Annotated in this window: 60 protein-coding genes and 1 other annotated feature (2 of these 61 only partly in view); of the genes, 8 read left to right on the top strand and 52 right to left on the bottom strand. The window is 38.0% G+C overall.

Features of this window, described 5'->3' with window-relative positions:
- Together KHA88_RS03900 and KHA88_RS03895 are read right to left on the bottom strand one after the other, a co-directional pair.
- Positions 1–644, bottom strand: partial view of a hypothetical protein gene (locus KHA88_RS03900; RefSeq protein ID WP_213121420.1) — the 5' portion only. The gene continues 85 nt to the left of window position 1, outside the view; 644 of the gene's 729 nt are visible here — the first part of the coding sequence; it begins with the start codon at positions 642–644; its stop codon lies beyond the left edge, outside the window.
- 104 nt (positions 645–748) lie between these two features.
- A complete protein-coding gene (locus tag KHA88_RS03895) occupies positions 749–1,072 on the bottom strand; it encodes a DUF4870 domain-containing protein (protein ID WP_213097073.1) in 324 nt (107 codons plus the stop codon).
- A 359-nt stretch (positions 1,073–1,431) separates the two neighbouring features.
- Between KHA88_RS03895 and KHA88_RS03890 the strand changes: the two genes are divergently transcribed.
- Complete coding sequence (locus KHA88_RS03890; protein ID WP_213097074.1) at positions 1,432–1,995, top strand: GNAT family N-acetyltransferase; 564 nt, start codon at positions 1,432–1,434, stop codon at positions 1,993–1,995.
- A 38-nt stretch (positions 1,996–2,033) separates the two neighbouring features.
- Here KHA88_RS03890 and KHA88_RS03885 read toward each other — a convergent pair whose 3' ends face one another.
- The gene (locus KHA88_RS03885; protein ID WP_213121419.1) at positions 2,034–2,186 is read right to left on the bottom strand and encodes a DUF2639 domain-containing protein; all 153 of its coding nucleotides are present in this window, start codon (positions 2,184–2,186) and stop codon (positions 2,034–2,036) included.
- A 157-nt stretch (positions 2,187–2,343) separates the two neighbouring features.
- Between KHA88_RS03885 and KHA88_RS03880 the strand changes: the two genes are divergently transcribed.
- Complete coding sequence (locus tag KHA88_RS03880) at positions 2,344–3,708, top strand: MATE family efflux transporter (RefSeq protein WP_213121418.1); 1,365 nt, start codon at positions 2,344–2,346, stop codon at positions 3,706–3,708.
- Positions 3,709–3,809: 101 nt separating this feature from the next.
- Here the strand turns inward: KHA88_RS03880 and KHA88_RS03875 are convergent, their stop codons facing one another.
- On the bottom strand, positions 3,810–4,583 hold the full coding sequence (locus KHA88_RS03875; protein ID WP_213106958.1) for a CAP domain-containing protein: 774 nt from the start codon (positions 4,581–4,583) through the stop codon (positions 3,810–3,812).
- A gap of 382 nt (positions 4,584–4,965) precedes the next feature.
- On the opposite strand from KHA88_RS03875, the gene KHA88_RS03870 reads away from it, so the two are divergent.
- Positions 4,966–5,208: a DNA alkylation repair protein gene (locus KHA88_RS03870; protein WP_213097078.1), complete on the top strand. Its 243-nt coding sequence runs from the start codon at positions 4,966–4,968 to the stop codon at positions 5,206–5,208.
- A 691-nt stretch (positions 5,209–5,899) separates the two neighbouring features.
- Here the strand turns inward: KHA88_RS03870 and KHA88_RS03865 are convergent.
- The 19 genes from KHA88_RS03865 to KHA88_RS03775 all read right to left on the bottom strand — a co-directional run bounded on the left by KHA88_RS03865 (position 5,900) and on the right by KHA88_RS03775 (position 20,862).
- Positions 5,900–7,381, bottom strand: coding sequence for a lmo1851 family serine protease (locus KHA88_RS03865; RefSeq protein WP_213097854.1), 1,482 nt, complete (start codon positions 7,379–7,381; stop codon positions 5,900–5,902).
- Between the two features lie 159 nt (positions 7,382–7,540).
- Positions 7,541–8,365, bottom strand: coding sequence for a D-alanyl-D-alanine carboxypeptidase family protein (locus KHA88_RS03860; RefSeq protein ID WP_213097079.1), 825 nt, complete (start codon positions 8,363–8,365; stop codon positions 7,541–7,543).
- A gap of 35 nt (positions 8,366–8,400) precedes the next feature.
- Complete coding sequence (gene deoD / locus KHA88_RS03855; RefSeq protein WP_213097080.1) at positions 8,401–9,108, bottom strand: purine-nucleoside phosphorylase; 708 nt, start codon at positions 9,106–9,108, stop codon at positions 8,401–8,403.
- Between the two features lie 329 nt (positions 9,109–9,437).
- Complete coding sequence (locus KHA88_RS03850) at positions 9,438–9,608, bottom strand: YozD family protein (RefSeq protein WP_213097081.1); 171 nt, start codon at positions 9,606–9,608, stop codon at positions 9,438–9,440.
- A 67-nt stretch (positions 9,609–9,675) separates the two neighbouring features.
- On the bottom strand, positions 9,676–9,900 hold the full coding sequence (locus KHA88_RS03845; RefSeq protein ID WP_213097082.1) for a YozE family protein: 225 nt from the start codon (positions 9,898–9,900) through the stop codon (positions 9,676–9,678).
- Positions 9,901–9,969: 69 nt separating this feature from the next.
- A complete protein-coding gene (locus KHA88_RS03840) occupies positions 9,970–10,269 on the bottom strand; it encodes a YokU family protein (protein WP_213097083.1) in 300 nt (99 codons plus the stop codon).
- Entirely contained in the window at positions 10,266–11,678 is a 1,413-nt protein-coding gene (gene kamA, locus KHA88_RS03835) for a lysine 2,3-aminomutase (protein WP_213097084.1), read from the bottom strand. Before kamA ends, KHA88_RS03840 begins: the two co-directional genes overlap by 4 nt.
- Positions 11,679–11,762: 84 nt before the next feature.
- Positions 11,763–12,605, bottom strand: a complete 843-nt coding sequence (gene ablB / locus KHA88_RS03830) for a putative beta-lysine N-acetyltransferase (protein WP_213097085.1) — start codon at positions 12,603–12,605, stop codon at positions 11,763–11,765.
- The gene (locus KHA88_RS03825; protein WP_213097086.1) at positions 12,586–13,881 is read right to left on the bottom strand and encodes a peptidase; all 1,296 of its coding nucleotides are present in this window, start codon (positions 13,879–13,881) and stop codon (positions 12,586–12,588) included. Before KHA88_RS03825 ends, ablB begins: the two co-directional genes overlap by 20 nt.
- Entirely contained in the window at positions 13,874–14,551 is a 678-nt protein-coding gene (locus KHA88_RS03820; protein ID WP_213097087.1) for a 3-oxoacid CoA-transferase subunit B, read from the bottom strand. The genes KHA88_RS03825 and KHA88_RS03820 overlap by 8 nt, the downstream gene beginning before the upstream one ends.
- Entirely contained in the window at positions 14,530–15,228 is a 699-nt protein-coding gene (locus KHA88_RS03815; protein ID WP_213097088.1) for a CoA transferase subunit A, read from the bottom strand. Before KHA88_RS03815 ends, KHA88_RS03820 begins: the two co-directional genes overlap by 22 nt.
- The gene (locus KHA88_RS03810) at positions 15,209–16,579 is read right to left on the bottom strand and encodes an aspartate aminotransferase family protein (protein ID WP_213097089.1); all 1,371 of its coding nucleotides are present in this window, start codon (positions 16,577–16,579) and stop codon (positions 15,209–15,211) included. The genes KHA88_RS03815 and KHA88_RS03810 overlap by 20 nt, the downstream gene beginning before the upstream one ends.
- 129 nt (positions 16,580–16,708) lie before the next feature.
- Positions 16,709–16,864, bottom strand: coding sequence for a YjcZ family sporulation protein (locus tag KHA88_RS03805; RefSeq protein WP_213097090.1), 156 nt, complete (start codon positions 16,862–16,864; stop codon positions 16,709–16,711).
- Between the two features lie 121 nt (positions 16,865–16,985).
- Positions 16,986–17,486, bottom strand: a complete 501-nt coding sequence (locus KHA88_RS03800; RefSeq protein ID WP_213097091.1) for a PTS sugar transporter subunit IIA — start codon at positions 17,484–17,486, stop codon at positions 16,986–16,988.
- Between the two features lie 36 nt (positions 17,487–17,522).
- Positions 17,523–17,948 (bottom strand): peptide-methionine (R)-S-oxide reductase MsrB, encoded by a 426-nt coding sequence (gene msrB / locus KHA88_RS03795; RefSeq protein WP_213097092.1) that lies wholly within the window; start codon positions 17,946–17,948, stop codon positions 17,523–17,525.
- Positions 17,935–18,486, bottom strand: a complete 552-nt coding sequence (gene msrA, locus KHA88_RS03790) for a peptide-methionine (S)-S-oxide reductase MsrA (protein WP_213121417.1) — start codon at positions 18,484–18,486, stop codon at positions 17,935–17,937. The genes msrB and msrA overlap by 14 nt, the downstream gene beginning before the upstream one ends.
- Positions 18,487–18,513: 27 nt before the next feature.
- A complete protein-coding gene (locus KHA88_RS03785) occupies positions 18,514–19,098 on the bottom strand; it encodes a YpmS family protein (RefSeq protein WP_213097094.1) in 585 nt (194 codons plus the stop codon).
- Between the two features lie 26 nt (positions 19,099–19,124).
- Positions 19,125–19,916 (bottom strand): SGNH/GDSL hydrolase family protein, encoded by a 792-nt coding sequence (locus KHA88_RS03780; RefSeq protein ID WP_213097095.1) that lies wholly within the window; start codon positions 19,914–19,916, stop codon positions 19,125–19,127.
- Between the two features lie 103 nt (positions 19,917–20,019).
- Positions 20,020–20,862: a DegV family protein gene (locus KHA88_RS03775; protein ID WP_213097096.1), complete on the bottom strand. Its 843-nt coding sequence runs from the start codon at positions 20,860–20,862 to the stop codon at positions 20,020–20,022.
- A gap of 155 nt (positions 20,863–21,017) precedes the next feature.
- Between KHA88_RS03775 and trhA the strand changes: the two genes are divergently transcribed.
- A complete protein-coding gene (gene trhA / locus KHA88_RS03770; RefSeq protein ID WP_213121416.1) occupies positions 21,018–21,668 on the top strand; it encodes a PAQR family membrane homeostasis protein TrhA in 651 nt (216 codons plus the stop codon).
- 37 nt (positions 21,669–21,705) lie between these two features.
- Here the strand turns inward: trhA and KHA88_RS03765 are convergent, their stop codons facing one another.
- The 3 genes from KHA88_RS03765 to KHA88_RS03755 form a co-directional block, all read right to left on the bottom strand.
- Positions 21,706–22,191, bottom strand: coding sequence for a dihydrofolate reductase (locus tag KHA88_RS03765; RefSeq protein ID WP_213121415.1), 486 nt, complete (start codon positions 22,189–22,191; stop codon positions 21,706–21,708).
- A gap of 303 nt (positions 22,192–22,494) precedes the next feature.
- Positions 22,495–23,439: a thymidylate synthase gene (locus KHA88_RS03760; RefSeq protein WP_213121414.1), complete on the bottom strand. Its 945-nt coding sequence runs from the start codon at positions 23,437–23,439 to the stop codon at positions 22,495–22,497.
- A complete protein-coding gene (locus tag KHA88_RS03755; RefSeq protein WP_213097100.1) occupies positions 23,439–23,576 on the bottom strand; it encodes a hypothetical protein in 138 nt (45 codons plus the stop codon). Before KHA88_RS03755 ends, KHA88_RS03760 begins: the two co-directional genes overlap by 1 nt.
- A 384-nt stretch (positions 23,577–23,960) precedes the next feature.
- On the opposite strand from KHA88_RS03755, the gene KHA88_RS03750 reads away from it, so the two are divergent.
- On the top strand, positions 23,961–24,323 hold the full coding sequence (locus KHA88_RS03750; protein ID WP_213097855.1) for a VOC family protein: 363 nt from the start codon (positions 23,961–23,963) through the stop codon (positions 24,321–24,323).
- A gap of 78 nt (positions 24,324–24,401) precedes the next feature.
- Here the strand turns inward: KHA88_RS03750 and KHA88_RS03745 are convergent, their stop codons facing one another.
- The 9 genes from KHA88_RS03745 to mntR all read right to left on the bottom strand — a co-directional run bounded on the left by KHA88_RS03745 (position 24,402) and on the right by mntR (position 34,947).
- Complete coding sequence (locus tag KHA88_RS03745; protein WP_213121413.1) at positions 24,402–25,229, bottom strand: ABC transporter permease subunit; 828 nt, start codon at positions 25,227–25,229, stop codon at positions 24,402–24,404.
- Positions 25,229–26,131 (bottom strand): ABC transporter ATP-binding protein, encoded by a 903-nt coding sequence (locus KHA88_RS03740; RefSeq protein ID WP_213097102.1) that lies wholly within the window; start codon positions 26,129–26,131, stop codon positions 25,229–25,231. Before KHA88_RS03740 ends, KHA88_RS03745 begins: the two co-directional genes overlap by 1 nt.
- A gap of 255 nt (positions 26,132–26,386) precedes the next feature.
- On the bottom strand, positions 26,387–27,070 hold the full coding sequence (locus KHA88_RS03735) for an anthrax toxin lethal factor-related metalloendopeptidase (RefSeq protein ID WP_213097103.1): 684 nt from the start codon (positions 27,068–27,070) through the stop codon (positions 26,387–26,389).
- 152 nt (positions 27,071–27,222) lie between these two features.
- Positions 27,223–27,822 carry a YpjP family protein gene (locus KHA88_RS03730; RefSeq protein ID WP_213106947.1) on the bottom strand — a complete coding sequence of 200 codons (600 nt, stop codon included), beginning with the start codon at positions 27,820–27,822 and terminating at the stop codon, positions 27,223–27,225.
- Between the two features lie 263 nt (positions 27,823–28,085).
- On the bottom strand, positions 28,086–28,523 hold the full coding sequence (locus tag KHA88_RS03725; RefSeq protein ID WP_213097105.1) for a BrxA/BrxB family bacilliredoxin: 438 nt from the start codon (positions 28,521–28,523) through the stop codon (positions 28,086–28,088).
- 1,033 nt (positions 28,524–29,556) lie between these two features.
- Entirely contained in the window at positions 29,557–30,696 is a 1,140-nt protein-coding gene (locus tag KHA88_RS03720; RefSeq protein ID WP_213121412.1) for a conserved virulence factor C family protein, read from the bottom strand.
- Between the two features lie 90 nt (positions 30,697–30,786).
- Complete coding sequence (locus KHA88_RS03715) at positions 30,787–32,673, bottom strand: ABC-F family ATP-binding cassette domain-containing protein (protein ID WP_213106944.1); 1,887 nt, start codon at positions 32,671–32,673, stop codon at positions 30,787–30,789.
- Positions 32,674–32,714: 41 nt separating this feature from the next.
- A complete protein-coding gene (locus KHA88_RS03710) occupies positions 32,715–34,400 on the bottom strand; it encodes a formate--tetrahydrofolate ligase (RefSeq protein ID WP_213121411.1) in 1,686 nt (561 codons plus the stop codon).
- A 103-nt stretch (positions 34,401–34,503) separates the two neighbouring features.
- On the bottom strand, positions 34,504–34,947 hold the full coding sequence (gene mntR / locus KHA88_RS03705; RefSeq protein ID WP_213097109.1) for a transcriptional regulator MntR: 444 nt from the start codon (positions 34,945–34,947) through the stop codon (positions 34,504–34,506).
- A gap of 260 nt (positions 34,948–35,207) precedes the next feature.
- Here mntR and cspD point away from each other — a divergent pair, with 260 nt between their 5' ends.
- Positions 35,208–35,408 (top strand): cold-shock protein, encoded by a 201-nt coding sequence (gene cspD, locus KHA88_RS03700; protein WP_213097110.1) that lies wholly within the window; start codon positions 35,208–35,210, stop codon positions 35,406–35,408.
- Between the two features lie 38 nt (positions 35,409–35,446).
- Here cspD and KHA88_RS03695 read toward each other — a convergent pair whose 3' ends face one another.
- Both KHA88_RS03695 and KHA88_RS03690 read right to left on the bottom strand, forming a co-directional pair.
- Complete coding sequence (locus KHA88_RS03695; protein WP_213097111.1) at positions 35,447–35,644, bottom strand: zinc-finger domain-containing protein; 198 nt, start codon at positions 35,642–35,644, stop codon at positions 35,447–35,449.
- A 23-nt stretch (positions 35,645–35,667) separates the two neighbouring features.
- Complete coding sequence (locus KHA88_RS03690) at positions 35,668–36,324, bottom strand: reverse transcriptase-like protein (protein WP_213121410.1); 657 nt, start codon at positions 36,322–36,324, stop codon at positions 35,668–35,670.
- 108 nt (positions 36,325–36,432) lie between these two features.
- On the opposite strand from KHA88_RS03690, the gene KHA88_RS03685 reads away from it, so the two are divergent.
- Positions 36,433–36,819, top strand: coding sequence for a reverse transcriptase-like protein (locus KHA88_RS03685; protein WP_213097113.1), 387 nt, complete (start codon positions 36,433–36,435; stop codon positions 36,817–36,819).
- 26 nt (positions 36,820–36,845) lie between these two features.
- On the opposite strand, the gene KHA88_RS03680 is transcribed toward KHA88_RS03685, so the two are convergent.
- The 10 genes from KHA88_RS03680 to aroC form a co-directional block, all read right to left on the bottom strand.
- On the bottom strand, positions 36,846–37,133 hold the full coding sequence (locus KHA88_RS03680; protein ID WP_249305803.1) for a DUF6123 family protein: 288 nt from the start codon (positions 37,131–37,133) through the stop codon (positions 36,846–36,848).
- A 14-nt stretch (positions 37,134–37,147) separates the two neighbouring features.
- Positions 37,148–38,068, bottom strand: a complete 921-nt coding sequence (locus tag KHA88_RS03675; RefSeq protein ID WP_213121733.1) for a 5'-3' exonuclease — start codon at positions 38,066–38,068, stop codon at positions 37,148–37,150.
- A gap of 84 nt (positions 38,069–38,152) precedes the next feature.
- Complete coding sequence (locus tag KHA88_RS03670) at positions 38,153–38,983, bottom strand: sulfurtransferase (protein WP_213106941.1); 831 nt, start codon at positions 38,981–38,983, stop codon at positions 38,153–38,155.
- 15 nt (positions 38,984–38,998) lie between these two features.
- Positions 38,999–42,604, bottom strand: coding sequence for a dynamin family protein (locus tag KHA88_RS03665; RefSeq protein WP_213121409.1), 3,606 nt, complete (start codon positions 42,602–42,604; stop codon positions 38,999–39,001).
- 106 nt (positions 42,605–42,710) lie between these two features.
- Positions 42,711–43,235, bottom strand: coding sequence for an isoprenylcysteine carboxyl methyltransferase family protein (locus KHA88_RS03660; RefSeq protein WP_213097117.1), 525 nt, complete (start codon positions 43,233–43,235; stop codon positions 42,711–42,713).
- On the bottom strand, positions 43,235–44,317 hold the full coding sequence (locus KHA88_RS03655; RefSeq protein WP_213106939.1) for a type III polyketide synthase: 1,083 nt from the start codon (positions 44,315–44,317) through the stop codon (positions 43,235–43,237). Before KHA88_RS03655 ends, KHA88_RS03660 begins: the two co-directional genes overlap by 1 nt.
- A gap of 114 nt (positions 44,318–44,431) precedes the next feature.
- Positions 44,432–45,721, bottom strand: coding sequence for a 3-phosphoshikimate 1-carboxyvinyltransferase (gene aroA / locus KHA88_RS03650; RefSeq protein ID WP_249312884.1), 1,290 nt, complete (start codon positions 45,719–45,721; stop codon positions 44,432–44,434).
- 12 nt (positions 45,722–45,733) lie between these two features.
- A complete protein-coding gene (locus tag KHA88_RS03645; protein ID WP_213121408.1) occupies positions 45,734–46,840 on the bottom strand; it encodes a prephenate dehydrogenase in 1,107 nt (368 codons plus the stop codon).
- Between the two features lie 35 nt (positions 46,841–46,875).
- Positions 46,876–47,940, bottom strand: coding sequence for a histidinol-phosphate transaminase (gene hisC / locus KHA88_RS03640; RefSeq protein WP_213106938.1), 1,065 nt, complete (start codon positions 47,938–47,940; stop codon positions 46,876–46,878).
- A gap of 34 nt (positions 47,941–47,974) precedes the next feature.
- Positions 47,975–49,147 (bottom strand): chorismate synthase, encoded by a 1,173-nt coding sequence (gene aroC, locus KHA88_RS03635; protein ID WP_213121407.1) that lies wholly within the window; start codon positions 49,145–49,147, stop codon positions 47,975–47,977.
- A 61-nt stretch (positions 49,148–49,208) separates the two neighbouring features.
- Positions 49,209–49,437: a binding site (T-box leader), on the bottom strand.
- 394 nt (positions 49,438–49,831) lie between these two features.
- Between aroC and KHA88_RS03630 the strand changes: the two genes are divergently transcribed.
- Positions 49,832–50,905, top strand: a complete 1,074-nt coding sequence (locus KHA88_RS03630) for a bifunctional 3-deoxy-7-phosphoheptulonate synthase/chorismate mutase (protein WP_213097859.1) — start codon at positions 49,832–49,834, stop codon at positions 50,903–50,905.
- Between the two features lie 30 nt (positions 50,906–50,935).
- Here the strand turns inward: KHA88_RS03630 and KHA88_RS03625 are convergent, their stop codons facing one another.
- The 5 genes from KHA88_RS03625 to KHA88_RS03605 form a co-directional block, all read right to left on the bottom strand.
- A complete protein-coding gene (locus tag KHA88_RS03625; RefSeq protein ID WP_213121406.1) occupies positions 50,936–51,817 on the bottom strand; it encodes a DMT family transporter in 882 nt (293 codons plus the stop codon).
- A 1,405-nt stretch (positions 51,818–53,222) separates the two neighbouring features.
- Positions 53,223–54,740 carry a carboxypeptidase M32 gene (locus KHA88_RS03620; protein WP_213121405.1) on the bottom strand — a complete coding sequence of 506 codons (1,518 nt, stop codon included), beginning with the start codon at positions 54,738–54,740 and terminating at the stop codon, positions 53,223–53,225.
- A 70-nt stretch (positions 54,741–54,810) separates the two neighbouring features.
- Positions 54,811–56,745 (bottom strand): ATP-dependent DNA helicase, encoded by a 1,935-nt coding sequence (locus KHA88_RS03615; RefSeq protein ID WP_213097122.1) that lies wholly within the window; start codon positions 56,743–56,745, stop codon positions 54,811–54,813.
- 248 nt (positions 56,746–56,993) lie between these two features.
- Positions 56,994–57,176, bottom strand: coding sequence for a hypothetical protein (locus tag KHA88_RS03610; protein WP_213097123.1), 183 nt, complete (start codon positions 57,174–57,176; stop codon positions 56,994–56,996).
- Positions 57,177–57,236: 60 nt separating this feature from the next.
- Positions 57,237–57,671, bottom strand: partial view of a THUMP domain-containing class I SAM-dependent RNA methyltransferase gene (locus tag KHA88_RS03605; protein WP_213106934.1) — the 3' end only. The gene runs 714 nt beyond the window's last position; only the last 435 of its 1,149 coding nucleotides appear in the window; the start codon falls outside the window, past its right edge — the gene reads right to left on this strand; it ends in the stop codon at positions 57,237–57,239.

Raw genomic sequence — 57,671 nt, 5'->3', positions numbered from 1 at the left:
AAGAGTTTTTGTAACCTTGTTGGCATTAATCCTTGTGAAATTGTCATGATTTTTCTTCCGTTTTTTGTAACAACAAAATTATAAGCCATCTTTTTATATTGGTAACGATCCAATCCATTACTCCCATAAAATTCTCGTTTATTCTGTTTTTTAGCACTAAATAACAGTTCATTTCCTTCTGTGTACAAATGAAACGAATGCTTTTCCTTAAAGGCGAGGCATGTCATATTTTTTTCATGGTCCATTACCCTTAAAACCCGTGCTTTCTTGGAGTTAGTTGCTTTTATTTTGGATTTTTTCTCTTTGCCTGTTACCGCTACTATAGAAAATTTACAAATCCCATTACTAGAGAATAACTTCCAATGGTATGCAGAAACTGGTGACGGCATGATCAAAAAATAGACAGATCCTTGCTGCTTGGCAAAATGGGGTCTTGGTAAAGCATTGACCTTAAATGAAAAATATAAATATCGAAAAAAATAATAAACAATACTGGCTAATATAAATATCCCTGTACCAATAACAGGGAAAATATGCGTTTTCTTTAAACATGGAAGAACTACTATAGTAAGAAAAATTGTATACAAAATGGATTGATGAATGTATAAACGGGCCATGCCAGAATAGTGGTTTCTAATGTTCATATGGCTCCCCCTGCTTTGGAGTGTGACTCCATTATATGAAATGCAAGAAGGGTTTATACCAGCTGATTTGATAGACAAAAAAACCTGGCGATCACCAGATCATTTTATTTTAAAAAACGGATGACAAATGGAATTCGATATATTTGCCCATCATATGCTTTGATTGCGCCAATGATTGTAAATACTAGTGCGAGAAATCCAATAATCGGCAAAAGCACAAAACCAATTAAAATAATCATGAGCACAGATGCAATTAAACTATAAATAGTATAAGAAATAAAAAAATTCATATATTCCCTTCCATGAAAATCTACAAATGACGAATCATCTTTTTTAATAAGCCAAATAATTAAAGGACCAAGCACCGCCGAGAAAAAACTTGAAATATAGATTGCCGCTGCAAATAACCTCTCGTTCTTATCTTCCATACATATTCCTCCCTTCTACTAATCTCTATTATACGGTTAATCACTCCAAAAGTTTCAGATATTCATTAAAATGTACATATATATATGCTAAAGAAATGTGTCAAATTAAGTCGAAAAAAGTCATAAAATAAATTTTATTTTCCTATTTCCAAATGAAGTTTTTTTTTGTATGATGTCATTAGAAATAATGAAAATTAAATACAGCTCATAATTGAGGGAAGGCAAATGGTGCGCCACCAGTCTGTTGCTTGGCTGGTTCTAGTGGGTTCGATTCCCACCCCGAAATTTTTTATGCAACTTTAAAAAATTTCGAGGGTAGGAACGAATTTACGGGACTGCCCTGCCCAGGAGGGAGTTCTATGTTGAAAAAACGTGAATTGAATGGGCATGAATGTCATGCTTTATTTGATTTAATGACGCACCCGGATGTCTTCCCTTTCGTCCGTCAAAAAGCAAATTCTTATGAAGAATTTATGTTTTTAACAAAGCAGACTATCGAAGCAGAAGAGCGCGGAGAATTAATTTCTCGAACCATTTTGGATGAGTGGGAAAATCCAATTGGAACAATTAATCTATTTGATATTAAAGACAATGCCGGATTTTTAGGCACCTGGATTGGAAAGCCATATCACGGAAAAGGGATGAACACGATAGCAAAAGAAGCCTTTTTCCAAGAGTTATTTTTTGAAAGAGAGATTGCTACTGTATATATGAGGATCCGCCAGGAAAATATCCGTTCAAGGAAAGCTGCAGAGAAGCTTCCTTATACGGTTAGAGCAAACGAATCACGGCCTTTAGTATTTCAACAATTAAACCAAAACGGTTATATTTATGATTTATATGAAGTTCCGAAGGATTTGTTTACAATGAATTACATGAGGCAATCTGCTGTCGTTGAAGAATTGCAGCCTCTAGAAGCCTAGAATAAAAATAACAGCCGGAATTTTTCCGGCTGTTATTTTTATTTCCCGCGCTCACTACTCATTTTATCGTGGAAATTCCTTAAAATATATGTTTTATATGACTCTAATTTCTTTTTCTTTTCCGGATGATAACGAATCCCCATTTCTTTTAATTGAGCAATATACCAACCTTTTGAATATCGATAAGCCAAATATATCTCTCCTCTCTTTTTCTATATCATGTATATGAAAGGAAATAGATTATATTCTGTTTACATAATAATATTATGAGTGCCTATTTCGAATATTAACAAACTCTGCCAATATGTTATAATTTAATTTACAAAAATTTATACATCGAGGTAGAAAATGAAGCAGACAAATACTTTACGAGAAAAACTTCTGCAATTATGGGTCATTTTTACTCCTATTTTGATTACCCAACTTGCGATGTTTTCTATGACTTTCTTTGATATTATGATGACGGGAAAATATTCCGCGAATCATTTGGCCGGGGTTGCCATTGGTTCTTCTTTCTGGGTGCCTATCTTTACTGGTCTTAGTGGCATACTTTTATCTGTTACACCCATCGTAGCCCATTTAGTTGGAGCGAAAAAGAAACATGAAGTTCCCTTCTCTGTCATTCAGGGGATTTACGCAGGAATCGCTATGGCGTTATTGGTTTTATTAATCGGCTCTATCATTCTTATGCCGTTGCTAAATGGGATGAATTTGGAAGATGAAGTAAGGCATGTGGCTAAGTTTTACTTGGTTTCATTAGCTTTTGGAATCATTCCGTTATTTGTTTATAACGTTCTAAGATGTTTTATGGATGCACTTGGAAAAACAAGGGTAACGATGATCATCACATTAATGTCTTTGCCAATTAACGTCATTCTGAACTATATTCTTATTTTTGGAAAGTTAGGCATGCCGCAAATGGGTGGTATTGGATCAGGTATTGCCTCTGCGATTACGTATTGGATTATTACTTTTATTGCGATCTGGATTATTCATCGGAAAAAGCCCTTTGTAGATTATCAAGTTTTCCATTCATTTCACAAAATATCTCTTGAAAAATGGAAAGAAATTTTTACTCTTGGAGTCCCAATTGGAATGTCTATTTTTGTGGAAACAAGCATATTTTCCGCCGTCACGCTATTCATGAGTAAATTTGGCACGAAGGTAATTGCTTCACACCAAGCAGCACTAAACTTTGCTTCTTTCATTTATATGATTCCATTAAGCATTTCTATGGCTTTGACCATACTAGTCGGATTCGAATCGGGTGCAAAAAGATTCAAGGATGCACGATCCTATAGCTTGCTTGGCATTGGGGGCGGCGTCACAATCTCTTTAGTAACTGGAATACTGCTATTTATTTTCCGGCCTGAGGTTGCCCATTTATACAGTGATGATCAGGCTGTTATAAGATTAACTTCTCAATTTCTACTCTATGCAGTTTTCTTTCAATTATCAGATGCGATTCTAGCTCCTATCCAAGGGACGCTACGTGGATATAAAGATGTAAATGTAACATTCATCATGGCATTAATTTCATTTTGGGTAATTGGTTTGCCCCTCGGTTACTTGTTGGCAAACAAGACGGAGATGGGGCCTTTTGGATTCTGGCTGGGTTTGATTATCGGTTTAGCCATAGGAGCTGCCACTTTGTCATACCGCTTAATCATTGTCCAAAAAAGACAATTTAATTTACAAAAAAGCGAACAGTAGCCAAATCGGCTGCTGTTCGCTTTTTAATGTCCGCACGATGCGGGTCGGGTCGGCTTTAGCACATGATGTGTCTCTCGTAGCCGCTCTCCCTTTATAGTTTATTATTTACCAATGAATTGTTGTGTCCAGTAGTTTCCGTTTTCTACGTGTCCGATACCAATATGAGTAAAGCTGCTGCTAAGAATATTAGCACGGTGACCTTCACTATTCATCCAAGCATTAACAACTTCTTGTGGTGTGCGTTGTCCCATGGCAATATTTTCACCTGCAGAACGATACGTAATACCAAATTTCTTCATCATATCAAATGGGGAACCGTATGTCGGGCTATTATGATCAAAATATTTGTTTACAGACATATCTCTAGATTTTTCACGTGCTACTTTGCTTAATTCAACATCTAATTTTAATGGAGCTAGTCCATTTTTTGTTCTTTCTTGGTTTGTCAATTCAAAAACTTGTTGTTCGAAAGCACTTAATTGTGAAGTTTCTTGTGAAGCAGCAGGTTTTTCTTGTTTTTGAACAGGTTGTTGCGGCTGTTGAACTGGCTCTGCTGGCTTTTGTTCAGGTGTCGGTTTTTGAACTGGTTTTTGAACTGGTTGTTGTACCGGTTTTTGCGGCTCAGCTTTTTGAGCTTCAGGTGCTTTATTATATTTATAATCTTTTTTATTCCAGTCAAAATTGTTATTATTATTCCAATCAAATTTGTAAGTCTTAAAAACTTGATTGCACCAATCATTCGAATCTGAAAAATTAACATACTTATAAACTACCTTTGTATCTATTGGTTGAACTTGCGCAGCATCAGCTTTCCCTACAAAAGGTGTTGCCATAAGTGCTACAGCTGCAGCAGTTGTAATGACTAATTTCTTCATTTTGTATTCCTCCCGAAGTTCTTTTTTCTTGCTTGCAAAATCATCTTAACACACGATTTTATGTAATATTTACGGAAGGAAATACCAGTTTCAAAAAGTCATATAAGTTTTTGATAGTTTTCATAAATGATAGTCTATAAACATGAAAATACCGCTCTTTTCAACATAATTATATGTTTGGCTTACATTGGCTGGATTGCCAATTTAACATAGTAGTTACCATTATTTTCTACGCATTTCATATTGACAGTTTTTAAAACTCTTCTTTTCGTTACATATATTACATTTTTATTTCAATTGTTACTTTTTCTCGTACTTAATTGATATTTTTTTATAGCTCTGGGTAACCTATAATACACATTATATAATTAAGGAGGATTACATGAACTCTCGGTATTGCTGTCCAAACTGCAAAACGAATCGTTCTCGTTTTAATATTATTGATCAGATTGTTCATGCAGTAAAATTAGATCCCCAAACAGGGGAAACAATTGAGCGCTATGAAGGATTGGACGATGCAGGGCCCTTTCATGCACCTTATAATGGTCCAGAACGGAGAATCCAGTGTGGCGCGTGCGGTTTAATTGAAGATGAAAAGACTTTTATCAAATTCGGTGAGAGGTGAGACAAACTCGAATAAACGAGTTGTCTATAGTCTTTTATTTTTATGTTAGATAGAGCAGGTTTTCCGAAGCTTACCGCTCGCTTTCCGCGGGGCGAGCGCCGAGCCGCTTCGTCGCTACGCTCCTGCAGGGTCTCGGCTGTCTCGCAGATCCCGCAGGAGTCGAGCGGACGCTTCTCCAAACCAATAAAATGCTACATTTAAAACAAATGAAAAGCCAACAAGCTTGTTAATTTTACGCAAAAGATTATCCTTTGGAACTACTTATTCGTAAATATCCATATATGGATTAAAAACCATTGATTGTTGATTTTTTATCATTGTACTCATTCATTTGAAATTGATCATTATGATTATAAACAAAAAAGATATAATTCCCTTAGAGAGTGAATTACCCGCTGTCTACTTGACAGGGGGCAGTTCAGCGTCTAGGTATTATATCTTTTTTTCTTTAGTTTCTATAAAGCTTAAATATTAAATTTAGCATGTTCCGTTGATTGGAGCGGAAGGCGGCGACTCCTGCGGGAAAAGCGCGTCTAGGTGAGATCCCGCAGGAGCGAAGCGACGAGGAAGCTCACCGACCGCCCGCGGAAAGCGTCCGCCTGGAGCGGAAATCAACAGTATTCCATAATACGCTTATACTAACAGGACTTTTTGGAGCCCCATAGTCTAAGGACTCTATAATCGGAGTCCTTTATTTTTTCTTATTTTTTGTTAAAACCTCTACAGCTTTTTTAACTTGTGGATCGTTTTTTTGTAAATGATCACGCAGTTTGGTCATTAATTCATTCGTTGTTTCCCCAGACAGTATTCCTGTAACCTTAAGTTTTTCAGCTTTTTGAAAATCCTTTACAGCTTTTTCTGTCTCTTCATTATAATAGGCGTCTACCTTACCAGGATTATACCCAAGGACTTTTAGCATTTCCTTTGCTGCCTTCACTTCATTTGACATAGAAGATTTCTTTAATTCAATTTCCGGATCAATATACGGGAGATTCGCATAGTCAGGCAGTAAAACTTTTATATCTGGTTTAATCCCTTTCTTATGAATCCAAGTTCCGGAAGGAGTAAGCCACTTCGCCATTGTATATTTAATATTCGAACCGTCGGAAAACTCTTCTGTCGTTTGTACAGTTCCTTTACCAAAGGATTTTTCTCCTATTAAAGGAACATTAGCAGACTCACTAACAGCGGCTGCTAATATTTCAGCTGCACTCGCACTTCCACCGTCAATGAGGACGGCCGTTGGGACAGTAATTTTCTTTCCATCTTTCGCAACAAATTCTTCAATCGATCCATCTCGATACGCTACTTGAAATAATTTGTTTCCATTTGGAACGAACAAATTGGATATTGAAATTGCTTGATCAAGAAGTCCACCAGGATTACGTCTTAAATCAAGGATCAAAGATTTCATTCCTTTATCTTTCATTTCATCCAATGCCGATGCTAGATCTTTATCAGTATGACTTGAAAAACTAGTTATTGAGATTTTTGCGACGCCATTTTTAAGCATTTCGGAATAAACAGTGTTAATCGGTATTTCATCTCTTATTAAAGTAACCTTAATTTCCTCTTTCTTGCCTGGCCGATGAATACTGAGGCTAACTTTTGTACCTTTTTTCCCCCGAATGAGGAGCACAGCTTCGCTTACACTCATTCCTTGTATACTTTTATCATCTACTGTAATAATTTTATCATTTGGCATAATGCCTGCTTTCTCGGCAGGTGAGCCTTTTATCGGGGAGACAACTACAATATTCCCCTTCTGTTCTTGTATTTCAGCACCGATTCCTTCAAAGGAAGATGATATACTTTCTTGAAACTTTTCATTATCTTCTTTAGACATATAATCAGAATATGGGTCATCTAAAGATTTCACCATACCTTCAATTGCACCATTTATTAATATTTCATTGTCAATTCCTTGGAAGTACTTCCCTTCCAGTACATCATATGCCTTATATAACTTACTAAATTCTTTCCTCTCCGGTATACCTACATTCACAGCTTTTTCATCTCCGAATGAAAGGGCTCCCAAAGTAATGCCAGCAGTGGAAAAAACCAAAATGAAAATAAGCATAATAAATTTAAACTTTTTCATGCGTATGTAAGTTTGTTGTTCGGAGGAATTTTCCAGATTCTTCTCTTCTTCCAATCTATTCACCACTTTCATCCCCATCAGCTTCACGATATGCAACAGCATTCTGATTTATTGTTTATAATTATTATTTTAACAGTTTTTATCACATTATAAAAGAAAATCCGCTAATCATGATTCACTATAAATAAAAACTCCCTATACGGGAGCTTTTATTTAACCATATGATACTTTTTATATCTTTTTTACTTCGTCAAAGAATTCTTCTAAAGTCCAATCCTTTTTATAAATAATATTGGCTGCTTTTATTCCAACGTACCGAAAGTGCCACGGCTCATATTGGTATCCTGTAATCTTTTCTTTTCCCTTCGGATACCTAAGGATAAATCCATATTCATGAGCATGGGCTTTAAGCCATTGCCCTTCAGCTGTATCTTCAAATTCTTCTGAAAGGAGAAGATTTGCACTTTCACTTGATATATCCATAGCAAGACCCGTTTGATGTTCGCTTTTTCCGGGAATTGCGACAGCCTGTATAGCTTTTTCTTCTCCAACTTTTGCAATTTCAGCGTTTAATATGATTTCTTGACGTCTATAGGAACGATAACCTGAAACTGCAAATAAGTGTATGTCAGATTTCTTTGCTTCAGAAAACATTATTTCTAAAGCCTTTGCTGCTTCTTTTCTTAAATAACTTTTTTCGATATCCTCATCTCCAAAAGAAAACGGGACATCGGGACGAACCAAGTCTATGGGTTCATATTTTCCTGGTAACCCATAGTCTTTATTAACGAGGGCTAGAATATTATCAGCATTTTTAATTTCTTGTACGCCATTTACTTCCTTTAACGTATTAAAATAGCTAGATTTGAGAGCTAATTCAGAAGGTGTGCCTGCTGGTAGAGTTACATGTTCATTCCTGCCTGCATACTCAACCTCTTCATTTTTATTACCTTTTTTATTTGATTTCTCAAATGTTTTACCGGATTGAAAGGGAATATCGATAGAACAGCCGGTCAATAACATAAGTGTTGTAAGTATAAAAAGTATTTTTTTCATATTTCCTCACTTCTCTTATCGAGATCATCTACATATCACGATTCCTTGATTGCTGCATCCAGCGCAACTTCAATCATTTCGTTAAAAGTTGTCTGTCTTTCTTCTGATGATGTTTCTTCTCCAGTCAAAATATGGTCGCTTACTGTCAAGACTGACAATGCCTTTCTTCCATATTTTGCAGCCAATGTATAAAGGGCCGAAGTTTCCATTTCAATTGCCAAAATGCCGTACCTGGCCCATTTTTCATGTTCAGCATTGTCATTATAAAACATATCTGCTGTGAAGACATTTCCTACTTTTACATTTAAGCCTTTTTCGATTGCCGCGTCGTATGAATTTTTAAGAAGATCAAAAGAAGCAGTTGGTGCAAAGTCAACGCCACCAAAAGTTAAACGATTCATTTGCGAATCGGTGGAAGCAGTCATAGCTAGAATGACATCGCGAACCTTTACATCTTTTTGAATCGCACCACATGTACCAACACGAATCAAGGTTTGGGCATTATAACTTTGCATCAATTCATTAATATAAATAGAGATGGATGGCACTCCCATGCCTGTCCCTTGCACCGATATTTTTTTACCTTTATAAGTACCGGTAAATCCAAACATATTCCTTACTTCATTGTAGCAAACTGCATTTTCAAGAAATGTTTCTGCGATATATTTTGCACGTAAAGGATCTCCTGGTAATAGAACCGTTTCTGCTATTTCTCCTTGTGCTGCGCCGATATGTATACTCATAATAATATCCTCCTAAATAAGTTGCTAAACCTCTTTCCTTATTGTAAATCTTTAACTTCTTTAAATGCAAATTATAACAAAAAACGCCAGAATATACTGGCGCTTATTGTCAACAAAAGGGGCTGTTCAAAAAGTCAGGTAACTGACCATTGTCAGCACTCTTATTTTAACTTTTTCGGGTTAAATGGGTCCGTTGATTTCCGCTCCAGACGCTTCGGAAAACCTGCTCTATCCAACATAAAAATAAAAAAGACCGTAAACAACTCGTTTTTTGGAGTTTGTCTACAGTCTGACGCCAGAATATACTGGCTTTTTTTGTTAAGAAAGATCTATTCTTCCCACTCTTCATCAATGATGCATTTTGATAGTAAATAATCAAAGGTAATATCCGCCAACTCTGCGGTTTCATCTTCTGTGGGAGTATACCCTCGTTTTATTAGTTCATGATAGAAAAATTCAGAGATTTCCTCTGTGTCGATAAACACTTCAATTTCTCGCATTCCCCTTCGCCCCTTTTCTGAATTTTCTATCCCACTAATTCCTTATTCTAATACAATAATGGTCGAGCTATTTGTTCTCTGACTCTATATATAACTCCCAAGCTTGATCGAAAAGAGCAACCGTCGGTAAATACTCGCCGTTCAACTCTAAGTAGCTACTAATTTCGTGATAGTCTTCCGAATCTTTTGGAAAGCTATGATCTGCATAGGCACCATTTGCGAACCTACTTAGTTCATCTTTTAATGTTGGTTGGCGATATTTCATTAAAAAGTGATAAAAGGATTTATTCATTGGAATCCGCCTTTCTGCGTACTTTCTATTGTTCCAATATAGCGGATTGTTAGATTTTCGTAAATACGACTATGAAAAGTCAAAGTAATTTCTTTTTAACAATCGTGGCAGTGACATAAAACTCTCGTAGTCTATTTTTGAACTTAATTTTGTACGATCAATTAAAAATAGCTGATCTTCGATTTCCTTAACCATTTTCTCGCTTTGATATTCCATCAAACACTTCTCGCAATAGATTGTGGGAGTATCGGTAATTTCAATGGCACGCGTTCCTTCAGGCAGCTCCCAAAAAACAGATCGGTTTACAATCATCGTTGTTTGATGATCGCACCATTCACATTTCTTCTCGACAGCCCCCTCACTGCTCATGTTTCATTCCCCTTCTTTATAGACAGTGACTTCTGAATCTCTGCTTTGTATTTTTTTTCTTTTAATTGATCTCGCTTTTCACGGAAGTCTTTCAATGAAGTATGATCAGGATCCTCCTGAAAGGCATTTCTCCGCTTTAATCTGTCTAAATCAGCTGGAATAATTGTTTTTTTACTTTCGTTAAATAAACCGGTAATCCCCGTTTGAGAATCATATTTATTCAAATCTGGATATATTTTTGCAAAATATAAATCTGCTGTTCCTGCCACATATTTTTCTGGTTCCGGATATGCTGCGATAACTCCTTCATAGTTTCTCAGGATCACCTTTCCTGGACTTTGCGAGATGATATTGTTTGGCTGAACAGCTATTTTCCCTCCTCCACCGGGAGCGTCAACGACAAAAGTTGGTACTGCATATCCAGATGTATGGCCGCGAAGTCCTTCGATAATTTCTAGCCCTTTTGATACAGGCGCTCGAAAATGACCAATCCCTTCGGACAAATCACATTGATAAATATAATACGGTCGAACGCGAATTTTAACAAGATCATGCATTAATTTTTTCATAATTGGCAGACTGTCGTTAATACCTGCCAAAATGACCGCTTGATTACCGACGGGAACACCGGCATCTGCCAATTTTTCACAAGCTTTTTTCGCTTCTTTTGTTATCTCGATAGACGTATTAAAATGAGTGTTAAGCCAAATAGGATGATACTTACGCAATATATTGCACAAATTATCCGTAATTCTTTGCGGAAATACTACGGGAGCTCTTGTACCTATTCTAATTATTTCTACATGGGGGATTGAGCGCAGATTTTTCAGTATATATTCAAGAACTTGATCATTGATAAGAAGGCCATCACCACCAGAAAGGAGTACATCTCTAACTGCTGGCGTATTGCGAATATATTCAATAGCGGCATCCATTTGTTTTTTTGGAACGCCCATACCGATTTGTCCAGAAAAGCGCCTTCGGGTACAATATCGACAATACATAGAACATTGGTTCGTTACCAGGAATAGGACTCTGTCAGGGTAGCGATGGGTCAATCCTGGAACGGGTGAGTCTTCATCTTCATGCAAAGGATCTTCCAAGTCATATTTTGTTTTGTTCAGTTCCTGTGCGAGTGGAACAGATTGCATCCTTATCGGACAGCTTGGATCATCATGACTCATTAGCCATGCATAATAAGGAGTGATATTAAGTGGGATCGTTTTGGTAGAAATTTTCACTCCTTCCTCTTCTTCGGGAGTAAGCTGAACAACTTTTTTTAAATCGGTTAATGTCCTAATTGTATGTGTCAACTGCCAGAGCCAGTCATTCCACTTCTCGTCTGGGACATCTTTCCATAGCTCAATATCTTTCCAGTGGCGTTTCGGTGTATATAAGTTAAAATCCACCCTTATCCCTCCAGTTGATGCCACTTTTTCTGGCCATAAGAATTTTTCCTCTATGCTCTACTATATGTTTAATGTCAATATAATTTACTGAAAGGATAAATCTTTCACCCAAACATTCATGCTCTCAAGTTTGTCGTAAATATAACAGTTTTTCGTTAGCCTTCCACGATATTGATAGTCCAGTTGAAAAAACGCTTTATTCATCCCATATGAAAGTGCTCTTGCAAGCGAATAGCTTGTAAATACCCCTTCATTACATAGTTCTTTTTCCAACTCGGAAAGTAAAACTTTCATCAAGCCATCTTTCCGGTATTCCGGCATTGTAGCACAATCTGTTAATTCGGCATTTTTATATTTATTATTGATTTCTGCAGATGCCGCACTAATGATTTCGCCATTTTCCTCTATATAATAATAAATTGTCCCTCCTTCCATCTCTTCTTTTATAAAAAATGGATTATGAATTGGTACAGGATAAACTTTAAATGTCTTTTTATATAAATTAGCTAGACGCTCACAGTCGGAATAGCTCGCCTTCCTCGCTTTCGCATATTTAGTCCTTACAGTTTTTTTACTTTTGGACTGAAGTACTTCATTTAATATTTCCTCTTCTTTATTCCAATTCTCATTCTCCTTTCTTTCCGAATGTAAATATTTCACCATAAAAACCGCATCATCACCGTGAAAATAATGATCTATCCATCCTTCGAGGATGTAACCTAGCCCAAGTAACAAACAGATATCCTTTTGCCTGCACTTAATAATAATTTTTTCCGCATTTATGTTTTTTGCGATTGCCCATATCTCGGCTTCCATCTTTTTAATGTCGCCCAAATAATCGTCAATCCGCAATCTTTTATTTAAATGGTCTTCCCAATAATATGCATGAAAATGGCGCCGTTTAAGCCTAATCATTTCCTGGGTCACTGGTGGGTCCCCCTTCCAGCCCGCACCATTCTATAGCTGTAAGAGCGATGACTTCAGCTGCTACAAAAATAGCTTGGAGATCAATATATTCATCTGTATGATGTGCAGCCTCCGCTGCGCCAGGGCCGAATACAAGGACTGGAGTATCACCCCATTCCGTCAGGATTCCACCATCCGTTCCCCATGGGGATGCTTCAATAATTGGCAATTGCCCTGTGACTTTTTTATACACAGAGGATGTTGTTTCAATGAGCGGATTGTCAAGATCCACTTCTGCAGGATGCCAGCGTGCACCAAACCATTCGATGCTTGGAGGATAATCACGAAACCACCGATCTGATTGTTTAAGCTGTTCCAATACCCCCTCTAATTCTTTTTCCGCATTGAACATTTTTTCACCAGGAGCCACACCCATTCTACCCTCAATGATGGCCAGATCCGGAACAGATGATGGCCATGTACCGCTGTATATTTTTCCGATATTAATCGGAATAGGAATGGGTATACCATCATAAAGTGGATCTGTTATTCTTTTATTCCGGTTTGCTTCTAATTCTTTGATTACATGAATTACTTCATATGCTTTATCAATTGCGCTGACACCGTGATATCTAGTCCCTCCATGCGCAGCTTTTCCTTGAATGTTAATCCTGAACCACATGGATCCTTGTTGTTTCGGAAAGAATTTCATATCAGTTGGTTCCGGAATAATTGCCCCATCCGCTTTATAACCTCTTATGACCGCTGATAATGTGCCTGCGCCGCCACTTTCTTCTTCGATAACACTTTGAAAAATCAAATCTCCTTTTAAACGAATACCAAGTTTTTTCAGTGCCTCTATAGCCAAAAGTAACGAAACGGTGCCACCCTTCATATCTGATGCACCACGGCCGAATAATTTACCGTCCTTTATATTTCCGCTATATGGATCCATCGTCCAATCGGACAGATTTCCTTCAGGAACAACATCAATATGGCCGTTGAGCAAAAGTGAACGGCCTCCGCCACTTCCACTTAACACTGCAGCTACATTTGGATTGCCAGCAAAATCTTCTCTATTGGCAAAGAAAAAAGGATGCTGTTTTAATTGATCCCGGTTAATTTCCCATATATCAAGGCTCAAGCCTAGTTCTCTACATTTCTCAATAATGATTGCTTGGGCTTTATTTTCATTCCCTCTTACGCTGTTTTCCTGTACAAGCCTTTGCAGAAATCGTACTCCATGTTCTTTGTTTTCTTTTAACCATAAATGGATTTGTTTTTGGGCTTCAATCATCAACTTCTCCCCCTATCCATCTAAGCTGCGGAGCGATCCTTATATTCGCCTCGGTATGATTAATAATTTCTTCGACAGTGTGGGGAACAAACACATCTGTAAGCAACAAACCGTTTTCTTCGATGGAAAAAACACCGAGATCAGTAATGACTAAATCTACACACCTTTGTGATGTTAAAGGCAAGCTGCATTCATTGACAAGCTTACTCCTCCCTTCTTTATCACTATGCATCATCATAACAGCGAGCTTTTTAGTTTTTGCGGCAAGTTCAATCGCCCCACCTATTCCAGGCACACGCTTTCCCGGTACAATCCAATTCGCTAAATCTCCCCGGGAGCTTACTTGAAGGGCTCCTAATATCGAAAGGTCAATTAAGCCTTTTCGAATCATCCCAAATGCGATTGTTGTATCAAAATAGGATCCTCCCTGATGAATCGTAACGGGAAGCCCTCCAGCATTGCATAAGTTTTCATCTTCCTTTCCAGGAGTAGGGCTGGGGCCCATTCCGGAAATGCCATTCTCCGCATGAAAGATCACTTTTACATTTGAAGGTAAATGATCAGGTACTAAAGAAGGAAGTCCAATCCCAAGATTAACAACCATGCCATTCTTAATCTCTTCTGCTGCTCTTTTGGCCATCCAATGTTTTACTGTGTTTCCCATGCCCATTTCCAGTCCACCCCTTTCGACTGGACTACCATGTCCACAAATATACCAGGTGTAATTATTTCTTCAGGTGAAAGGCTTCCCACGGGGACAATTTCCTTCGCTTCTACTATTGTAAAATTACCCGCCATAGCAACGAGGGGATTCGTGTTTCTAGCACTTTTGTCATATAGCAAATTACCGGCTGTATCCGCTTTTTCAGCATAAATAATACTTACATCTGCTGTAAGGGCTGTTTCAATTAAATATGTGGATCCGTCTATCATAGTTTGCAGCTTACCTTTCCTTATTATGGGATTATCCGCGCCTATTTCTGTAACGATTGCTTTCAAACCAACTCCTCCGGCCCGAATGCGCTCTGCCAATATACCCTGTGGCGAAAATTCTACGTCAAGTTTTCCTTCCTCCATTAATTTACCAGCGAAAGGATTTGAGCCAATATGTGAAGTGATTAACTTCTGAGCCCTTCCTGCCGAAACAATTTTACCAATTCCGATCTCTGGAAAACCCGTATCGTTTCCAATTAAAAATAAGCGGTCTATTCCGCTGTCGAGAATTGCCTTTATAAGCGTAGGTGGAGATCCGACTCCGCCAAACCCTCCAAACATTAACGTCATACCACAATGGAAATGTTCTAAAGTCTCTTCAATGGTAGAAACTTTACTGAATGGACTTTCCATCAGGCAACATCTCCTTTTTACTTAAAGTGGCTTCCATTGCCTCGAATGATTTCACAAGCAAACGATACATCTCATCCATTTCGTCTTCAGTGGTGATTAAGGGTGGAGAGAGGATAATGGCATCACCATTTCTCCCGTCTGTTCCCGATGATGCGGGATATAGTAAAAGCCCATTATTTTTAGCTGTTTTTATCAATGTTTCTGTAAATTGTGCGCCTCTAGGATAAGGGGTTTTCAAGGCTCTATTTTGAACAAATTCTATCCCTATCAATAACCCTTTTCCTCTTATGTCCCCGATAAAATCGAACTTACCTTTAAGCTGGTCTATTAAGTTATGGAAATATGTTATTTTTTCGGTAATGGACTCAACGCTTTGCTCCGAAGATAATATTTCGAGAACCGCTAGAGCTCCAGCTGCTGAAAGCGGGTTCGCACTCATTGTGTGTCCACTCATAATTATGTTAGAACCTTTCAAAATTGGATCAATTATTTCATCCGTAACAATGACTGCCCCGATTGGAGTATATCCTGCACCAAGACCTTTACCTAGACAAATGATATCCGGCCTTACTTCCCAGTGATCGCTTGCGAGCATTTTCCCTGTTCTAAAGCAACCGGTCATGACCTCGTCAGAAATTAATAAAATATTGTGGCGATCGCAAATCTCTTTAATTAATTCATAGTATCCTTCAGGAGGAGTAATCGCTGCTCCTGCTGCACCAATAATTGGCTCTGCAATAAAAGCTGCGATTTGATCGCTGCCAATTCTTCCTAAGATAGTATCCAGCTGCCTAGCACATTGCAGACCACATTCCGGAAATGCCTTTCCGAATGGACATCTATAACAATAAGGCGCCTCAATCATCGAGGATTCTCCGAGCATATTTAAAAATTTTTCTCTCCTAATGGGATGACCTGAGACTGATAATGCTCCGTTTGTAATCCCATGGTAGCTTATCCAACGAGAGATAATTTTGTTTTTTTGGGGCCTCCCTTTTTCTTGCCAATGCTGAATGGCTAATTTAATCGCCGTTTCAATTGCTTCGGATCCACTGTTTACTAGAAATGTCCAAGGGTATAATTCCCCAGTCATTTTACAAAGCAATTCGGCAAGTTTTTCTGCCGGTTCATTCGTAAATTGTGAGCGGTACGTAAAGGCGACTTTTTTTAATTGCTGACTTATTGCCTCGATGATCACCTCATTTCCATGGCCTAAATTCGCTGTAACGGCTCCAGAACAGCCATCGATATATTTTTTCCCAGAATCATCGTACAAGTAAATCCCTTCGCCCTTTGTTGCTACAGGATAGGTACTGTCTAATAAAGGTTTGATCAAATTAGATCGATGCATTCCACCGCCTCCTGTTTCAACATTTTCCTTATTTCAAATGTATGCCTGCATGCTGCTTTCATGCGTTTTTTCATTATTTCTGAATATGTAAAAACCCCCTTGAATGCAAGGGGGTAGAGCTTCATTTGGCTAACACCAACATGCACCAATGATGACTAGCAGGATAAACAATACAATAATTAACGCAAAACTACCTACAAAGCCACCACCACATCCACCATATCCACCATATCCACCATATCCTCCACAGCAGCCGTCATAACCGTAGCCACCATAACCATACATATTATTCACTCCTCAATTCTTTTTCTCTTCGCTCCCATATTATGTATGTGGTAGATGGGCCGATTGTGCGTATGCCTAGTAACATAAGAAAAGCACCCACATAATGTGAGTGCTAGGTAAATTATTTCATTGTAATTTCCATGATTGGCGATTCGCCTGCAGTTACACTTCCTGTTTGATGCTTATTAATAGAAGCGGCATCATCACCATTTGTAATGATGATCGGGGTAATAGTACTTGCCGCTTTTTCAGTTACAAGTCCCATGTCGAAGTCAACAAGTTTATCTCCAGTCTTTACTTTATCTCCTTCTTTAACGTAGGCCGTAAAGCCTTCACCTTTCATACCTACAGTTTCCAGACCGATATGGATTAATAATTCTGCACCATTTTTAGCTTTAATGCCAATTGCATGTTTTGTCGGGAAAACTTGGATTATATCTCCATCCACAGGCGATACAACAGTTCCAGTTTCTGGTTTAACAGCCATACCATCCCCCATCATCTTTTGTGAAAAAACTGGATCTGGTACTTCTTCAAGTGAAGTCAAAGTTCCTGTTAAAGGAGAATTGATCGTAATCGTTTTAGGTGCTACTTCTTTTTTACCAAATAATTTTTTTAACAATTTACTTTCCGCCCTTCTAGAATCATATGATGTTTGTTATAAAAAAAATTTTACATATTCCTTATATCCTTCTTTTTCCAAATTTTCTTTTGGAATAAAGCGCATGGCAGCTGAATTGATACAATATCTTAAATTAGATGGGCCTGGTCCGTCCGGAAAAACATGTCCTAAATGAGCATCGGCATCTTTGCTGCGTACTTCAGTCCGGATCATCCCATGGCTTAAGTCCTTTTTCTCGACTAACTCGGATTCTTCGATTGGTTTAGTAAAACTAGGCCACCCACATCCCGCGTCATATTGATCTTTGGAACTGAAAAGTGGCTTTCCAGAAATAATATCTACATATATTCCCTCAGCTTCATTATCCCAATATTCATTTTTAAATGGAGGCTCCGTGCCATTGTCTTGTGTTACATGATATTGCATAGGAGTGAGCTTTGCTTTCAAATCAGATTTTTCCATGCTTGTCCCCCCAATACTTTTGAATAAAACCTGCTCTACCTGAACCTGTTTGGTATGAGTTGTAACGTTCAGGATTTTTCCGATAAAAATCTTGATGATATTCTTCCGCTGGATAGAACGTTTGCGCAGGTTCAATGGATACCATAATTGGTCTAGAGAAGCGATTGCTTTCATTTAAAGCTATTTTTGACTTTTCAGCTAACTGCTTCTGTTTCTCATTATGATAAAAAATGACTGGTCGATAGGAAACTCCCCTGTCAAAAAATTGACCTCCGGCATCAGTTGGATCTATTTGCATCCAAAATATTTCCAATAAGCGCTCATATGAAAAAACAGCAGGATTAAATGTTATTTGCACTGCTTCTGTATGACCCGTTTGCCCCGAACAAACCTCTTCATATGTGGGATTTTCAGTCTTGCCTCCTGTATAACCAGAAACAATTTTTTCAATCCCTGGATATTCATCAAATGGCTTTACCATACACCAAAAACAACCTCCAGCAAAGGTGGCTAATTCATGGTTATTTGCAGTTTCCATTAGAACAGCTCCTATAAAAAACAAATATTATTTAACTGGAACAAGCATTTTCATTGAGATTCTGTCTTCAGCTAAATTAAATTCCTCAGTTCTCACTCGAATTCCACCATTAAGCCTCATTTTTTGTAGTGCAACGTATATTTGCTTGTCATTTGGCTGAATGATAACCCACTCTGGAAACTTATAGGCATCTCGGATAAATTTTAGGATATAAGATACAGGCAGCTTTACACCACCAAGTGATAATGTCTTTTGCTCGAGAACAAGATCTCCATTATCAAGAGCTATTGGTTCAAACGTCATTTTTAATTGCATCGTTTCAGAAAAAACTTTTACTTCACCGTAAAGCTCTACTTCATCCGTCAATAATACTTGGTAATGGATTGGACCATTTAAGCCTTCTTTTTCAATATAATGGTTGATTAATTTATTTAGGTCATCTTTTTCCGTTCGAATAAAAAATTCAGACACTGTTTTACTGTTAGGATTGCTTTCTGGAACTCGTTCTTGATCGCTCGCTAAAAACAACAATGTTCCTAAACTGACGACAATTAAAATATTGATCGTTAAAAGCGCAATAAAAAGAATCTTCCAGGTGTTCTTATTCTTCATTCTACCTCTTCCCTTACAGCCCATTGTTATTCTAAAAATGTATGCAATTTACCTTCTTCCTTCAAATAATCATAAATGCGTTCAGCGATCAATTCATACCCACGATTATTAGGATGGAAATAATCGGTATAGAGCAGACTTTCTTCATTATTTTCAAAAATATCATCCACTGGTACAAAGCGGGCATTTTCATATTTTGACACAACATTATAGCTTGCATGGTTCCACCTTTTTACGACAGTCTCCATCTCTTTAAGATCCGAGAACCATTTGATAAATGGATTATATATTCCTAAAAGAATAATTTCAGCCTGATTGTTATATAAAAGGATTGTTTCAATTATTTCTGTTAATCTTTCACTATACCCGGTTTCTGCCTCAGCAAACTTATTCAAATGAAGCCCCATTATATTTTCCTTGAACACTTGCATCACGTCATTTCCACCTATCGTAATGACGACTAAATCAGCTTCTTCAATTGCAGTTTTTATTTGTTCTTGCTTTAGACGTGCCAATAGTTGATCAGTTCTATTTCCTTTCACACCAAAGTTATAAAACAAGGCTGTACCAATGGATTTATTATTTTCCATTTTATTTTTTAAATACGGAATATATCCCCCGAGTTCTTGGATATCACCGACACCCTGTGTTAATGAATCACCTGCGGAAACAATTGTAATATTTTTCGGCATAAAATCGGCAGGAGGCAGTTGTTTTGTTTCCCTATGAATGCTTCTAATGCCCTGCCTATCATATTGTACAGAACAGCCTCCTAAAATAAGCAATAAACAAAATAGCAATGAGATATATCTTTTCATCAATTGTGTCACCCTCAAATGTAAATTCACATTATTATAACATGTGAGGTAATGATCTAATAAAAAAACGCTGTATGGCAGTAAAGCTTTATTTATAACTCATTCAATCAACATGGTACATAAAACCAATAGCGCCAGGACCAGTATGTGTACTTACCACAGGAGTTGTTTCATCAATTTCTACTTTGTCATAACCCGTTAGTTCTTCGATTTTGGATTTGACTATTTGAGCAAGTTCCAGTCCATCCGCATGTGAAACAGCGACGCTTTTAATTGTTTTTCCTTTTATATCTTCTGTGAATTGTTTAATTAGATATTTAATGACCTGCGACTGGCTGCGGACTTTTGCTACTGGTGAAAGTTCGCCTTCATCGAGTACCGCAATCGGCTTTATATTGAGGAGAGATCCGATCAACGCTTTTGCCTTTCCAATTCTTCCGCCTTTCATTAAATTTTCCAGTGTATCCACAACTACATACAATTTAGTGTTAGAACGGATTTGATCTAATGCATGGACAATCTCATGCATGGAATGGCTTTTATTAGCCATATTGGCCGCTTCCCTTACTTGATAAGCGAGTGCTTTCGAAATGAATAATGAATCGATAACAGTTACTTTTGTTTGTGTCATTCCGGCTGCAGTTCTAGCCGATTCCACAGTTCCACTCATTTTGCCAGTCATATGTATAGATAGAACTTGACTACCATCTTTTCCGAGTTCGTCATATAGCTTAACAAACTCACCGACAGCAGGCTGGGAACTTTTCGGAAGTTCAGCAGATTGCTTCATTTTCTCCATAAAAACCTTTGGTGTAATATCCACCCGGTCTAAATATGTTTCCCCATTTATGGAGATGGATAATGGAATAACATGTATGTTTAATTTATTCACATCTTCGTTAGATAATTCACATGTAGAGTCAGTTACAATTTTTATTTTGCTCAATTCGCCACATCCTTAAAAGATTCATATTTATTATAACGGTTTCCAAACCGGAAGGATAGAAAATAGCTGTTTACTCTCATTATTACACATAAGTGAGATTTGCTATTATGTGCTGATAGTTCTATGATAAATGAGTAGAGAATGGAGGGAGTTGTATGGAAACTACATATTATACCGATGGCGAGACGTATAATTGGAAGGAAGAATTAGCTAATGCCATTACTCATGGAATTGGTTTTCTCCTTAGTATTCCAGCGTTGATTATACTCATAGTATCAGCAGTTAAAAACGGCAGTGCACTTCAAATTGTCAGCTTTACTATATTTGGTGTCTCTATGCTTCTTCTTTATTTGTGTTCAACAATGCTCCATAGTTTTAAACCATCAAAAGTAAAGAATCTCTTTGCAATCCTTGATCATTCGGCTATTTACCTACTAATAGCGGGGACATATACACCTCTTGTTCTCGTAGCCTTAAATGGCGTACTTGGCTGGACATTATTCGGAATAGTTTGGGGACTGGCAATTGCAGGAATTGCATTTAAATTTTTTTTAATAAATAGGTTTAGAGTCCTTTCGACGATCTTCTACTTAGTCATGGGTTGGCTTGTGATCATTGCGCTTAAGCCTTTGTATATCAACCTAAGCGGAGCAGGTTTTTCGCTGCTATTAACGGGTGGTCTTCTATATTCAGTTGGAGCAATTTTTTATATATGGCGAAACCTGCCGTACTCACACGCCATTTGGCATTTGTTTGTCATCGCTGGCAGTGCATGCATGTATTTCTGTATATTGTTTTATGTATGAAATAAGAAAAGCGAACCCGATGCGGCTCGCTTTTTTCTTATTTTCGATCATACACTCGGAATTCATAGTCATAGGGATTTTTTTCGTTTTTTGGTCCAGTTTTACTTGAGGTTTGCTTCCATTTATCCCAGTCAATTTCCGGAAAATAGGTATTTCCTTCAAAAGAAGCAAATATTTTTGTTACATATAATCTGTCTACTTCTTCAAGAAAGAGACGAAAAATTTCTGCTCCACCCGTAATAAAAACTTCAGATTCCTGACTGTCAATCCACTCTACCAGCTGATCTTTGGTCTGAAAAACTAAGCAGCCTTCCGCTTTATAGTCTGCAGATCGCGTTAAAATAATATTCGTCCGTCCAGGAAGCGGCCTTCCTATCGACTCGTAAGTTTTTCGCCCCATTACAATCGGATGTCCCATTGTAGTATCTTTAAAATATTTTAAATCAGCCGGTAAACGCCAAGGTAAATCGTTATTCTTACCAATTAATCCATTTTCATCTTCCGCCCATAGAAAAGAGATCATATACTTACCACTCCTTTAATAAGGTTCATCAATTTAAATTTTAATTAATACTTGAGAAATATACCATTGAATTATATTAATATACTAACAAAGATAACTAAAAAAGTCTTGAAAACATTTTAGGTATTCATAGTAATGCATTCGTTTATTCTTTCTCAGCTTAAGAAAGTTCTTCTCTGTTTAAGGAAGCTTCTATTAAATAAAGAAAATGACGTGTTCGATAATGACACGTCATTTTTAAAGTACACCAAAAGAAGGGTAGCTTTATCACTTTTAGGAGACTTTTCTTTAACTATAAAGTGTCTAAACTGCAACTTCTGCTTTTATATGTGGATGCGGACTATAGTCAAGAATTTCGAAGTCTTCTACTTTATAATCGAAGATAGATTTTGGATTTCTATTAATCTTTAGCTCCGGCAGATCCTTAGTTTCTCGAGACAATTGAACCTTAGCTTGCTCGATATGGTTTGAGTAAAGGTGAACATCTCCGCCATTGAAAATTAACTCTCCTACTTTTAGATTACATTGCTGAGCAACCATATGAGTTAATAATGCATAACTTGCTATATTAAAGGGAAGACCAAGAAATGTATCTACTGACCTTTGCTGCCACATACAAGACAATTTACCGTCAGCAACGTAGAACTGGAAAGCATAATGACAAGGAGGTAGTTTCATATTATCAACCTCTCCAGCATTCCAAGCATTAACTAACAAACGTCTTGAGTCTGGATTTTGTTTAATTTGATTAACCACATTTTTAATCTGATCTACAAAACTACCATCTTTTGTCTGCCAATTTCTCCATTGGGATCCATATACAGGACCTAGTTCACCATATAACTTAGAGAATTCATCATCCTCTAGAATTCTATTTTTGAACTTCTCCATTTCATTTTTGTATATCTCGTTAAACTTCTCATCTTTTTGGCTTCTAATGCCAAAATCAGTCATATCTGGTCCTTGGTACTCTTCACTCTCAACCCATTTCTTAAAAGGCCATTCATTCCATATATTGTTATTGTGCTGTAATAAATACCGAATATTTGTGTCTCCATTCAAAAACCATAAAAGCTCACTTGCAACTAAACGAAAAGGTACTCGTTTTGTGGTAAGTAATGGAAAACCTTTATTTAAATCAAAACGAAGCTGGCGGCCAAACACAGATATTGTTCCTGTTCCTGTCCGATCTTCCTTTCTTACTCCGTTCTCTAAAACATCTTCTAAAAGCCCTAAATAACTCTTCATTAATAGTCCTCCAATTTATTATTTTTGTCTTTTAACTCTTTATTTTTTCTGTTTTTTGTAAATATCTCATGATCTTTATCCTTCATTGCACGTTTAAATGTTTTATTTTCGATCTCTAGCACAAGAAACTCGTCCATCCAGCTCGGGCTTCATTTTTTGATTTTAATAACTTTTCCTCTAAAACTTCTATAATATTATTTTGTTCGGATTTATTATTGGAGTGAACTTCATTATTATTCAACAAATGAATAATAAAATCAAATCTTTCTTGGGTCCACTTATCTCTTTTAGAATGGCGGAGTGTATGATGATCACATTTAGCTAATATTGCAATTTTCGTAGAAGGTGTTCGTTAATTTGCGAGGAGGTTATTTATTCTATTATACCGATACTCCCTACTAATTCCAAAAAATCCAGGATATTTGTAATTCGAATTTTCCCACTATCGGAATAGTCAATTATAGACTATGATATAGAAGTATGATACATATATTTTCCGTTGGGAGGAATGCATTGTGAAAATGGAACATGTTGGAATTATGGTCAATGACATGGAGGAGTCTTTAACGTTTTATCAAAACATCCTTGGTTTAAAATTAAGAAATAGAGAGTGGTTAAATGACACCGTGGAGCTTGCCTTTTTATATTTTCCAGAGCAGCCAAGTGTAGAAATTGAACTGGTTTTTGGCGTTCAGGTTGAGAACGAAGGAATCGTGAACCACTTGGCCTTTACTGTTAATGACATTGAAGCCGAACTCATACGTTTTAAAGAAGCAGGTGTCAAATTAATAGATGAAGAACCTCGAAGCATTTTGAATGATAATGTTAAAATTGCCTTTTTTCACGGTCCGAATGGTGAGAAACTAGAATTGGTAGAAAGATAAGTAATATTAAAAATTGTTACTATCCTGATAACCCAAAAGTATAAAGTCTGACTCCTTTGTAAAAGGAGTCTTATATGTTTAGTGAATTTGCTTTTCAAATAACACATACCTGTCATTATTTTTTGAAATTGTGCTCCATAACAGCAGATTCACAATTAATATTCCTACTGAAATCAGGATAATTAACTGAACTCCCAGTATAAACAGTCCACTAACCTGGCCAATCATCATTGCAATTACAGGTAGAACGATAATCCCGCCAAGGTTCTGGGCTTCCTGATACGTCCTCACCCTAGCTGATATTAAGATATTCAGCAGCACGGAAAGCAAGATAACCATTGGAGAAAGACAGGTTATTAACGCCAACCAGTTACCTGATGGGAAGATCAACTCGCCAAACAAAGGATACCCCAAAGAATTGATAATGACTCCACAAACTACAAAACTGATGATAGAAACAAATAATGGCGGTATTAATGATGCTAATATCTTGCTCAGAAATAACGTTTTAATGGATATTGGTGAAAATAATAAACTTTCCAGCGTTCGGTTTTCCTTCTCTCCAACAAAGCTATTACCAGCCACTGTCATGGCTGTAATAATCGGAACGAGCAAAAATAAGGTTGGTAGTATAAAATTAATGAACATATAAATAATTTGCTGCTCGAGTGTATATGAAGCAAACTCATCACCCTTTGTACTGGTGAGAAGAGCATCAATAAGTTTCTGTCCGTCATCTCCGGCAATTTTTTCTGCATCAAATAGCAGTGCACCTCCCAACACAACTGAAGGGAAAATAACAGAAAACACAATCGGGATGATAATCATGGTTACCAGCAATGTCTTACTTCTAAAAATATCTTTAAGGTCTTTTTTAATCAAAGCTTTACTAATATAGGTACCCATTATTTATACCCCCTGACCTTGAAATAAATCGATTGTAAATCATTGTTCATGATTGTAACCGAATAAACAGGATTCGTCTTCAGTAAGCCAATTAGCAAATGAGGGATATCATTTTTAGTAGGCAGATCGAAAACTACGATGCTTTCTCCCAACACTCTGCAAGGGAACCCTAAATAATGCTTTTCTTTTGGCTTAAATGTCGTCTTCACTTTCACCGTGACATGTTGAACATACTTATCCTCTAACTCTATTAAAGTTCCTTGTTCAGCTATCGTCCCATTGTCGATGAAAGCAAAAGAATCGCAGATTGTCTCCAATTGATGCAGGACATGTGAACAAATAATAACTGTGGTCCCTGTTTCCTGATTATAATTTTTCAAATAGGATAAGACCATCCGAATTCCATCAGGATCCAATCCATTTGTCGGTTCATCCAAAAACAAAATGTCCGGTTTATGCAACAGCGCTTTAGCCAATGCCAACCGCTTTTTCATTCCAGTACTATACTTTCCCACCGGTTTATCCCGATGCTCGTTTAAATCAAACAGGTCAAGAAGCTCTGTCACTCTATTCTTATCTGTTACTCCATATAATTCAGCGAATAATTCCAGGTTCTCTTTTCCGCTCATCTGGTGATACAGCCCCGCACTCTCCGTCACAATCCCGGATATTTTTCTAATTGCATCCCCCCGTGATGCAGGATCCATTCCGTTTAATAAGATTGACCCTTTTTCCGGTTTAATCACGCCATTTAATATGCGGATAAAGGTCGTTTTTCCTGCCCCATTTGGGCCCAATAACCCAACTATTTCCCCTTTTTTCACCCTGAAGTTTACATTTTCTAATACCGTTTGCTGACCAAATGATTTATACAAACCTTCTACTTTAATAAAACTAGTCATTTTTCACCATCCCTCTTATATTATTTAAAACTAAACTTCATTTTCCCAAAAAATTCTTTCGAAAACGACAGTGCCTATATAATAACTCCTGAACTATTTAATTCTCTTTCCATATTAAATTACCTTCTTTTTTTGCTAAACTGATATATAATCGAAAAATAAAAAAGCCACCCTAAGTGGGCAGCTGGGGCATATACTATCGTGCTCGTGAAATATATACCTTTCCATAAATTCATATAGTGTTTCATATAACAATTAATATAATCTGCTTAATAATGTATACGTTTTTGGTGCATGTTGCTTTAATTCATTTCTTGTTTCCGGAGAAAAAAAGTAATACGCAAAGCTTTCAGCAAAATATTCTTCCTCATAATCTAGAAAATAATGTTGACCCGGAAATAATATCGGTGCTTCTAGCTCCCAAACGGATTTAATATCGACATCTATATCGTTATACACATAATGATGAAGGGAATGGGCAATTTCATGGTACTCAAGATTCACAGAGCCATGGCCTTTTCCCTTTTCACTGCTCCCTATTTTAACAAATATTTGTTTAGAGCCACCAATACCTGGTACATCATCCCATATGATCGTTTCAGGATAGCCTCTTGGATTCCTGCCTTTTAAATGGGCGACACTCTCATTATCAGTCAATTTCCCTTCAAAAAGAACTACCTTAATTTTGTTTCTCTTTATTTCTTGTAAAATTGAAACTGGTAAATGATCTATTCTATTAATAATTTTACTAGCTTCATATTCATTAAAATCACTTTCTGGCACTACAACAATATCTTTAATAAGCTGTCCGGATGTAAGCTGTAAACGTTGATACAAACCGCTTTCATTTAAAAGGACACCTTCATATGTAGCTTTAGAAAAGCTTGATCCGTATAATACCATAATAAATAATAGCGGCAAAATAATCCATTTCTTCATATGACCGTCAGCATCCTTCACATTAATAAATTACAACCAGTATAATTATTAAAATATGTTTAATTATATCATTGTTTATAATGTAGAAGAATGATAGATTATTTCCAAATAATTATATTAAAAAGCAAGTACGCTTCTGGCGCACTTGCTTTTTATACTGACTGCCAATTAGGAGGCGTATTTTTATCCCAATAAATCGTGCCAATTGTATAATGGGACTGAAAATCATCATGATAAGTATGGTAATGAAAATTAAAAGTGTATCCCTCTAGAGGTGGCTTATCTCTTCTAACATGAAAACGAATCACATCTTTATTCGTTTCGGCGTTAAAAATATGGAAGATTTTCTCGCTTGTGCCTCCCCCCGGCATTTCGGTCATGGAAAGATTTGCTAATGCCTCTTCTGGAAACTGGGACGATGTCATTTCTATAGCCGCTTCAATATTAGGTAAAATCACTTCACGAAATTCATCTTCAATGACAGTTGAAATTTTCGGTCCAAATTTCATTATTGATTGTCGCTCTGCTTCATTTGTCATCATTGCAATAAATTGGTTCTTTTTTAGTCTCGTATCCGCTTGCAAAGCTGTTTCGACTGGCAGATTTCGAGAAGGTTCATCTGGTGCGGATCCACGCTGCTGTGATTTAGAAAGTTCATGGTTTTCAGACCATAAAGCATGTGAAGGGGTAACTGCTCCAAATGTTAAGATTGATACAAGAATGATTAAGGATTTCCGTAGCCATAGTTTCATTGCCGCTTTTCCCTTCTGTTTATTCTTTTCATTTATTCTATACTAATTTGTACGGAACAGCTAAGGAAAAGTTTCGGTTCTTTTAAAAATGGAAATAAAATTTAAATACGTTATAATAGGATTATGCTACTGACAAGGGGGCTATCATCTTGACGAGTTTACTAATTGGCATTGGCTGTTTTGTTATTATCGGTTACTTCGTTTATTTAGCTATTGCAGACTAAAGCTTTGGGCAGTTGCCCAAAGCTTTAGTTTTTTTATTATTACTTACAATATTTCGCAAATGCCTCTGATAAATTACGAACAATTTCCTCAACTTCATTGTCTTCTATATCTTCTCTAGGTATAAAATGAACAACTTCTTTTCCTTTTAATAATGCCATTGAAGGAGATGAGGGCTCGTATCCCTTAAAATAATCACGCATACTTGCAGTAGCTTCTTTATCTTGGCCTGCAAATACTGTAACAAGATGATCTGGCTTCGCATCGCTTTCCTCTATCGCATTGATTGCAGCGGGCCTTGCTAACCCGGCAGCACAACCGCAAACGGAATTGACCACAACGAATGTTGTTCCGTCTGCACTATCCATGAAACTCTCTACTTCTTCTTCGGAAGTTAATTCCTTGAAATTTGCCTGAATCAACTCATCCCTCATTGGCTTGACGATTTGTTTCATATATTCTTCGTACGCATTTGACATATGTATTCCTCCTTATTCACTTATAGACTAGACTCTCGGCATTTACCGGGTCAGGTGGTACACGATGTTCTTGTGCCATTTTTTTGTCTCCGCCTACTTTTAATAGGGGGATAGTTCACTTTTTATTTGTAGAATTACCGATTATATATTGAATGAGATAAATAATCTTCATATAATGCGTCCGCCTAACACCGTTGACTTCCGTTCCAGGCGGACGCTTTCCGGGGGGCGTGCGGTGAGCCTCCTCAGTCGCTTCGCGCCTTGCGGGGTCTCACCCGTCACGCTAATCCCCCCAGGAGTCGCCGCCTTCCACTCCAATCAACTGAGATATTCTTTTTCTCATGGAAGGCGCCTGTTCCTACTTTCTGCACCTCTTAGCTAAACCAACCCTCAGTATCACAGAATAGCTGGATGAATTGGTGCCTCAAGTCGCAAATTATAAGAAAGTTAATTATGGCTCCAAAAAAACATCGAACCTTTCATTGATCTGAACGTTCGGACCAAGAAAAACTTCAGAACCGAAAGCGATATTCAAATAGCTTCGGGGCTCCCAGTATGCCCGGCTGGCCTGATGATGAACGATCGATTCTTAACGGTCATATTTTCTCTTAAATGGCCTAATGTTTTTTAAGGCTCTTTTCTAAGGGATTGTTGCTTTAAAACAAAATCTGTTGAAGGTTGATTGGAGCGAAAGTGCGAGACTCCTGCGGGATCAGCGGGACAGGTGAGACCCCACAGGCGTTTACGCCGAGGAGGCTCTTGGAAAAGCGAAAGCGCCTTGACCAGCCCCGACAAGCATAAGACATATTACATAGTGGCTTGCCTTTCAGCCACGAAGTAATATGACTTATGACCTCGAGGGGCTAGGCGCTGTAGCTGGACAAACCGCCCGCCCCGCGGAAAGCGAGCAACTGTAGCGGAAATCAACCATGCACTAACTTGGTAAAGCAACAATGTTTGCAAATACGGCCTTTTTTAAAAACAAGTAAGCTTTTGGAAATTCGGCCGATTTACGCCTCGAAATTCCGAGGGTCTACACTTTATCTTTCTGCCTTGCCTCCGTCATTTGCTTCCAAACAGAACCTTTAGCCTCTTCCCCGCCTTCAATTCGTTCAATCGCCATTTTAATTTGTAATTGAACTTCAAATTCGGGATCATTTTCTGCAGCTTTTAATGCAGGCAACACACTCGCATCGCCAACTTCATATAAAAACATCGCGGCTCTCCAGCGAACAATTTTACTCTTATCTTTAAGAGATTCACTCATTTCGCTCATTGCTTCAGGAAACCCAAGATCGGATAAACAATCACCCGCTGTTCTTCTCACAGTAACTACTTTATCATGCAGTCCCTTATATAAAAATGGCAATACACGCTCGTCTTCAATCATGCCAAGATATACAACTGCCAAGCGGCGAATAGACATTTTGTCATCCGTCAAAGCTTTTTCTAAAACAGGTAAATCTTCGAGAGTGGGATTATCCATTTGCTCCAGCAATTGATACCGTTTTTTCCAATCAGGATCTTCCAGCATGTCGGGAGTAAGTTTTAATAATTGTTTTCTGGTCTTATTTACCTCACCATGAGGCTTATGAGCTCTTTCGACAAGCGATACTAGCCTTTCCTTAGGGTATGCTGCACCAAGCTCCTCAATAATTTCATTTCCTAGAACCTCTAAATCACCATATCTGGCGCCCATATCTTTCCATTTCCTAAGTAAAATGTAATTATCGCTTTCTAGTTGTGCGGCTTCCATCGCTTCCTGAAATCGTTCCGGCAAGCCAAACCTTTTTTCTTCATTTCCGGTTGTCAACTTAACTTGAAGAGGAATATCTTTAAACATTTGAATCTGAACATTTACTTCTCCAAAATGTTCATCTGGCTGCTCATTTTCTGTTGTTGTCATTGTCTCTGCATCTTCTCCAAAGGCTTCTCTAACCTTTGGAAGAATTTCTTCCCAGCTGTATTTCCCATTTCTTTCCACCGCTAAAAAGTCAGCAACATGGTAAATACCTTTTACTCCCTCAATTTGTAAAATCGTTTTAATAATTGGCGGGGCTTCATCAGCTTGGTCATTTTTATAATTATTACTTCTCCCTGCCGGTAATTCTTCATCTAAAATAATCTTCATTGTATTAGGACTGGGAGTAGGTTCGATCGTTTTGATATTCATAACTGCTCCACCTTTCATAAATACGTAGCTTCGGGCGAGGCTAATAATGATATTGTACCATAGGCAAGTTGTAATCCACGTTATGGGACTTTAATTAACTAACTCCGACAAGTATGACCAACGTGAGATTAATTCTTCTAAGTGCTCATTCATATTGTCAATTTCGACCATAATCTTCTGTGCCTTTTCAAAATCACTGCCAATACCTTCAAGTTCGTGTTGTAGAGTCTCTAATCTTTCTTCCGCTTGTTCTATATTAACTTCGATTGATTCCCATTCCCTTTGCTCATTAAAAGACATTTTTTTCTTTGTATTCATGTCTTTTTTCGGCATAGAGGGGCTATTATTTTCTTCAATGATTTTATTGTTTTTTAATTCTTCTTCTTCAGCTTCCAAGAATTCGGTATACGTACCATAAAACTTCTCAATCTTTCCTTCGCCGTGAAAAACGAGTAGTTCGTTTGCAGTTTTATCTAAAAAATACCGATCATGTGAGACTGAAATAACTACGCCAGGAAATTCTTCAATATAATTTTCTAGTACTGTTAAAGTGGCCGTATCGAGATCATTTGTAGGTTCATCAAAAAGGAGGACATTGGGCTTGCCCATTAAAAGTTTTAATAAATATAGCCGACGTTTTTCCCCACCAGACAGCTTTCCTATTACGGTACCATGTGTATTCGTTGGAAATAAAAACCGCTCCAGCATTTGGGTTGCTGAAATTGTCTCGCCTTTAGATGTCTCAATGACTTCCCCCGCTTCACGGATATAAGCAATCATTCGTTGGTTTTCATCCATTTCGTCGTTTTCCTGTGTATAGTAGGCAATCTTCACCGTCTGTCCGGTTAATAGTTCTCCGCCATCTAATTGCAGGTTTCCGGATAATATGTTTAGTAAAGTGGATTTGCCGCTCCCATTCTTTCCAACTATTCCGTATCTATCACCCGGTTTTACAAGCCAATTAAAGCGATTTAAAATGATTCGACTATCGAATTTTTTTGCAGCATCGATCAGCTCAAAAACTTGCTTCCCAAGTCGACTTCCTTGTAGGGCAATATCAACATCTTCCCTTGATGGAACTTTCCCCATCTCGTCTTCAAGTTTACTGAAACGCTGAATTCTTGCTTTTTGCTTTGTTGATCTCGCTTTCGCGCCTCGTTTAATCCAAGCTAATTCTCTTCTATATATATTTCTTCTTTTTTCTTCCGCTTGCAGTTCCTCGTCTTCCCGCAATGCTTTTGCTTCGATAAATGATTGGTAATTTCCTTGATACGAATACAACCTTCCGTGATCTAACTCCAATATCCGTGTTGAAATATTATCAAGAAAGTATCTATCATGAGTGATGACCATGACTGCATTTGGATATTTCCCCAAATAACTTTCGAGCCATTTAATCGTTTGAAAATCTAGATGATTTGTTGGTTCATCAAGTAGCAGTAAATCAGGTGTTTCGATTAAAGCCTGTGCAAGAGCCACTCGCTTTTTTTGTCCACCTGATAAAAAACCGATTTTTTGTGTCATATCGTTTAAACCAAGCTTTGTTAAAATGACTTTCGCATTCGTGCTAGCTTCCCAGCCGTTTTCTTCATCCATTTGTTTTTGCTTATCAAACAAATTTTGCTGATTTAAGGTATTATCCGGGTCTTTTTCCAATTGAAAGAGGGCTTCTTCATACGCTTTGATCAGCCTTATGATTGCTGCATCACTTTGAAAAACTTGGTCCAGAATTGTCAATGAATCATTTAGCTCTGGTGATTGGGGTAAATAAGCAATTTTATAGTCTTTTGGATGGGTAAATGTACCCGAATCCGCTTCTTCCATACCAGCTACCAATTTAAGGAGGCTCGATTTGCCTGTACCGTTCACACCGATAATACCGATTCTTTCCCTTTCATTTACATGAAAAGAAATATCCTCAAACAATCTTTTTTCCCCATATGCCTTCGTAATCTTTTCTGCAGAAAAAATCTTCAATATAAACCATTCCATTCTTTATTAAATAATACAAAAATAAGTTAAAATAATCCTATTGCCCTTCCCTTTTCGTCCACATCCATCCCATACGCAGCTGGATTTTTTGGAAGACCTGGCATTGTCATCATTTCTCCCGTAAGTGCAACGATAAATCCGGCTCCAAGCTTTGGCTTCAACTCGCGTACATGGATGATAAAATCAACAGGACGACCGGGCTTTTTCGGATCATCTGAAAGTGAATATTGAGTCTTTGCCATGCAGATTGGTAGATTCCCCCATCCGAATTGTTCAAAGTCTTTCAGCTGCTTCAGAGCCTTTACTGAAAACTCAACATCTTTACCGCCATAAACCTTTTGGACAATAGTTCGAATTTTTTCTTCAATAGGTGCTTGGATATCATACAGGTAAGTAAAAGAACGCTCATTTCGATCAATTTCTTGTAAAACCTTTTCAGCAAGTTCCAGTCCACCTTTACCGCCTTTTTCCCAAACTTCTGTTAAAGCAACTGGTATCGAATATCTTTCACACCACTTTTGCAGAACTGTAATTTCCGATTCCGTATCAGCTGAAAAACGGTTAATCGCAACTACATATGGAAGTCCGAAATGTGAAACTGTTTCAATATGTTTCATTAAATTTTCCAGACCCTTTTCAAGCGCCATAATGTTTTCAAAAGTCAATTCATTTTTGGCAAGGCCGCCATGCATTTTTAAAGCACGAATTGTTGCAACAATGACAACTGCTTCTGGTTGTAACCCCGCGTTTCTCGATTTAATATGAAGAAATTTTTCCGCACCGAGATCAGCCCCAAAACCCGATTCTGTTACAACATAATCTGCTAGCTTTGCCGCTGTCTTCGTGACCATTACGCTATTGCAGCCATGTGCAATATTGGCGAATGGTCCACCATGAACAATCGCAGGCGTATGTTCAATTGTTTGAACAAGATTAGGCTTTAACGCATCTTTCAATAAAAGGGCAATGGCACCCTCTACTCCGAGATTCTTCACAGTCACAGGTTTCCTGTCATAAGTATAGGCAATGACCATCCGAGCGATTCTATGTTTTAAATCCTCTAAATCACTTGAAAGACAAAGAACTGCCATAATTTCAGATGCAACCGTAATATCAAAACCATCTTGTCGTGGGACTCCTTGCATAGGCCCGCCAAGACCGATTACAATTTCCCTTAGTGCTCGGTCATTTAAATCAACAGCCCGCTTCCAGACAATTCTTCGTGGATCTATATTAAGTTCATTTCCTTGATGCATATGATTATCTAAAAGAGCGGCCAGTGCGTTATTCGCTGTCGTAATTGCATGGAGGTCTCCTGTAAAATGCAAATTAATATCTTCCATAGGAAGCACCTGTGCGTAGCCTCCACCAGTTGCTCCCCCTTTTATCCCCATTGTTGGCCCAAGAGAAGGTTCGCGGAGAGCAATCATCGTTTTCTTACCGAGTCTTGCCAGAGCATCGCCTAGCCCGACTGTCACTGTGGACTTTCCTTCTCCAGCCGGGGTAGGATTTATCGACGTAACAAGGATAACCTTGCCGTCTTTATTCTTTTGCAGTTCCCGAATTTTTTCATAAGAAATTTTTGCTTTATATTTGCCGTAATATTCAACGTCTTCACTAGAAAGCCCGACTCTGTCAGCTATTTTCTGAATTGGCAGCAGTTCGGATTCTTGAGCAATCTCAATATCTGATTTGACTTTAAATTCGCTCATTCTAATACCTCCGGCGGTTATGTATTCCAATTTATTGTAACACGCCAGCGATGAATAAGTATCTAAAATGACAGGTAATGGAGTAACAAAAAAAGAACCATGGTTATATTGGTTCTTTGTCGGCTGCCTCTTCTTCGTTCCTTACCTGCACTAATTTTAATTCTGCGATTAGATTAGGCTGTTCCTCAAACAATTGAACGAGATCACCAATTCTTTCGATTGAATTCCAACTAAGATGGTGCTCGATCCCTTCTACGTCCTCGTATATATTCTCTTCCTTAACCCCAATAATTCTTAAAAAACTTTCTAGTAAATCATGACGTTCAACAAGGCGTTTCCCAATCTTCTTCCCTTTTGGTGTCAGAATGAGTCCCCGATATTTTTCATAAATCAGATAACTATCTCGATCCAACTTTTGAACCATCTTGGTAACTGAGGAGGGGTGTACTTCCAAAGCTTCCGCAATATCAGAAACCCGGGCATATCCTTTATTCTCAATTAATAAAAAGATCTGTTCTATATAATCTTCCATGCTTGGAGTCGGCACTTATATCCCTCCCCTTACAGTAATCAGCATCTAAAAGTTTACTATAATGATATGCTTTTAACAAGTGCGGGGCAATAAAGTTAAATTACAGAATAAATGGAATTGAGTATCTATATTATATATAATGAAAATATTTCTTGACTGTGCCAAATAGGTTAGTGTAAAATATATGCATCACTAGATTCTGGAAGTTTTTCTATTGTTTGGTGATAATATTTTTTCAAGGCACGATGTGCTGAAGTCTAGGAGGAAAAAGTTACATGCAAAATGGTAAAGTAAAATGGTTCAACAATGAAAAAGGCTATGGTTTCATTGAAGTTGAAGGTGGAGAAGATATTTTCGTACACTTCACTGCAATCCAAGGCGAAGGTTTTAAATCTTTGGAAGAAGGCCAAGAAGTTTCTTTTGAAATCGCTGAAGGTAACCGTGGACCTCAAGCTGCTAACGTAACTAAATTATAAAATAACCATTCACAAGGCTGGCTCATTGCTCCAGCCTTTTATTTTTTTGATGCTGCTTCATTTATTAAGTACTTACCCTTTACCTGCAAGTTTTCTCCAACAGTACATTCCTTTATACAGAATTGATGGGCATGTGTATTCCCATATGTTTTTCTAAAATGCAAACGCAAAAAACACCCTTCACAGTATAATGATAATAAATCATCAATTTCTTTTATTATCTTAGACCGATTCATCCGTTCAACCTTTCTGCCAATCGTCAATCTATTTTCAAATGGCTTTGAATTATATTATTTTCGAGAGCTTGGGAAGCAAGCTTATCAGCCTCTTTATTCTCACGTCTAGAAATAACTTCAAATTGAGCTTTTAAATTTAGTTCACTAATTTTCGTTTCAATTCTGTCCAACCAAGCATTAAGCACCTTTTCATAACAAGGCCAATCTCCTTCAAGTTGCTTTAATACTCCTTGTGAATCTCCCCTAATGATGATCGGAAGATTTTTCGCCCCGATTTCTTCCCAGTGCATAAGTGCATTGTATAATGCTGCGTATTCAGCTTCATTATTATTTTCCATTTCATCCAGCTTCGCATTTGCCCTATATCTGTATGTAGCATTTCCTTTTTCATAGTAAATTACAATGCCTATTCCTGCTGTACCTGTTTGCTTATCAAATCCGCCGTCAAAATAAATAAGTGGATTCACAGGTTCATGCTCCATTTTAATTTTCAGTTTCTCATATTCTTTTCTGCTCCATACTCTTCCCATTTCATCGATAACAATGATTTCTGATATTCGTCCAGTTTTTTGAAAATCAGCTAATAAAAAATCGACAAATTGCTCATCGATCCATTCTGTTTCCATCTTGACGGAGATTGTTTTTTTAACTTTATACACGATCTTCAACTTCATTTTCATATTCGCCACCGCCCTCTTTACGCTATAATCAATATAGATGTAAACTAGCATATACATATGATATTTCCCTGTGTGGCTGGTTATTAATCATAAGAAGGGGATTGGAAGATGGTTGAGGTATATATTGACGGAGCAAGTGCCGGTGATCCAGGCGCAAGCGGTGCTGGCATTTTCATAAAGAATAATGGGCAAACAGAAGCTTTCTCCATTCCTCTTGGAATAATGAGTAACCATGAGGCCGAATTTCATGCATTAATTAAAAGCTTAGAAATTTGTCTAGAAAGAGGTTATTCGATTGTTTCTGTCAGGTCTGACTCATTGGCAGTTGTAGGGGCAGTAGAGAAAGAACATGCCCGGAATGATAAATATAAAAAACTTCTCGCAAATGCGCTTAAGCTTGCTTCAGAAATCGAACTCTTTTTTATTAAATGGATCCCTTCGAAACAGAATAAACAGGCCGATCAGCTGGCAAGACAAGCAATCCACTTAAATTAATCGAAAAGAAAAAGCACATAGTGTCTTTAGCTATGTGCTTTTAGCAAACCAATACTTTTTACGTATGAATAAGCTTGTGTTCGTGTCGTTATTTTATTTTCTTTTAATGTTTCTAATAAGGATAAATAAAAACTACCATCAAAACGTTTTTGTGTTATTAAAGTCAATTCGATTGAGAGTGAGACTAAAAAATCAGCTGATCCAGTTAATTGCTTACCAAAATAAATAAAGGAAATGGCATCACCTTTAAATTTGAAGCCTTTACCCTCCAGATTCAAAAGGTAATTTTCCAAATTACAATGATCAGTTATCAATGATTCAAGCTCCTTTATATGTTGCTTCCGGAAAGTTCTTCTGCACTTTCCAGCCATTTAGCTTTCAGCAAATGATTTCGGACACTTTTCAATTCATACTTTTCAATGAAATCCAGAGCTAGTGGCTGAATTTCACCCCATGTTGCCTCAATGACTGCAAATTCCAATTGAACATCACATTTTATTTTTGCCAGTTGGCGGGAAAGGTGCAGCATTTCTAGGTCTTCTTCAAGCTTTTTTCGAATGGAAGGTGATAATGTATCCAAGTTTTCGATCAATCCTTCGATATCCTTATGTTCTTTAATGAGCTTATATGCTGTTTTTTCACCAATGCCCTTTACTCCCGGATACCCATCACTTGGATCACCCATCAATGCTTTTACATCTATAAGCTGAATAGGATCCAACTCAAACGCTTCTCGAAAAGTTGACTTCGTGTAATGCTGATAATTCCCAATCCCCTTTTGCATAATCAATACATTCACTTGTTCATCGATGATTTGCAGCAAGTCCCTGTCACCTGTTAGGACGGTGATCTGCAGCTCATCTTTATTAAGATTACAAATCGTTCCGATACAGTCATCCGCTTCATATCCGGCGATTCCAATATTCGGTATCCCAAATGCAGTTGTTACTTCCTTTGCTAGATCAAATTGCGGAATCATTTCAACAGGAGGCGCTTGTCTATTTGCCTTATACCCCGCATAAAGTTCATTCCGAAATGTCATACTCCCCATATCCCAACATACTGCAAGATGAGTCGGGCGCACGTTTTCAGCAGCCGTCAGTAAATGCTTCATATAGCCTTGAACAGCGTTTGTTGGTGTTCCTCCACTGTTCATCATAAAATTTCTTCTAACTGCCGTAGCATAGAAGGCTCTAAACAATAAAGCCATACCATCTATTAATAATAAGTGCTTTTTCTCCATTACCATGAACACCTCTTATATTTGTAAATACGTCATTCCATTATACCATAAGAAAGCAGAGCCTAGGTTACAGCTCTGCTTGTTTTGCATTCATTCTCCTGTTTCGACGGGATTATCAGGATAAGAAACCCAATCGGAATAACTTCCTGCATAAAGTTTTACATGTTCAAATCCACTTTCCATTAACGCAAGGACATTCGGTGTAGCGGTAACTCCTGAGCCGCAATACACAATAATTTGATCGTTACTTCTTAAGTTTGAAAAACGATCTTTTTGTGCTTCCTTGTTTTTCCACTTGCCGTTTTCAAAACCTGAAGTCCATTCATAATTGATCGCCCGAGGAATTCTTCCTGGTTTTGCATCGATAGGTTCTATATGCCCTAGATAACGTACCTTTGCTCTAGAATCAATCAATATGGCCCTTCCATCTTGGCTTCGTGCTTTGACTTCTTCAAACGTTGCTAGCATATCTTCATTAATAGCAGGAACAAAATTTGCTGATTTATACATAGGAATTTCATTTGTTAGCGGGTAATCCGATGCCTCCCAAGCCTTGAATCCTCCATCCAGGATATACACTTCATTGTGCCCAAAATACTTCAACATCCACCAAAAACGGGAAGCGAATGATCCTTCTCCATCATCGTATGCTACAACCTTCATACTATGATCAATGCCAGCACTCTCCAATTTTATGATAAAATCCTCAAATGACGGCAAGGGATGTCTCCCACCATGCTCTCTGACAGGACCGGATAAATCCTTGTCGAGACTAAAATAGACAGCACCCGGAATATGATTTTCCTTGTATGCTTTTTCTCCGTAGGATGGATCTTCCAATGAAAATCTACAGTCCACGACCCTGACTCGATGATTGGATAGTTCGTTAACCAACCAAGTACTTGATTTTATATATTTCATCTGCGCACCTCCGCTTTATTTACCAAGAGCAGATCGAATTTGGATCCATTCCGAAAGTTTACCTTGATCGGAAAGCGCTTGTAGCCACGCTTCATATTGTTCCTCAATATCCGAAGAAATGTTTGTTACGATTTTGCTGAATTCATGATTAATCATTTTTTGATAATATGTTTGGAGTTTTTTCTGCTCGTCATTTAAATATTGGTCAGCTATCGGAACCAGTATTTTTTGTAAAGCTTCTCCCATGATTTTCTTTTCATTTTGTTCAAAAAAAGCCTTCGGATTTTTAAAATATTTAAAGGTGCCTTCCAATGGTTTACGGTCAATTTCTTCGAATGCAAGCTTAAAATCAGGTGTATCCACAAAGTTTATATCCATTTGGGAAATGGTGATTTCTCGTTTAATTGATTGCAATTCTTTTTCCATAATTGCGAAACGTTCAAAGAGCAGTTTTTTCGCAAAATTTTCTATCCTTAATGATGTAGCCCTTAGTTCTTGGGCAAAATCATATCCAGTGGAATCAAGCAGTTCCTCCAAGGCTTTTTTTAGATGAGCGCGATTGTTATTCCTTAAGACAGCCGGGTTAAACGCCTCTTTAAAGAAATCAGAAAAGCGATAAAAAACCCTTTGTTTTACGTAGAAAAGTAATTCTTTTATTTCCTGTGACAATCTAGAAGATAGTTTTTCAGGGTCTGCCTCCAAAAGTAAACTGTTTATCGTTTCTTGAGATGCAAGTAAATCCGCTTTCCTTTGCACCTTTTTATCTTCGTCCTCGCTAGCAGAAGCTATCAGTTCATCTAGCAAAAGTAGAACACGGTTATAATCCGCTTCTGCAGATTGAACGGCAATTTTAGTTAATTCGTGTTCAAGAAAATGATCAAATTCTTGCTTAAAAGTATCAATGTTAGAAGCCATTCTACTTTCTTGATTTAAGGCAAGTTTGCTCGATATCCCAAATATTTTCGGAAAGCGAATTCCATTTTGGGTAAGCTCACCATGCACATAATCAAGAACTTCATTTATTTCTTCTTTCGAACTCGCAAGGTCAATTGCATTTACAATAAAAAACATTTTATCGAGTTCAAATGCATCTTTTACGCGTCCTAATTGGATGAGAAATTCCCTGTCAGCCTTAGAAAAAGCATGATTATAATAGGTAACAAAAAGAATCGCATCCGCGTTTTTAATAAAGTCGAAAGCTACCCCGGTATGCCTAGCATTGATAGAGTCCGCGCCGGGGGTATCTACCAAGGTAATTCCTTGCCGAGTAAAATCACAGTCATAGAAAAGATCGATGGTCTCGACAAAACAGGATTGCGTTTCGTTGCCAACAAACCCTTGAAAATCTTCGAGATTCGTCGTCAAGGACATGCCTAATTGGTCTTTATAGCTTTGAAATCCACCAAGGAAAGCAGCTAAAAATGAGAGATGGATTTTCTCAGTACTGTCGTCTCCTGAGTGGGCAAGGATATTAGGGATTTGGTTATAAGCATCATCCAATGATAGGCAGTTATAGCCAAAAATGGATAAGGACTGGGCGATATCTGCTAGCATTTGATTTTCATTTTTAAGATGAACCATTGCTGTGCCATGCTTATTTTCTATCGTTGGCGGACAAATTCGATTGATCGCTGCCGTTGTTGGATTTGGCGACACTGGGAGAACACCTTTCCCTAATAATGCGTTGGCAAACGATGATTTCCCTGCACTAAATGCACCGAATAATGCAACCGTGTAGTTACGCTCTTTTAATCGAGATGCTTTTTCGGCTAATTGCGCTGTGATTCTTTTAAATCCTTTTTCTTCTTTTAAATGTGATATAGCTCGTTCCAATTTTTTTATCATTTCTTGAATATCAATTATAGCTTCGGAATTAGTATTTGGTTGTTTTATCTCGTCAGCGATTACTGGAGACATTTCTGCTGGTTGCACGCTTTCACGCGTATAAAATTGCACATCTTGTTGAGCAATTTCCCAGTCAGCTTGGAGACCCTGAAGCAATCCTCTTTCATTTCCAGTTGGGCTGGTGATTCTAGTTGCTTTTTCTTCATATGTCTTTTCCAATTCAATTAAAGATCGCAAGGCATTGGCAGCTTTTACTGTTTGATTTAATTCAGCTTGAATTGTTGACATTTCATTCTCTACTTGCATTTTCAATACTAAAATTACGGTTTCTTTAAACTGATTCGTTTTTACTCTTGCAATCTTTTTAATACGATCTGCTACTTCCTCGCAGTAGTTCAAAACGTATTCTCCGTTAACGCCAGCTCCTTTTTTAATGGTGTTGGTTAACAGTTCGTCGTCAAAAACCACCTCTAAATTTTGAGCTTTTAACTGCAGTTCTTCACTATTGAGGTCATACTCAGCCAGTTTTTCTGATGCCCATTGTTTCAAATGCCAATCAATCTGTGATTCAACTTGTTTTCTGACACTAGAAGCAAAGTTATCAAGTCGTACCTTTCGTTCTTCTTCTGTTTTTTTCTTGCTAAAAAACAAGCCAAGTTTAAAGTTTGGTTGAGCAGAAATTAAGAATTGTTCAGCAAGCGCTCTCGTTTCAAATGGCATTAAATATGCATTTTTTAATAAGCCTTCACGTTCCGATACAAAATTCTTTTCCCACTTTTCTACTGTTTCTGCAAGCTTTTTCTTGTTACCTTTAAGCCTTTGCTCCTTGGAAAATATGTCGGCGAGCTCTGTTTCCGAATAAACTGAAATTACCTCTTCAAATGGTTCGGCCTCAGCTTTCATTTCCTCATTAAGCCATTTCTTATGTTCATCTATCAAGCGATTGAAAGCTGCTTCAATTGTTGTTTCCAGCCATGTATCATGATTTTCGAAAGCTTCATCAATTAGCATCTTAACAGCTTTAAATTCGTTTTCTGGATGTTCAAGTTCTTTTAAGGTTGTAAAATATATACCAGCGGGATTTACACCCCATGTTGCAAATGAATCAATCGCCGATTGCTTAAATTCTGGGAATGAAAGTTCCGCATTATTATGCTTGTCGATTTGATTGATAATTAAAAAGAGTTTAACACCATGTTTTAGCAGGTTTTTTGTATACATAAAGTTCAGTTCTGATTGAACGTGATTATAATCCATCACATAGAAAACGAGATCCGCGAGATGTAGCGCAGACTCAGTCGAGATGCGATGGGCATCATCAGTCGAATCAACACCCGGAGTATCCATAACGGTTACGCCATGTGGTAGCAACGAATCCCTTTTGCCAATTTCTATTTCAGTGACGTCGCCATTTTTGCAAAATTCTTTTACGGTAGTAAAATCATATGGTGCTTGAAAATAGAGGGGCCTTTCAGTATGATAATAAACTTTCGCGAAATCTTCTTCCGCACCATGGACCTTCACAAGATTGGCACTTGTCGGAATTGGGCTGGAAGGCAAGATTTGCTCCCCTATTAATGTATTAATCATCGTTGATTTCCCTGCGGAAAAATGACCGCTGAATGCGGTAATAAATTCGTTATCATGGATTTTCTTCAATAGTTTGTTAGTTTTGTTGACACGAATATCATCGCCGTGTTCTTTAAAACGTTCTAACAATACAAGTGCTCTATGAAGTTGTTTTTCTTTCACGGACAATTCTAATGCTTTAACCATGCTGCAAACAAACTCCTCATTATGTTCATTTCTTATTATTTTACATGAGAATTCACAATTTAGCCATGAAAAATAGAAGGTTAGTCCCCAATTAGGACTAACCTTCTTATTCGAATCGTGTTGTATAGTCAGTATTTTCTTTCAAAGCTTTTTCTTCAGCTGGAATTCGAATTGCAAGGATCAGTTGGTTCAAAATAAAAAAGAGAGCAGCCGTTAAATACGCATTAAACATTAACGGAATAACAAGAAGTTCTATTGTTACGATGATGTAATTCGGATGTTTTACGTATTTGAATGGACCTTTTGCAACGACTTTAATACCTGGGAGGACAATGATTTTTGTATTCCAAAACTTACCCAGTGTAGCAATCACCCATATACGACCGATTTGAACGATCCCAAACAAGATGATAAATCCGATCCAGTAATGATTCAGATTCTTATCAAACAAGAGAACTTCTGTAATGAGGGAAATAAAAAAAACAATATGTATGAGAACCATAAACTTATAATGGCGTTGACCGTATTCAATTGCACCATTTTTCTTCATCCAATGCTCATTCCGCTTGGCAATCCCTAGCTCCACAAGCCGCTGTGTAATGAGAAAAATTAAAAACACAATAAAAAACATCAGTCCCACCGAACGAGCAGCAATTCAGAACTGAACCCGGGACCTAAAGCTGCGATCATGCCGTAATCGCCATTGCTAATACTTTGGCTCATAAATCTTTGTAGTACGTATAAAACTGTTGCCGAAGACATATTTCCATATTCCTTTAAAATATCTAATGAAATGGCTGTTTTTTCTGGTGATAAGCCTAGGGCTCGTTCATATGCAGCAATTACTTTTTTTCCACCGGGATGAGCGATAAAATGATTTATATCAGTATGCGTTAGTCCATGATTGTTGAGAAATTGATTCACAACTGGCTCTAGCCAGCTTTCGACGATCGAAGGAATGCTTTTTGAGAATACAACATATAAACCATTGTCTTTAATTTCCCACCCCATTACATCTAGAGAATCATCCAGTAATGTTGATTGTGTATCGATAATGGTGGGCAAACTTCCCGAAACAATATGTGCATACTCTATTTCGTCACCACCTACAAGAACCGCCCCTGCCCCATCAGCAAACAATGAAGTGCCAATCAAATTACTTTTACTCAAGTCATCCTTTTGAAAAGTGAGACTGCATAATTCAACGGCAATAACCAACGCTTTCGATTTAGGAAATGCGCGGCAATATTCATTAGCTCTCGAGAGTCCTGATGCACCGCCTGCACAGCCAAGTCCCCAAATTGGTATTCTTTTTGTGTTGCGTGAGAAGGGCAATTCATTCATGATTCTTGCTTCGAGACTTGGCGTAGAAAGTCCCGAGCTACAAACCATAAAGATGGCATCGATGTCACTATATGGAATATCCATCTTTAATGAAGAAGAATGTAAGCAATTTTTAATCGCGTCAATGGAAAGTTCAACAGCCGATTTGATGAACGCATCATTTTTCTCTGAAAATGAATGATCATTTTTATACCAGTCCAAATCTTTCACAAAGTGCCGATTCTCAATCTCTCCATTATGAAATACTTTCAAGAGGCGATCGAGATCTTTGACTGAGTGAGTAAATAGCTGCCTAGCAAATTCCATCGTCCTAATTTGCGGAATGGCATACTTTGGAGTTCCTGTTCCAACCGAAATGATACGCGGCACGTATACAGCCCCTTTCCAACAATTGAAATTCGGGTTAGCATAGCTACATCTTTAACAATTTAGCATCGTTACATACGTACCCTATTGTTTGTTGATGGAAACTGCAGAATAAATCTATTGCATTAATTTTTCAAGCTGCTCAAAAAACCCGGGATAAGAAATAGTAATGGCTTTACTATTTTTTATATTAGTTTCCCCGGATGCAAGACAAGAAGCGATCGCAAGCATCATACCAATCCGATGGTCTCCATGGCTACTAACGTCTGCACCATGCAATTTGGATTTCCCATAAATTTTCATCCCATCTTCTGTAGCTTCTATATTTGCACCCATTTTCTTTAATTCATCAACAACCGTATCAATCCGATTTGTTTCTTTCACTTTTAACTCCGCTGCATCCTTGATAACAGTCACACCTTCAGCCTGGGTAGCTGCCAGTGCAAGAATCGGTATTTCATCTATCAACCTTGGAATAATGTCCCCGCTTATTTCCACACCCCGCAAATTTGATGTTTTAATTGTAATATCAGCGATAGGTTCGACGGACTGGTCATTAATATTATGGATGGAAATATCGGCACCCATAAGCTTTAACACATCTAAAATCCCCGTTCTTGTCGGGTTAATTCCAACGTTTTTAATTTTAATTTCACTATTTGGAATAATCGCGCCTGCCACAAGGAAAAACGCTGCAGATGAGATATCGCCTGGAACATTGATTGAAGTTCCAGTCAACTCCTGATTTCCCTGTATTGACTTTTTCAATCCATCAACCAATACCTCGACACCAAACGCTTGAAGCATCCGTTCAGTATGATCTCTTGATGATTCCGGTTCAGTTACGGATGTCGTCCCTTCAGCGTTCAATCCTGCAAGCAGAACTGCAGATTTCACCTGCGCGCTTGCAACAGGAGAGACATAATCGATTCCTTTTAAACCTCCGCCACGAATAGATAAAGGTGTAAATTTACCGTTATCGCGCCCATCAATTTTCGCACCCATTTCCTTCAAAGGAATGGTCACCCTGCCCATCGGACGTTTGGCAATCGACTCATCACCAATCACATTTGTATGAAAAGGGAGAGTGGATAATATCCCTAGCAGCAAGCGAATGGTCGTCCCGGAATTGCCGACATCCAAAATATCGCTAGGTTCTTGAAGTCCATCTATACCTTTGCCATTTATCTCAACAAACTCACCGTCTCGATGGATATCCACACCTAATTTTCTGAAACAGTCAATTGTATTAAGACAGTCGTCTCCAGTTAAGAGCCCACTAACTGTCGTTTTCCCTTGGGCAATTGATCCAAGCATAACAGCGCGGTGGGAAATGGACTTGTCTCCCGGAACTTTCATTGTACCTTTTAGTTGCGCTGCTTTATTATTTTGCATTACCTTACTCATACCAACCACTCCCTACATACTGATATACGTATCATAGCCTCGATCTTGAAGACTTTTTCTTGCCTTTTCCAGATCTTGTTCGGTTTGAAAACTAATTCTAAGAACTCCGTACACGTCCTCCCGAGCTTCGATAATCCTGATATTTGTAATACTTATGTTTTCTTGAAACAGTATGGTAGTAATATCTGAGATTACCCCCGGACGATCCAGGATATCGACATATAAATCATAAAACGCGGCGATTGCACCTTTTGCCCGGACAGGTAGAGAATCGCGGTATTTCTTAGCCCCAAAAAAGTAATCATGGATAAGATCGCTATCACCATCTCTAATTAAGTGCCTGACATCATTCATTTCTATCATCCATTCATCCAGTAATGATAAAAGTATCGACTGGTTATGTCTAACGATGTCACGCCACATTTCCGGGCTGCTTGAAGCAATGCGAGTAATATCTCTAAATCCTCCCGCTGCAAGAAAGTTGACATGTTCATTTTTCGAAGCATGATTTTCGACCTGCCTGACAAGGCTTGCTGCAACAATATGCGGGAAATGACTAACAACAGCTGTAACTAAATCATGTTCGCTCGAATCCATGGTGATAAAATTAGCTTTTGTACCTCTAAGCCAATTTTTTAGTTTTTCTATTTTTTCAGTTTTAACATTCCGAGAGGGAGTTAATATATAGAATGCATTTTCAAATAAGTGTGCCCTTGCGCTTCCAGGACCTGCTTTATGAGAACCTGCCATTGGGTGCCCGCCAATAAATGCAACTTCCTTGTTAAAGGATCTTTCTGCCTTTTCCAATATACGGCCTTTTGTACTTCCGACGTCTGAAATAATTACATCTCTTTTTAACGGGAGGTTGGCAAGTACCTCAAGAAACGCTTCCGCTTTTTCTACAGGGCACGCTAAAATAATCAAATCAGCATTTAGGGCTTCTTCTTGGAAATTTTCAGTGTAGTCATCGATGATTTGTAATTTTTTTGCTAGTTGGCAATTATCAAGTTTAACATCATATCCGATAATGATTGCATTATGTTCTTTTTTAATGGCGAGGGCGACTGAACCTCCAATCAACCCAACGCCAATTAATAATACTCGTTCCTTGTTACTCATTTTCTCACGGCCGCCTATCTTTTCTAAAGTTCGACTCAAGTAATTTTCTCTAGCAGTTTGATCAATTCATCATTTTCCTGCTCCGTACCTATCGTAATCCGAACGCCGTTAGGAAATGCACGGACAATCCAACCTTTTTCAAGCAAATATTGAAAAACTTCTTGTGGCGTTTTCCCGGGAATATTCACAAAGACAAAATTTCCTTGGGATGGATAATATGAAATGTTATTTTCATCAAAAAATCGGTAATATTTCTCTAATTCATTAGCATTGCGAATGATGCTTTCTTCTACGAATTCAGGGTCGTGCAACGCGGCAATGCCTGCTGTCTGCGCCAATGCTGAAGTATTGAATGGAAGTCGGGCTACTTCCAATTGCTTAACTAATGATGCCGAGCCGATTCCATACCCAATTCTAAATGCAGCAAGTCCATATGCTTTTGAAAATGTTCTTAATATAAGCAGGTTTTCAAATTGGTCTAATAGCGGAATCGTTTGCGGGTAATCCTGTGCAGTTACATATTCATAATACGCTTCATCTAAAACAACAAGCACTTGTTTAGATATATTAGCCAAAAACCGCTCCAACTCTTCTTTATTTACATAAGTACCAGTCGGGTTATTAGGATTGCAAATCCATACTATTTTTGTATTTTCATCCATACGATTTTGCATTTCATTCAAATCGTGGCAGCCAGCTTTTAAGGGGACTTCGCGAACTTCTGCATTTTCAATGACAGCATGATGACGATACTGCGGAAATGTATTCTGTGCCATCACTGTATTTGATCCTGGAGCAAGAATTGCTCTACTAATCATTTGAATTAATTCGTCTAATCCACTAGAGAATATGAGTTGATTCTCTTCAACCCCTAAATGCTTAGCGACGTATTCCCTCAACTCTGAAGCGGCACCATCGGGATAAATGGCAAAGGTAGGTATTTTAGTTATAGCTTCAAGTACAGTTGGTGAGCAACCATATGGGTTTTCGTTGGATGCTAATTTTACAATTTTATCCAAACCGTATTCTTTTTTTACTTCTTCGGATGTTTTCCCAGGGACATAAGCATTTAAAGTAAGAAGCTGTTCTTTTACCTTCATAACCTTCCCGCCTTTTTATATTTTTTTAAATTGATTAGAAATTTTTTGTATATTCTTTATGCCTTTTAATATTTTCTTTAATTGCGTCCATACGATCATGCCCAAATTGCTCCAAAATTGCCTCAGCCAGTTCCCATGCAACCACGGATTCGGCTACTACGCTCGCTGCTGGTACCGCACAACTATCTGAACGTTCGATACTGGCCTTGAACGGCTCTTTCGTATCAATATCGACACTTTGCAATGGTTTATATAATGTCGGGATTGGCTTCATCACACCTCTAATAATAATTGGCATGCCAGTAGTCATACCACCTTCAAATCCTCCAGCATTGTTTGTTCTTCTTGTGTAGCCATTTTCCTCATCCCAAAGAATTTCATCATGCACAAGGCTTCCTGGCTGTTCAGCAGCTTCGAAGCCAATGCCGATTTCAACACCTTTAAATGCATTAATACTCATGACGGCCGCCGCTAGTTTAGCTTCAAGCTTCCTATCGTATTGAACATAGCTCCCGACACCGATTGGCATTCCTTCTACAATAACTTCTACAATTCCGCCAATGGAATCTCCGTCTTCTTTAGCCTTATCAATTGCTCTCATCATTTTTTCTCCTGCCTCTTTGTCAAGACAGCGGACAGGCGATGCTTCCGTAATTTCTTGCAATTCCTCAATAGAATGGTAATCGATTTTTTCTGCTTTAACGCCGCCAATTTCCTTGACATGACCACCAACTTTTATACCAAGTTCACCAAGAATGCATTTAGCGACAGCCCCCGCTGCCACACGCACAGTTGTTTCTCTCGCCGATGAACGTTCCAGTACATTCCTCATATCCCTATGACCGTATTTTAATGCACCGTTTAAATCTGCATGACCTGGTCGTGGTCTTGTTAATTTTCTCTTCACTTCCTCTTGCTCCTCAGCACTAATCGGATCTGCTCCCATAATTTTCGTCCAGTGTTTGAAATCGTTATTTTGAACGACTAGTGTAATCGGAGCTCCAAGTGTAAAACCGTGACGGACACCACTCAAAATTTGCACTTGGTCTTTTTCGATTTGCATCCTCCGCCCACGGCCATATCCTTTCTGCCTTCTTGCTAATTCGCTATTAATCATCTCGGTTGTTAATTCAAGGCCCGCTGGTACACCTTCCAAAATTGTCGTTAGCTGCGGTCCGTGTGATTCACCTGCTGTTAAGTATCTCATTTCATTTTCCTCCCATAATTTAATTTTTTCTCTAAAAAACACAAAAATCGCCCCTGCATATTGCAGGGACGATTTGACATCGCGGTACCACCCTCATTGCGGAAAAATCTCCGCCTCTCTTGCAGATAACGGTTATGACCGTCTTTTTTTACTAATTTGGAAACTCCAAACGTTCGAAAAAGAAGCTCGAGGAAGTAATTCGTGTTCATGACCGTGCTGATTTACACCAACCATCAGCTCTCTTGTTTTACAGATCAATGAGCACTACTGTGTCCTGTCGTTGCTTTTTTTAATAAGTTATATAAATTCAATTTTTATCACATGTATGAGTACTTGTAAAGTGATATTTCGCTATTTTCTAAAAAAAGTCATTTTGAAACCATTTTCATACAATATAGTGTAATTTGTCTTTAATTTATTATATATATTTACTAAAATTGAAATAGTGACAATAAAAAAGGTTAATAAATCAGAAAATTTAAAAGGTGGAAAATCTTTTATCTAGCCTATTGACATTTTTCCGATTAAGGTCTATCGTATTGAGCTATCAACAAAAATGTTTTCACACACGCTTTACAGCGTTGAAGTAATAAAGTGTGAATTGCCTACTCTGAGAATCTTAAAACAGTCAGCTAAAATGGCAAACAAAACTATAAGGAGGGCTTATCGTTGTCAGAACTTGAAATGCTACGTTCAAAAATCGAGAAAACAACATTACAAATGTTGGAATTGTTAAATGAGCGAGGAAGAATTGCACAAGAAATCGGTAAATTAAAAGAAATGCAGGGCGTAAAGCGTTTTGACCCTGTCCAAGAAAGAAAGTTATTAAATTTACTTGCTGATCATAACGAAGGCCCATTTGATACTTCTACAGTTCAGCACGTTTTTAAACAAATCATTCAAGCGAGCTTAGAACTCCAAGAAGATGATAATCGAAAAGCGCTGCTCGTATCTCGCAAGAAAAAGTCTGAAGATACAGTCGTTTCTGTGCTTGGTGAAAACATCGGTGACGGAAGTGCACATTTCATCATGGGTCCATGTGCAGTGGAAAGCTATGATCAGGTGAAATTGGTTGCCCAAGCAATGAAAAAGCAAGGTTTGAAGTTGATGAGAGGCGGAGCGTATAAACCAAGAACTTCTCCATATGACTTCCAAGGACTAGGCGTTGACGGGCTGAAAATATTAAGACAGGTTGCCGATGAAGAAGGTATGGCGGTCATTAGTGAAATCCTTCATCCGAATGATATTGAAACAGCATTAGATTACGTTGATGTTATTCAAATTGGTGCTCGCAATATGCAAAACTTTGAATTATTAAAAGTAGCTGGCGCTGTCAATAAACCTGTATTATTAAAACGCGGATTAGCTGCAACCATTGAAGAATTTATTTATGCAGCTGAATATATTCTTGCCCAAGGTAATGATCAAATCATCCTTTGTGAAAGAGGCATTCGAACCTATGAAAGAGCAACAAGAAATACATTAGATATTTCTGCAGTTCCAATTTTGAAGAAAGAAACGCATTTACCTGTAGTTGTCGATGTTACTCACTCAACAGGACGAAAGGATTTACTGCTTCCAGCAACAAAAGCGGCACTTGCGATTGGCGCCGATGCTGTAATGGCAGAAGTTCATCCTGATCCAGCTGTTGCATTATCAGATTCAGCACAGCAAATGGATATTGCGGAATTCAATGAGTATATGGAACAAGTAAAAGCATTTGCAAAAGTTGTGCAAAAAACTCCTACAGAAGTATAAGTTATAATAAATCGGCCCATTCTCGGATTATCACTCGAGAATGGACCGATTTTTTTTCTTCTCACTTATGATTAAAATCGAAGACAAGATTAACATTGCTCCTATTACTTGCCCTGTAAACAACTTTTCTTGATACAAGGAAATACCAAAGAATACAGCAGCAACGGGTTCCACAGTAGCGAAAATTGAAGCAATGCTGCTGTCTATTTTCTTAAGTCCATTAGTATAAAGCAAATAAGCCAACACAGTAGGAAGCAATCCAAGACCTCCCATATATAACCATGCTTCCAATGGTAATGCCACTGCTTTTTTCCAAAAAGGAAAAAAAGCAATTAAACAGATTGTGGCTGTTAAAAAGGTATAAAAAGTGATAATTAATGAATCATAGTCTCTTAATGCCAATTTTCCAAATATGGTATATAGAGCATAACCAAGTCCGGAGCAGAGCCCTATCATAAACCCTACTATTGACCACTCCCCTTGGGCACCACTTCCCGTAAGCGCAATAATAGCACATCCAGTGATAGTAACAGCTATTGCAGCAATCTTCTTTTTTGACATCGATTCTTTTAATATTATAACAGACAAAATAGCTACAAACGCTGGTGCTGTATAAAGAAGCATCACAGCAATAGAAATGGACATTATATTGATCGCTTTAAAATACGCCCAATTAAAAAAGACGATACTACATAATCCCGTGCCAACAAAATACCATAGGTGGCGGATGTCAATTTTTAACGATACTTCTTTTTGTTGGAGTAAAATAACAGGGATGAGCCATATAAAAGCAAAAAGGACTCTAATCGTTACAATTTCCATTTCTGTAAAGCCGAATTGCGTCAACTGCTTCACAAAAATAGCAATCGTCCCCCATAGCATAGCTGCCAATAAAACGAAAAATTGAGGCATAGCAACCTCCTCTTTAATAATATTTATACTCTTGGCATTCACCGAGTCAGATGGTACAAGGTTTTCTTGTACTTTTTTTATTTCTCCTCCTATATTTAATAGGGTGAAGGTTCATTTTTTTTAGTAAAATTTGCCCGTTTTGTATTGAATGAAATAAATACTCTACATACAATGCGTCCGCCTGCCACCGTTGATTTCCGTTCTAGGCGGACGCTTTCCGGGGGGCGTGCGGTGAGCCTCCTCGGTCGCTTTGCTCCCTGCGGGGTCTCACCTGTCACGCTGATCCCCCAGGAGTCGCCGCCTTCCACTCCAATCAACTAAGATATTCTTTTGCTCATGGTAAGACCACTGATCATACCCTGTTCCAAAATCTTTTCCTTTTTATACGATTTACCGTTGTATTCAAGACCTCAACCTACTTCCCGGCATGATTCTGTCAGCCTTGTTGTCAGTGCTATTGAATTTTCGCAACGTGCTACCTTGGGCACGGTTGGTAGGATTCTTTTAAATGCCGCTCATGATGCGGAACCCATTTATGAATTAATAGATCACTATCAAATTGAACTATTCATTGATCTAAACGTTCGGCCTAAGAAAAACTTCAGCACGAAAAGCGATATTCAGATATCCCCAGTAGGGGTTCCTGTTTGTCAGGCTAAGCTTAATATGAAACCAAACGGATATGACAAAACGCAAAATAGGCAAAAATGGCGTTGCCCATTAGCTTGTGGTACAAAAAATACATGTAAAAGCCCTTGTTCTACAGCCAAATACTGAAGAACATTCCATACTTTCGGGAAAGATAATCTTAGTCTTTTTACTAAGACTCCTAGAACCTCTGAAAAATGAAAGCTCGTTTATAAAAGAAGAACATCGGTAGATCGTTCAAACAAACGAGAAAAAGTCGATTATCAATTAGAACCCGGTCGGCATCGGTCTACAAAGATGTGGTATATTCGCACTTAGGCCATCATGATGTGTCAACAGATTGACGCTTGGTATCCGCATCAAAAAGATGAACTGTTGTTCCTGAACGGTCATATTTCCTCACTAGCTTCATCTTTCCAAAGGGTTTGTTGCTTTTAAAACAAAAACTGTTGAAGGTTGATTGTAGCGAAAGTGCGAGACTCCTGCGGGATCAGCGGGACAGGTGAGACCCCACAGGCGTTTACGCCGAGGAGGCTCACCGCCCGCCCCGCGGAAAGCGAGCAACTGTAGCGGAAATTAACCAAGCGCTATCTTGGTAAGCAACAACGGTTGCAAAAACAATCTTTTTAAAAATGAATACCAACTCCTCAATTAAGCCCAATTCCCGGTATGATTTTGGAAATTCAGCAAATTTACGCACCGAAATTCCGAGAGTATATATATGAAAAAGGATGGCATGTTGCTGCCATCCTTATCTTTACTCACTCAACTGATAGATCTTCGAAAATTTTTCAACTAAATAGTTGGCTAAATGCGTTGCACTCAGGCCTTCTCCAGTTGCCTCTTCAATAATTTCAAGCGGTTTTTTTGACTTACCGAACTGATGTACACGATCTGTCAGCCACTCTCGAATTGGATTTAAATCTCCAGTTCTTAATAATTCTTCATACTTCGGCAAATCTTTCAACATAGCATTCTTCAGCTGGGCTGCATACATATAACCGAGAGCATACGATGGAAAATAGCCAAAACTTCCTCCAGACCAATGAACATCCTGAAGGACACCTTCCGCGTCATTTTCCGGACGAATGCCCAAATATTCTTCATACTTATCATTCCAAACAGCCGGAAGATCTTTTACTTCTATTTCATCGTTAAATAAGCCCTTTTCTATTTCATAACGGATAATAATATGCAGCGCATACGTTAAATCGTCTGATTCAATCCGTATTAATGATGGCTTCGCCTCATTAATAGCAGCGTAAAACTCATCGAGTGTTACATCATCAAATTGACCATCCGCATATTCTTTCAATAAATCAAAGTTGTTTTCCCAGAAGGCTCGATCTCTGGCCAATATATTCTCATAGAATAGTGACTGTGACTCGTGAATACCCATCGATGTTCCCGTACATAACGGGGTACCTAGCAATTGTTTCGAGATGTTTTGTTCATATAGTGCGTGACCGCCCTCATGAATCGTACCGAACACCGCCATTCTCCAATCATTTTCATCGTATCTTGTCGTTACGCGGACATCCCCTGGATTCAAACCAATCGCAAACGGATGAACGGTTTCATCAAGTCTGCCTGAGCCAAAGTCATAGCCCATCTGATCAAGAATTTTAAGACTAAACTCTTTTTGTTTTTCTTTTGAGAATGGATGGTAAAGAAAATCAGTACGTGGTCTGTTGCCACATTCAGCTATTTTTTTGACGAGTGGAACAATAACATCTCGCAGTTCACCGAACACCTTATCTATGATTTCAACGGTTACACCAGGTTCATACATATCAAGCAAAGTATTATATTTATTACCCTCATATCCCCAATAGCCGATAAATTTTTTATTGAAAGCCACAAGCTTTTCGAGGTATGGTTTAAACATGTCAAAATCAGATGCGGCACGGGCTTGTTCCCAAATATTTTCAGCATTGGATTGGAGTATCACATATTCCTCGAATTCTTTAGCAGGAATTTTCTTGTTTTTTTCATATTCTTTCTTGCATTCTTCAAGCGTTTTTTTAGTAATCGTAGATAGTTCGCTCTCGTCATTTGATAGAGTGGCAATAAAACCGGCCATTTCTTCCGAAGTAGACATTTTAAAAAGCTCGGATGATAACACTCCAATTACTTGGGAGCGCTGTTCTAGGCCGTTTTTAGGTGCACCTGTTCTTAAATCCCAATATATAAGATTGAGAGCCTCATTGTATGACTGCATTTTTTTTACATAATCTAAAAAGTCTTTTTCGGTCTCTTTAATTAGTTCTGGCAATTTCTTAGCCCCCTATAATTCCTACTCTCACCATATTTTAACATATAATGTTTTCACTGAGAATGAGAATTCAAGCTAATACCTTTATAGGAACAGGCAATACCCTCTTCACTTCATCTAATATTTCGTTCTTTTCGGCAACGTTCATCCAGATGTGAATTAATCCAACGTCAGTTGACGTCCTAATTAGCCTTCCTACTCCTTGTCTGAGCCGTAAAAGCATGTATGGAAGGTCGACCTCAGAAAAGGCATCAGAAGCACTATTCCTTTTTGCATTGAAAACTGGATCATACGGAGGAAAAGGGAGTGATGCGATCATTACATTTTGCAAAGATGATCCCGGGATATCAAGACCTTCCCAAAGTGTAAATGCACATAGTACCGTTTCTTCCCGTTCTTGGAATTCCTGAACGATGGTGCTAATTTCCCCGTCACCTTCAAATAAAATCGGGAAGTCATTATATTGAATATCCTTCAAATAGGTTTTAAATTGATCCAAATCCAAACGATTATTAAAAAGGAGCAATGATCTACCATTTGTTTCAGTAATGGTTTCTAGTATTTGGTCCCATTTCTTTTTTCTCTCACCTTTCTCTTCAACAAAAAGAGAGATAGACATTTTTTCTTCGTATTGAAATGGCGAATTGACAGTAAAAGATAGATAATCTTTTATACCTAGACTCTTACTCAAATAATTAAAGTCCCCATTGTTAGAAAGAGTAGCTGAAGAAAAGATATAAGGAATTTTCTCTGAAAAGACATGATTAGATAGGATTTCTTCTACAAGCCTTGGCATGATTACAAGAGTTCGACCTAAATGATTATACTCAAACCAGATGATACCTTTCTTATCATTAATTAGAAGAGTTAATGAGTACATGATTTGATCGAGATATTCTTCAACAATTCTTAGTTCATATTCATTTATTGTAAAAAGTTCAGATTCAAAAACCAATTCTTCCGATAATTTTTGGAGCTCATTTAGAAGTTCTTGGGCAGAAGCAATCATTTGATCACTTTTTGAAAGCTCATGGCGATTAGATCCCTCAACAGGTATAGCTTCTTTATTTAAAAGATCAAAATAGCAGTTATTTAACATAAGGACATGTTCGATTATATATAGTGTTTTTTCTCGTACATCATTCTCCTGAAGCTTCATTAGAAGCATTTCTAACGTCTCTTCCGTGAAGCGGTAAGTTAATGCTTTTTGACAGGCAAACTCTAGGAGGTGCCCTTCATCAAATACCACACTGCTCGGTTCTGGCAGTAGCGGCAGCTGTCCTTCTCGCTTCCGGGCATCTTTTGTCCATATATGCTCCATGTAAAAATCATGTGAACAAACAATTATATCGGCAGCTTTTCGATAATAATCTCGATGAAGGGTTTGACCGCAGCGATGTCGTTTTGGGCATGATAAACAATCCTGAAGCGGATCCCATGATATGCTTGTCCATTCTCGTTCAGTTAGATGGGGATATTCTTTCCGATCACCATATTTATAAAAGTTAAGCATCGAAGAATTGTCGTGTACAAAGGAAGGAAGAGCGTCAAATACCTCTCCAATATTTTCACTTGCATTCATACCCATTGCTTGATCTAGTTTTTGCAGGCATAAATATTGGTCTCTTGACTTAGCAAGCCTGACATCAATTTCCATTCCAAGTGCCTTTTCCAACTTTTTGATGTCTCCGTCTTTTTTGACGAGTTGTTCAATTAAAGACTCATCTGCACAAGCAATAATAGCTGGCTTCCCCGTGTATCTTGCATACGCAATCGAATATAAAAGATAGACAATTGTTTTGCCAGTTCCAACGCCTGCTTCTGCAAATATTACCTTTTTATCTTTATATGCCTTCTCTAATTGAAAGGCCATAAATATTTGTTCATCCCGTAATTCAAACCCACTGTCAGGTAAAATATCATAGAAGACATCCCCTATCCAGTTCCCAAGATGCTCATAAAACGAACTTGTTTTTGTTAATTCAAATGGCAATGATTTCTGCAATGTATATCTCTCCCTTATCTGAAAAGAACAAAAGCGCAAGCGCCTTGCGATGGAAGAACGGCTAAGCCCGCCACGTCCTGTGGCAACGCCGTTCTGACCCGCATCCTGCGGGCCTCCGACAAGCAAATGTTCTGAGGCAAAAAAGTCCGGTCCTGACTTTTATTGACGAAAGGCATTTGACTCGAGGGGCTAGGCGCTGGAGCTAGATGACGAATGAAAACGCAAGTGCGAGAAAAGGCACTTGCGTTTCACGAAGGTCCATAAGATCGATCTTGTGATAATAAAAAGTCAATTGCTTTATTAAGGCTATGCTCCGCTTCTCTCAAGCTATCCAATGCCATTTGCGGAGGTTGTTCCTTTTCCCTCAACAATTCATATGACGAATAGATGGCTTTTGTAATTCTTTCAAAATCAGCTAAGTTCCGGGGCATAATCTAAGTCCACTCCTCGTAAAAATGATATACGTCAAGTATATTCAGCAGGAGTGCGTTTTATTCTGATCTTTGTTCTTTTGGTGGCCTTTTACCCCAATATTGATAGAGATCTGTCCGTATAAAACCGTTAAACAGTTTTCTTTTTTTGGTAGCCTGTTTTCCGTATAACTTCTCGAAATCCGGATGTGAAGTAAGAATATAAATAGACCATGTATCCAACGTTTCGTACGCTATTCCGATATCCCGATACATTTTTTCCACTTCTTTTTTATCTCCGATTCTTTCTCCATATGGAGGGTTTCCAAGGATTACTCCGTATTCACTTTTGGTTGTTAAATCCTTTGCCTGCATTTGCTTAAAGTCAATTAACTCTCCAAGTCCCGCCTCGAAAGCATTTTTCTTGGAAATCTCGACCATTTTGTGATCGATATCAGTACCTATAATATCAAGCTCTTGATCGTAGTTTGCAAGGTCCTCCGCTTCTTCCCTTAC

Source organism: Lederbergia citrea (assembly GCF_018343525.1).
GTDB lineage: Bacteria > Bacillota > Bacilli > Bacillales > Bacillaceae_C > Lederbergia > Lederbergia citrea.
The sequence above is the reverse complement of the archived record's forward strand: the minus strand, read 5'-3'. Positions and strand labels throughout refer to the sequence as shown.

Bases quoted from the DNA above. Each gene is read 5' to 3' on its own strand.
- KHA88_RS03895 (WP_213097073.1), bottom strand. From the start codon at position 1,072: ATGGAAGATAAGAACGAGAGGTTATTTGCAGCGGCAATCTATATTTCA.
- KHA88_RS03890 (WP_213097074.1), top strand. From the start codon at position 1,432: ATGTTGAAAAAACGTGAATTGAATGGGCATGAATGTCATGCTTTATTT.
- KHA88_RS03880 (WP_213121418.1), top strand. From the start codon at position 2,344: ATGAAGCAGACAAATACTTTACGAGAAAAACTTCTGCAATTATGGGTC.
- KHA88_RS03875 (WP_213106958.1), bottom strand. From the start codon at position 4,583: ATGAAGAAATTAGTCATTACAACTGCTGCAGCTGTAGCACTTATGGCA.
- KHA88_RS03870 (WP_213097078.1), top strand. From the start codon at position 4,966: ATGAACTCTCGGTATTGCTGTCCAAACTGCAAAACGAATCGTTCTCGT.
- KHA88_RS03865 (WP_213097854.1), bottom strand. From the start codon at position 7,381: ATGAAAGTGGTGAATAGATTGGAAGAAGAGAAGAATCTGGAAAATTCC.
- KHA88_RS03860 (WP_213097079.1), bottom strand. From the start codon at position 8,365: ATGAAAAAAATACTTTTTATACTTACAACACTTATGTTATTGACCGGC.
- deoD (WP_213097080.1), bottom strand. From the start codon at position 9,108: ATGAGTATACATATCGGCGCAGCACAAGGAGAAATAGCAGAAACGGTT.
- KHA88_RS03850 (WP_213097081.1), bottom strand. From the start codon at position 9,608: ATGCGAGAAATTGAAGTGTTTATCGACACAGAGGAAATCTCTGAATTT.
- KHA88_RS03845 (WP_213097082.1), bottom strand. From the start codon at position 9,900: ATGAATAAATCCTTTTATCACTTTTTAATGAAATATCGCCAACCAACA.
- KHA88_RS03840 (WP_213097083.1), bottom strand. From the start codon at position 10,269: ATGAGCAGTGAGGGGGCTGTCGAGAAGAAATGTGAATGGTGCGATCAT.
- KHA88_RS03825 (WP_213097086.1), bottom strand. From the start codon at position 13,881: ATGATTGAAGCCCAAAAACAAATCCATTTATGGTTAAAAGAAAACAAA.
- KHA88_RS03820 (WP_213097087.1), bottom strand. From the start codon at position 14,551: ATGGGCATGGGAAACACAGTAAAACATTGGATGGCCAAAAGAGCAGCA.
- KHA88_RS03815 (WP_213097088.1), bottom strand. From the start codon at position 15,228: ATGGAAAGTCCATTCAGTAAAGTTTCTACCATTGAAGAGACTTTAGAA.
- KHA88_RS03810 (WP_213097089.1), bottom strand. From the start codon at position 16,579: ATGCATCGATCTAATTTGATCAAACCTTTATTAGACAGTACCTATCCT.
- KHA88_RS03805 (WP_213097090.1), bottom strand. From the start codon at position 16,864: ATGTATGGTTATGGTGGCTACGGTTATGACGGCTGCTGTGGAGGATAT.
- msrB (WP_213097092.1), bottom strand. From the start codon at position 17,948: ATGGAAAAATCTGATTTGAAAGCAAAGCTCACTCCTATGCAATATCAT.
- msrA (WP_213121417.1), bottom strand. From the start codon at position 18,486: ATGGAAACTGCAAATAACCATGAATTAGCCACCTTTGCTGGAGGTTGT.
- KHA88_RS03785 (WP_213097094.1), bottom strand. From the start codon at position 19,098: ATGAAGAATAAGAACACCTGGAAGATTCTTTTTATTGCGCTTTTAACG.
- KHA88_RS03780 (WP_213097095.1), bottom strand. From the start codon at position 19,916: ATGAAAAGATATATCTCATTGCTATTTTGTTTATTGCTTATTTTAGGA.
- trhA (WP_213121416.1), top strand. From the start codon at position 21,018: ATGGAAACTACATATTATACCGATGGCGAGACGTATAATTGGAAGGAA.
- KHA88_RS03765 (WP_213121415.1), bottom strand. From the start codon at position 22,191: ATGATCTCTTTTCTATGGGCGGAAGATGAAAATGGATTAATTGGTAAG.
- KHA88_RS03760 (WP_213121414.1), bottom strand. From the start codon at position 23,439: ATGAAGAGTTATTTAGGGCTTTTAGAAGATGTTTTAGAGAACGGAGTA.
- KHA88_RS03755 (WP_213097100.1), bottom strand. From the start codon at position 23,576: ATGGACGAGTTTCTTGTGCTAGAGATCGAAAATAAAACATTTAAACGT.
- KHA88_RS03750 (WP_213097855.1), top strand. From the start codon at position 23,961: ATGGAACATGTTGGAATTATGGTCAATGACATGGAGGAGTCTTTAACG.
- KHA88_RS03745 (WP_213121413.1), bottom strand. From the start codon at position 25,229: ATGGGTACCTATATTAGTAAAGCTTTGATTAAAAAAGACCTTAAAGAT.
- KHA88_RS03740 (WP_213097102.1), bottom strand. From the start codon at position 26,131: ATGACTAGTTTTATTAAAGTAGAAGGTTTGTATAAATCATTTGGTCAG.
- KHA88_RS03735 (WP_213097103.1), bottom strand. From the start codon at position 27,070: ATGAAGAAATGGATTATTTTGCCGCTATTATTTATTATGGTATTATAC.
- KHA88_RS03730 (WP_213106947.1), bottom strand. From the start codon at position 27,822: ATGAAACTATGGCTACGGAAATCCTTAATCATTCTTGTATCAATCTTA.
- KHA88_RS03725 (WP_213097105.1), bottom strand. From the start codon at position 28,523: ATGTCAAATGCGTACGAAGAATATATGAAACAAATCGTCAAGCCAATG.
- KHA88_RS03720 (WP_213121412.1), bottom strand. From the start codon at position 30,696: ATGAATATCAAAACGATCGAACCTACTCCCAGTCCTAATACAATGAAG.
- KHA88_RS03710 (WP_213121411.1), bottom strand. From the start codon at position 34,400: ATGAGCGAATTTAAAGTCAAATCAGATATTGAGATTGCTCAAGAATCC.
- cspD (WP_213097110.1), top strand. From the start codon at position 35,208: ATGCAAAATGGTAAAGTAAAATGGTTCAACAATGAAAAAGGCTATGGT.
- KHA88_RS03695 (WP_213097111.1), bottom strand. From the start codon at position 35,644: ATGAATCGGTCTAAGATAATAAAAGAAATTGATGATTTATTATCATTA.
- KHA88_RS03690 (WP_213121410.1), bottom strand. From the start codon at position 36,324: ATGAAAATGAAGTTGAAGATCGTGTATAAAGTTAAAAAAACAATCTCC.
- KHA88_RS03685 (WP_213097113.1), top strand. From the start codon at position 36,433: ATGGTTGAGGTATATATTGACGGAGCAAGTGCCGGTGATCCAGGCGCA.
- KHA88_RS03675 (WP_213121733.1), bottom strand. From the start codon at position 38,068: ATGGTAATGGAGAAAAAGCACTTATTATTAATAGATGGTATGGCTTTA.
- KHA88_RS03670 (WP_213106941.1), bottom strand. From the start codon at position 38,983: ATGAAATATATAAAATCAAGTACTTGGTTGGTTAACGAACTATCCAAT.
- KHA88_RS03665 (WP_213121409.1), bottom strand. From the start codon at position 42,604: ATGGTTAAAGCATTAGAATTGTCCGTGAAAGAAAAACAACTTCATAGA.
- KHA88_RS03660 (WP_213097117.1), bottom strand. From the start codon at position 43,235: ATGTTTTTTATTGTGTTTTTAATTTTTCTCATTACACAGCGGCTTGTG.
- aroA (WP_249312884.1), bottom strand. From the start codon at position 45,721: ATGAGTAAGGTAATGCAAAATAATAAAGCAGCGCAACTAAAAGGTACA.
- KHA88_RS03645 (WP_213121408.1), bottom strand. From the start codon at position 46,840: ATGAGTAACAAGGAACGAGTATTATTAATTGGCGTTGGGTTGATTGGA.
- hisC (WP_213106938.1), bottom strand. From the start codon at position 47,940: ATGAAGGTAAAAGAACAGCTTCTTACTTTAAATGCTTATGTCCCTGGG.
- aroC (WP_213121407.1), bottom strand. From the start codon at position 49,147: ATGAGATACTTAACAGCAGGTGAATCACACGGACCGCAGCTAACGACA.
- KHA88_RS03630 (WP_213097859.1), top strand. From the start codon at position 49,832: ATGCTACGTTCAAAAATCGAGAAAACAACATTACAAATGTTGGAATTG.
- KHA88_RS03625 (WP_213121406.1), bottom strand. From the start codon at position 51,817: ATGCCTCAATTTTTCGTTTTATTGGCAGCTATGCTATGGGGGACGATT.
- KHA88_RS03610 (WP_213097123.1), bottom strand. From the start codon at position 57,176: ATGCCCCGGAACTTAGCTGATTTTGAAAGAATTACAAAAGCCATCTAT.